The following is a 57,671-nucleotide window of genomic DNA, read 5'->3' as shown; positions in this document are numbered from 1 at the left end:
AATCATGCCAATTAACGATCGTTGGAACATTGAAGAATTTTTGGTATCTGTTCGTCGTTACATTGCATCAACTAACGCTAACCGTGGCCGAGTTACCGTCGAATATGTATTGCTTGATCATGTTAATGACGACATGCAACATGCAAGACAACTCGCAGAACTCTTAAAAGATACGCCCGCGAAGATAAATTTGATTCCATTCAACCCTTATCCTGGTTCACCATACCTGAAGCCAAGTAATTCTCGTATCGACCGTTTCATGAAAACGTTGATGGAGTATGACTTTACGGTAACCGTACGTAAGACTCGTGGCGACGATATCGATGCGGCATGTGGTCAGTTGGTCGGTGATGTGATTGACCGCACGAAGCGTACAAAAATGAAGCAAAACGGGGAACCAATTCCGGTCAAATCAATCTGATTAGATGATTGGCTCCCTTAACAGTAAGGGAGTGTGATGTTTGCTAGGTTTGCGTATATATTTCTGGTCTGTTTACTAGTAGGCTGTGTTACAGTTACTGATAGTCCAGTAGATTCTGGATTTGATAGACACAAAGCTGCGGAAGCTCGAATCAGTCTGGGGTTAAGCTATTTAGAGTCGCAAGACATGGTCAAAGCAAGAGAAAATCTTGAAATGGCCCTAAGTTACGCTCCAGATTACTATCGAACTCTGATCGCCATTGCGCACTTTTACCAAGCGGTAGGAGATACGCAAAAAGCAGAAGACGCTTACCGAACAGCATTAAGGGAGTCTCCAAAGAATGGTGACGTGCTTAATAACTATGGTGCATTCTTGTGTAAAATCGGCCAATACCAAAAGGCTGATGCATTCTTTAACCAAGCTATTGAGCAACCGTATTACTATCTGATTGCTGCCAGTTATCAAAACGCCGCTATGTGCGCGCTGAAAAGTGGCAATCGAGACTATGCGGAGCACTATTTCCGCCTTTCTTTGGCTCATGACCCGTATCGAGTCGTTTCTATGCTTCAACTGTCGCAGTTAGAAGTTCAAAGAGACCAACATCAATCGGCACGGGTTAGACTGTTGAAATTCCATAATCGGTTTGGATACAAACCAGCCAGTTTAGGTTTGCTCATTGAATTAGAAACAAAAGCGGGCAACGAAAGCATGGCAGATCAGTATGCGAGCATACTGGCAACAAAGTATCCAGACTCGATTCAATATCAGAAGTATGTCACGAATGAGTACGGAACAAACCGAGAATAACAATGTAGCGCCTAAGCAACAGCCTGGGACGGTATTAAAATTAAAACGCGAATCTCTAGGTTGGTCCCAACAAGAGATAGCAGACAGATTGCGCCTTAGAGTCTCTGTCATTGAGAACATTGAAAGTAACGACTTTAAAGCCGACCAAGTAGCCACCTTTACCCGTGGCTATTTGCGATCTTACGCTAAAGTTGTTGGCCTAAACGAAGAAGAGGTACTCGGATTGTTAACGGGTTCTGGTAATGCAGAACACAAAGAGCAAACCATGCAAAGCTTCTCTCGCAAAACCAATCGTGAAAAACACAATAACCGCGTCATGATGGTGACATGGGGCATCATGATCGCCTTAGCGGGTATTTCTTCGATTTGGTGGTGGCAAAATCAAGAGCAAGACACCCTATCTCCTGCTGAAATAAGTGCTCAGGCCCCTGTAGAAGACTTAATAGAAAGTGATTTACAGCAAGTCGCCGCAGTCGACACAACAGAACAACTGGAACTAGAAGCAACGTTAGCGGCAGATGTACAAGAAAATACAACAGATACTCAGCCTTCAAGTGAACTAAGCCCCGTAGCATCAGAGGCTACCGTTCAAGAAGCCGTTGCTCCTAAAGTAACTCTGGAGGCTTCAACAGACGCTACCGCCTCTGCTATAGCATCTGATGACAAATCAGAACTGGTCGCTCAAAGTGCACTATCCAGCGAATCTGAATCTAAGGCTGTGGTATCTGATACACAAACGACAGACACTGCGCTAGCTCATCAGTTAACGATGGAGTTCAAGGCGGATTGTTGGATTCAAGTGAAAGATGCAAGTGGCAAAACGCTATCGACCGGTGTGAAAAAAGCGGGTCGCAGTATTACATTAGATGGCCAAGCACCATATAACATTATCTTAGGTGCACCTGAGGGTGTCACTATGACTTATGCGAACGAACCTGTAGACCTTTCTGGTTACAGCGCAGGTAAAGTCGCCAGATTCAAATTACCCTAGAAGCGATTATGCAACACGAATCTCCTATTAAACGTCGCAAGTCTACACGTATTTACGTGGGAGACGTGCCTATTGGTGACGGCGCCCCAATTGCGGTGCAGTCAATGACAAACACGCGCACGACAGATGTTGAAGCCACTGTCGCGCAGATCAATGCTCTTATCAATGTTGGTGCGGATATCGTCCGAGTTTCTGTCCCAACAATGGAAGCGGCAGAAGCGTTTAAGCTGATCAAACAGCAAGTTTCTGTGCCTTTGGTCGCGGATATTCATTTTGACTATCGTATTGCGCTTAAAGTGGCTGAGTACGGTGTTGATTGTTTGCGAATTAACCCTGGTAATATTGGCAACGAAGCTCGTATTCGCTCAGTGGTAGATTGCGCTCGTGACAAAAATATTCCGATCCGAATCGGCGTGAATGGTGGGTCTTTAGAAAAAGACATTCAGGTGAAATACACTGAACCGACACCGGCAGCATTAGTTGAATCTGCGATGCGACATGTTGATATTTTGGATCGAATGAACTTCGACCAATTTAAAATCAGTGTGAAAGCATCCGACGTATTCTTAGCGGTTGATTCATATCGATTGCTAGCAAAAGAAATCGACCAACCTTTGCATTTAGGCATTACAGAAGCGGGCGGTGCTCGCGCGGGTTCTGTTAAGTCTGCGGTTGGCCTTGGTATGCTGCTAGCTGAAGGCATTGGTGATACATTACGTGTTTCATTAGCGGCTGATCCTGTTGAAGAGATCAAAGTCGGTTTTGATATATTGAAATCACTGAGAATACGTTCTCGTGGTATCAATTTCATTGCTTGTCCTAGCTGTTCACGCCAAGAATTTGATGTTATCAATACCGTCAATGCACTTGAAGAGCGCCTCGAAGACATCATCACACCAATGGACGTTTCTATCATTGGTTGTGTCGTAAATGGCCCTGGTGAAGCAGAAGTTTCTCATATGGGTATTGCGGGTGGTAACAATAAGAGTGCGTTCTACGAAGATGGTAAACGCCAAAAAGAACGTTTTGACAACGATGATCTTGTCGCCAAGCTTGAAGCTAAAATTCGAGCCAAAGCGTCAATGTTGGATGAAAACCAACGTATCGATGTCACTCAAGTCATAGACAAATAGTCGGCACTTGAGTTTTAGAACTTAACACAATTATCTCAATGAATTACTAAATACGGAAAAAACTGTGGCAAAGACTATTCAAGCAATTCGAGGCATGAACGACTGCCTCCCGACACAATCTCCACTTTGGCAAAAAGTTGAGAACACAGTTAAACATGTAGTCAGCGCATACGGTTACAACGAAGTTCGTATGCCAATCGTTGAGATGACGAACTTGTTTAGCCGCGCTATCGGTGAAGTGACCGATGTTGTTGAAAAAGAAATGTACACCTTTGAAGACCGTAATGGCAGCAGCTTGACCCTTCGCCCAGAAGGCACCGCCGGCTGTGTACGTTCTGGTATTGAAAACGGATTGCTTTACAACCAAGAACAGCGTTTATGGTACATGGGCCCGATGTTCCGTCATGAGCGCCCACAAAAAGGCCGTTACCGTCAATTCCACCAGTGCGGTGTTGAAGTGTTTGGATTGAACGGGCCTGATGTCGACGCCGAACTTATCATGATGACCGCACGTCTTTGGCGTGAACTTGGCATTGATAAGCACGTACGATTAGAGCTTAACTCTATCGGTTCTCTTGATGCGCGCGCTAACTATCGTGTGGCATTGATCGAGTTCTTAGAGCAGCATCTAGACGTATTAGATGACGACTGTAAACGTCGCATGCATACTAACCCACTGCGAGTATTGGACACTAAGAATGCGGATATTCAAGCGATTCTAGTTGATGCTCCGCAGTTGTCAGATTACCTAGACGAAGATTCAAAAGCGCATTTTGCTGGTCTTTGTGAACTTCTTGACGCAGCTGGTATCGAATACCAAGTGAATCAACGTTTAGTTCGTGGCTTAGATTACTACAACCGTACTGTTTTCGAATGGATCACTGAGAGCCTAGGCGCTCAAGGTACTGTTTGTGGTGGTGGCCGTTACGATGGTTTGGTTGAGCAATTAGGCGGCAAAGCAACACCTGCAGTAGGCTTTGCTATGGGGCTTGAGCGTTTAGTTTTAATGCTAGAAGAGCTCGATTTAGCTGAAGTTCGTCGCAGTGTCGATGTCTACATGGTAACGGCGGGTGAAGGTACCCAAGTTGCGGGTATGAAACTAGCAGAACAACTGCGTGAAGAAGTCCCTGGTTTACGAATCATGACGCACTTCGGTGGTGGTAACTTTAAGAAACAATTTAAGCGTGCTGATAAAGTCGGCGCTGCAATTGCCCTAGTGCTTGGCGAAAATGAAGTCGCAGAAAGCAAGGTCGTCGTTAAAGACCTAACTGGTGGTGAACAAACAACCGTTGCTCAAGCAGATTTAGCTGCGCAACTTAAGCATTTGATCTAAAGAGGACAGGACGTGGAACTCTACGATACTGAAGAACAACAAGTAGAAGCCATCAAAGATTGGTGGAAAGAAAATGGTAAAGCAGTAGCACTAGGTGCGGTCGTTGGCCTAGGTGGTATCTTTGGCTGGCGCTATTACCAAGATATGCAGGTGAGCGCTCAAGATGCGGCTTCACAGGCTTATACTTCTGCATTAACAACGCTTCAGGCTCAAGGTGCGGGTGGCATCGAAGCAACTCAAAACTTTATCGATGCAAATGGCGACTCACAATATTCTGTACTGGCCGCTTTGCAACTTGCTAAAGCACAAGTAGACGATGGCGATTTCGACGCAGCACTTAAACAGCTTGAGTGGGCGAAAACCAGCAGTAAAGATGACGCTATTTTGCCTGTTATCTCTTTTAGAATTGCTCGACTTCTTGCTGAGCAAGAGAACTACGACAAAGCGTTTTCTGAATTAGATACGATTACAAGTTCTGATTGGGCTGGGCGTATTGCTGAATTACGTGGTGATATTCTATTGCGTCAAGGTGATGCCGATGGTGCGTATACTGCGTATACAGAAGCTCAGCAACAAACTGATGCAAGCCAAATGCTGAAAGTAAAATTGGACGATCTTGCCAAGTAAGGTGAAAGATAAATGAAAAAGATGCTCAGTAGAGCACTGATGTGCGCCATCGTATTAGGTGGTGTCGTTGGTTGTGCTAGTGAAGAAGATACCATTGTAATGGCACCGCTTCCTGCCGTAGAAAGTCAATTTGTCCCTACAAGTGACTGGTCTGCGTCGGTTGGAGACGGAGTTGGGCATTATTTTTCTAAGCTTAAACCTGTTTATGCTTATGAAAAGGTATTCGTTGCCAGCCGTAATGGTGAGGTAAAGGCATTTGACCCTGAGAACGGTAAAGTAATCTGGAGTCAAGACCTTGAAAAAGTCAGTACTTCTCGCCTCTCTGGTGGTGTGACTGCATCTTACGGAAAATTGTACATAGGTACTGAAAACGGTGAAGTCATTGCACTTGATCAGAAAACGGGTGAAGAGCTGTGGCGAACGCCAGTTGAAGGTGAAGTATTAGCGTCACCAGTAACAGACGCTAACTTTGTTATGGTTCATACCTCGCGTGGTGCGTTGATCGCTTTGGATCAGAGCACTGGCGAAGAAAAGTGGACCATCAGTTCTGAAGTTCCATCGCTCACTTTGCGTGGCGACAGCACACCAGTGGCTATTTCTGGTGGTGTGTTCTGGGGAACAGCGAATGGCCGTTTGGCGGCGGCAATTGTTGAACGAGGCCAATTAATTTGGCAGCAACCTGTTGGAACACCAAAAGGATCTACGGAAATCGATCGCTTGGTGGATTCAGACACCTCACCAATCATTATCGGCGGTACGCTTTATACTGTTGGCATCAATGGCCAATTGGTTGCGATTGACTTGCGTTCTGGTGCGCCTACATGGAAGCGTACGTATTCGTCTGCAACCGATATGGCAACCGATGGCGATCAAATTTATCTCGTTACTGATAAAGATCACCTTGTTGCGGTCGACGCACGAAGCGGAACTGAGATTTGGAGTAATGCACAACTTGAGTATCGTCAACTGACTGGCCCTGCGGTTATTGATGGCAAGTTGGTTGTCGGTGACAGTGAAGGTTACTTGCATTGGCTTGATACCGAGTCAGGTGAGTTTGTTGCACAACAAATGGTTGATAGCAGTGGATTTGCTGTCGGACCTATCAAACTGGACGATGGTTACCTCGTAGTGACTCGTTCTGGTGGTGTAAAGAAACTCCAGATTCAGTAAATAACGTGATACAATTCACATTCGGCTCTTGGCTTTTATAGGTCAAGAGCCGTTTTATTGATAATTAATCCATGTGGTTATAGGTAAATTGACATAAATTTACCTATAACTACATCGTAGAAAAGACATTGTAGAGGTAAATATGACTCCTGTTGTTGCTCTGGTTGGGCGCCCTAACGTTGGTAAGTCGACGCTATTTAACCGTTTGACTCGCACACGTGATGCACTGGTTGCGGACTTTCCTGGTTTAACTAGGGATCGTAAATACGGTCACGCTCATCTAGGCGAACACGAATTTATCGTTATCGATACCGGTGGTATTGACGGTACTGAAGACGGTGTTGAAACCAAAATGGCTGAGCAGTCGCTAGCTGCGATTGATGAAGCTGACGTAGTATTATTTATGGTGGATGGCCGAGCTGGATTGACCCCATCGGATATCGCTATCTCACAACACCTGCGTAAACTTGAAAAACCAGCAATGCTAGTTGTCAACAAAGTTGATGGTATTGATGCTGATGCAGCAAGTGCTGATTTTTGGCAGCTTGGTGTGGAAGACATGTACCAAATCGCAGCGGCGCATGGCCGTGGCGTAACCGCTTTGATTGATCTTGCACTTGACCCATTCGCGGAGAAGTTTTTAGCTGAATCTCGCGAAGGCATCGAAGACCTTACGGGTTTTATCGATGAAGACGAAGAGCAACTAGATTACACTGAAGAAGAAGCTGAAGCTGAATTCCAACGTCTGCAAGATCAACCGATCAAGCTTGCAATCATCGGTCGTCCTAACGTAGGTAAATCGACGCTGACTAACCGAATTTTGGGTGAAGAACGCGTAGTGGTATACGATATGCCAGGAACAACTCGTGATTCTATCTACATTCCGATGCAGCGTGATGAGCGTGAATACGTTCTGATCGACACGGCAGGTGTTCGTCGTCGTAAAAATATCAATGAAACAGTAGAGAAATTCTCTGTTGTTAAAACATTGAAAGCGGTTGAAGATGCGAACGTTGTTTTGCTTATCATTGATGCTCGCGAGAACATCTCAGATCAAGACTTGAGCTTGCTTGGCTTTGCATTGAATGCGGGTCGTTCAATTGTTATCGCCGTCAACAAGTGGGATGGCCTAGACACTGAAGTGAAAGATCGTGTTAAGAAAGAACTGGATCGTCGTCTAGGCTTCGTTGATTTCGCTCGCATTCACTTTATCTCTGCTTTGCACGGTACGGGTGTTGGTAACTTATTCGAGTCAGTTCAAGAAGCGTATAAGTCAGCAACGACACGTGTTGGTACTTCTGTTCTAACTCGTATCATGAAAATGGCACAAGATGATCACCAACCACCAATGGTTCGTGGCCGTCGTGTTAAGCTAAAATACGCGCATGCGGGTGGTTATAACCCACCAATCGTTGTGATTCACGGTAACCAAGTGAATGAACTGCCAGATTCATACAAGCGCTTCTTGATGAACTACTACCGTCGCTCTTTGGAAATTATGGGAACTCCAATCCGTATTCGCTTCCAAAACAGTGATAACCCGTTTGAAGGTAAATCAAACAAAATGACTCTTTCTCAAGAGCGTAAACGCAAGCGCTTGATGTCAGCAGTTAAAGGTCGTAAAAAGTAGTAACGACTCACCAATTTAAATAAGAAGCGCCCTTAACCGGCGCTTTTTTTATAAGGAAATTTTATGTCCGCTTACAAAGCAACCCAAGTCCATTTTTGTCACCAGACCTGGCAACTGACTTCTACAATCAGCAAAGTTGAATCTTGTGAAAATGGCGTGGATGTTATTGTCGAACAAACTCCATTTCACCCAGTCAGTCACATATGGCCTGATCATCCAGCAGATAAGGGCAACCTATCTGTCGCGGGAAACCAATTTGAACTGACAAATTGTTTGGTTGGCGCTATTGAGTTGGAAACAGGGGCATTGTTTGTTGATAAAGACATTCCTGTAAAAAGAGATACCGCGGGGTGGGTATTTGTTGTTGTTCACAGAATTGAGCCAATGCCTGAGACCGACCTTAACGACATCATTAAGGTGGGTGACACGATTGAGCTTCAAGTCGATAAAGCTTATCAACAGAGTCTGAGCCGTGGTCACAGTGCTGGGCATGTTGCGTATCTAGCGTTAAATAAAGTATTGGCGCAGAGCTATTGGCGAAAAGATCCAGACCGTAAAGATCCACTCGGTCATCCTGATTTCAATAGTTATGCCCAGGAAACCAGTTTCATCACACCGGATAAATGCACAGACATCTATAGATTAGGTAAAACATTACGTAAACGCGGCTTAAACAGTGCGAATGTTTTAGCGGAGTTGTCGGACATTGAATATAAAATAAACCAACAGTTGCAATCATGGCTCGAATTTGGTGGCAAGGTAACCATGCGTTGCGACGGTAACCATTTAACGGACTCTAGATACTGGGAATGTCAGTTGGAAGTCGATTTACATGCTTCCACACCCTGTGGTGGCACACATATTGACCAATTATCAGACTTTGGGGCTGTTGAAGTCGCACTTTCACTGACTGATGAGCAAAATATTGAAATGCAGACTTATGTAAAAGCAATTGATCGAATTTAATGTTCTGCTTAAGTGGTTTTTTGGTGTGGTTAGTAAAATATTAAACTGTGATAAATCCAAAAACAGGACATGTAACTTATGCTTTCGGGGTGTGGTTATATAAAAATTCTTTTTGGGGTAGATCGCTGATCATTGCAGTCAAAGCAAATGATCCGATAAAGATCACTGTACGTGATTTCGACAAATAGAACAGATTCCAATCGTGTTAATAAGATCAGACTGTAAATTTATGCCAATTAGTGTGATATAGATCTTGTTATGTGCATGGGCGACCCAATATGATCAGAATAGAAACTTATAGGAAATGAAATGATGTCAGCGAATCAATGCCCTAGATGTGAGAGCGAATTGGCTTGGAATAAGGGGACGTATCAATGTGAAGATTGTTCTGCAAATTTTAAGAAAATAGGATTTTGTCCTGACTGCGAAGCTGAACTAGAAAAACTGCAAGCTTGTGGTTCTGCGAGTCACTTTTGTAATCAATGTAATGAACTAAAATCCAAATCACGGGTGCGATTTGAATTTCAGAGTATCGATTAGCAGATCTAAGTCAAAGCGGCACAAGAAGATGGCTTTATTCGATCGTTGAGTAAATTTTGCCGTCTGCAAGTCGGGTCACCATACGGTCACCGGATTGAACTTGGCTAGCTTTGGTAATGACTTGGCCGTCATTAGACTGAGAAATACTGTAACCACGCATGAGTGTGGCTAAAGGGCTCACCGTATCGAGCTTTTCTGCTGCCATCGCTAATTGATGGCGAGAGATAAGCAACTGTCTGTCCATCGCATCCATTAGCTTTTGTTTAGAACGAACAAGCTGATTTTGCTGAGTGGTGAGCTTGTGCGTCGGTGTTTGTAGTGCTAAACGATGAGTCAATGACTGCACTTGGCTTGAAGCTCCGCGCATTTTATTTTGTATTGCAGAATAAAGACGCACTTCCAACTCATCTAATTTCTGTGATTGTTGCTGAAGTAGGTAATTGGGATGACGCTTTTCAAGTTGGCGCTCTAGTTGGCTGAACTGATATTTGTACTCAGACAGGTAGCGAGACATAGCATGTGTGAGTTGCTGTTTTCTTTGATTGATAGCCTGATCTTTATGGCTATTATCACGGCTGATCAGTTCAGCTGCCGCAGAAGGAGTCGGCGCTCGCATGTCTGCCACAAAATCGGCGATCGTAACGTCAACCTCGTGGCCAACCGCAGAAACAATCGGAATTTGGCTAGAAGCAATAGTACGCGCCAAGATTTCATTATTGAAACACCACAAATCTTCTAACGAACCACCACCACGTCCAACAATCAATACATCACATTCATTTCGGCTGTTTGCACGGCCAATAGCTTGAGCAATAGAAATCGCGGCACTGTCGCCTTGAACCATGGTTGGATAAATCACAACCGGTAGGCTAGGGTCTCTTCGCTTGAGTACATCTAAGATATCGTATAGCGCAGCACCTGTTTTTGAAGTGATGACACCCACACATTTCGGATGTTCAGGAATTGGCTGCTTGCTGCTTTGGGAAAAAAGCCCTTCAGCGGCAAGTTGCATCTTTAACGCTTCAAATTGTTGCTGAAGTCGGCCGTCACCCTCAGGTTGCATGCTTTCAATGATCAGTTGGTAGTCACCACGAGGCTCATAAAGAGACAGGCGCGCTTTAACTAATACTTGATTGCCACTTTGAGGTTTAAAGGTAACGCGACGGTTATTACCGCGGAACATGGCACATTTGACTTGAGCACGGCTATCTTTAAGTGTGAGATACCAGTGACCTGAAACAGGTGCAGAGAAATTGGAAATTTCACCAACCAGCCACACAACGCCCATCTCGTTCTCTAGTAATAGACGAACTTCGGCATTAAGACGAGAAACAGTAAAAATATTATTATTGGTCAGAGAAGACACAATCTAATCTCGGGGGCGTGAGTATGGAAGTTAGCGGCAATATAATACATATCAAGGGGGGTAATGCAAATTAAAGTTAAAGAAATGTGTGGTCAAGCGATTGCGTGGTGCGTATAATCCGTCTGCAATATCAAATCCAAAACAACTTTATTATGCGAAACGATAAAGTTTGGGTTTACTCCTTTTAACTCCTTTGTTGTGAGATATTGCAAATGCTACGAATCGCAAAAGAAGCTTTAACTTTTGATGACGTCCTACTCGTCCCAGCACACTCTACCGTTCTTCCGAACACAGCTGATCTTCGCACTCAGTTAACTAAAAACATCACGCTGAACGTTCCAATGATCTCAGCATCAATGGATACAGTTACGGAAGCGCGCCTTGCAATTGCATTGGCGCAAGAAGGTGGTATCGGCTTTATCCACAAAAACATGTCTATTGAGCAGCAAGCTCATCAAGTGCATCTTGTTAAGATCTTTGAAGCAGGAGTTGTTACAGCGCCCGTTACTATTAAGCCTGAAGCAACCATCGCTGATGTTAAAACACTAACGGAAGACAACGGCTTTGCTGGTTACCCTGTTGTAACAGCAAACAACGAACTGGTTGGTATTATTACTGGTCGTGACGTTCGTTTCGTTACCGATTTAACGAAAAAAGTTGAAGACGTAATGACACCTAAAGCTCGCCTTGCAACCGTAAAAGAAGGTACTTCTCGCGAAGAAGTTCAAAAGCTAATGCAAGAGCACCGTGTTGAGAAAATCCTGGTTGTGAACGATGAGTTCCAACTTAAAGGTATGATCACAGCAAAAGACTTCCATAAAGCAGAACGTAAACCAAACGCATGTAAAGATGCGCAAGGTCGTCTACGTGTTGGCGCAGCCGTTGGTGCTGGTGCTGGTAACGAAGAACGTGTTCAAGCACTGGTTGAAGCGGGCGTCGACATTCTTCTTATCGATTCTTCGCACGGTCACTCTGAAGGCGTACTTAACCGCATTCGTGAAACACGTGCAGCATTCCCAGATCTAGACATCATCGGCGGTAACGTTGCAACGGCATCAGGTGCTCAAGCACTAATCGATGCTGGTGTAAGTGCCGTTAAAGTGGGCATCGGCCCTGGTTCTATCTGTACTACTCGTATTGTTACGGGCGTTGGTGTTCCTCAAATTACCGCTATCTCTGATGCAGCTGAAGCGGCAAATAAGGCAGGTATTCCTGTTATTGCTGATGGTGGCATCCGTTACTCTGGTGACATTTGTAAAGCAATCGCAGCGGGCGCATCTTGTGTGATGGTTGGCTCTATGTTTGCGGGTACTGAAGAAGCGCCGGGTGAAGTTGAACTTTACCAAGGCCGTACTTACAAATCTTACCGTGGCATGGGCTCGCTTGGTGCAATGTCTCAAGGTTCTTCTGACCGTTACTTCCAGTCAGATAACGCAGCAGACAAGCTTGTTCCTGAAGGTATTGAAGGTCGTATTGCCTACAAAGGCCGTTTGAAAGAAATCGTTCATCAACAAATGGGTGGTTTACGTTCAAGCATGGGTCTAACCGGCAGTGCAACTATCGAAGACATGCGTACTAAAGCTGAATTTGTTCGCATCTCTGGTGCTGGCATGAAAGAGTCACACGTACACGATGTACAAATGACGAAAGAAGCACCTAACTACCGCACTGGTCAGTAATTAGCCCAGACTTAACCTTGGAGACACCGCTTGTGTGTCTCCATCGCTTAACCTATTTGATCTTAAGAGAAGACAATGACTAAGAACATTCATGACCAACGTATTTTGATCCTAGATTTTGGCTCACAGTACACTCAGCTTGTAGCTCGCCGTATCCGTGAAATCGGTGTTTACTGTGAACTTTGGAGCTGGGATGTTGAAGAATCGGACATCCGTGAATTCAACCCAGACGGTATCATTCTTTCTGGTGGCCCTGAAAGCGTTACAGAAGCAAACTCTCCTCGTGCTCCTCAGTACGTATTTGATTCTGGTGTACCTGTATTCGGTATCTGCTATGGCATGCAAACCATGGCTGAGCAACTTGGTGGTAAAGTTGCTGGTTCTAATGAGCGTGAGTTTGGCTACGCGGCAGTACAAGTAACTGGTGAATCTGCTTTGTTTAAAGATCTTGAGAGCACTCAAGATGTTTGGATGAGCCACGGTGACAAAGTTGTTGAAATCCCGACTGATTTTGTTAAAACAGCGCAAACGGACACCTGTCCTTATGCTGCAATGGCGAACGAAGAAAAAAAATACTACGGTGTTCAGTTCCACCCTGAAGTAACCCATACTAAAAACGGCCTAAAAATGCTTGAGAACTTCGTTCTTAACGTTTGTGGTTGTGAAGGTTTGTGGACGTCAGAATCTATCATCGAAGATGCGGTTGCTCGTATTAAAGAGCAAGTAGGCGATGATGAAGTCATTCTAGGCCTTTCTGGTGGTGTTGATTCATCTGTTGTGGCCATGCTTGCTCACCGAGCAATTGGCGACAAACTAACGTGTGTATTTGTTGATAACGGCCTTCTTCGTTTAAACGAAGCTGAGCAAGTAATGGATATGTTCGGTGATAAATTTGGTCTCAACATCATTCATGTTGAAGCTGAAAAACGTTTCCTTGAAGCACTTGAAGGCGAGAACGATCCTGAAGCGAAGCGTAAAATCATTGGTCACGTATTCGTTGATATCTTTGATGAAGAGTCAAAGAAACTATCGAATGCTAAATGGTTGGCTCAAGGTACCATCTACCCAGATGTTATCGAATCTGCTGCTTCTAAAACGGGCAAAGCGCACGTAATTAAATCTCACCATAACGTTGGCGGTTTGCCAGACGATATGGAGATGGGCCTTGTTGAGCCACTACGTGAGCTATTTAAAGATGAAGTACGTAAGATCGGCTTAGAGCTGGGTCTTCCATACAACATGCTTTACCGCCACCCATTCCCAGGTCCAGGCCTAGGTGTTCGTGTTCTTGGTGAAATCAAGAAAGAGTACTGTGATTTGCTACGTCGTGCTGATGCTATCTTCATTGAAGAGCTGCACGCTGCTGACCTATACAATAAAGTATCTCAAGCGTTTACCGTTTTCCTACCAGTACGCTCTGTTGGCGTCATGGGTGATGGTCGTAAATACGATTGGGTTGTGTCTCTACGTGCTGTAGAAACCATCGATTTCATGACTGCGCATTGGGCTCACCTACCATACGATTTCCTTGGTAAGGTGTCTAACCGCATCATCAATGAAGTGGAAGGTATTTCTCGCGTTGTTTACGATATTTCTGGTAAACCACCAGCAACCATCGAGTGGGAATAAGCACTCTTAGCTTAAACGCTAAATAAATTTGTAAAGGCCAACTTTCGAGTTGGCCTTTTATTTAATATTAAACCCATTGTATTCATTGGGTTATGTTTGCCATTTTTGTTATAGATCATTACTGAAATCTTATTTTGCGCTGGTGGCTATCCCTTTCTTGTTCAATTCCCATTAAAATTTTCTTATAAACTTTGTCACTTTTTTTTAATCACCTTAAGGTATCGTTTCATGTCTACGAAACTTGCAAACCCAGCACCACTTGGCCTAATGGGCTTTGGTATGACGACTATTTTATTGAATATCCATAATGCGGGTTTTTTCCCAATGGATTCAATGATTTTAGCCATGGGTATTTTTTACGGTGGTTTGAGCCAAGTGATCGTAGGCATCATGTGTTTCAAGCGTGGTGATACCTTTGGTACAACAGCATTCACTTCTTACGGTCTATTCTGGTTATCGCTTGTAGGCTTGATTGTTATGCCATATATGGGCCTACCAGCAAGCCCACACGGCTTCATGGGTTGGTACCTAACACTTTGGGGTATCTTCACAGGCTTCATGTTCTTTGGTTCACTTTGCTACCCTGTTGCTAAGCAAGTGGTATTCGGTTCGTTGACCATTCTATTTGCTTTGCTCGCTATTCGTGATTTCACGGGCAGTGAGCTTATCGGCACGATTGCTGGTTTTGAAGGTATCTTCTGTGGCGCAAGCGCAATCTACTTTGCAATGGCACAAGTGTTGAACAATGAGTACGGCCGCACGGTTCTACCTGTTGGCGAGAAGAAAAAAGAACCAAGCGTTTCTGCGGAGCAAGTCGCTGCGTAATATTCAAAGTTGCGGGAACAGCTAAGAATGAAAGAAAAGGGTTAGCCATTGGCTAACCCTTTTTTATATCCACGCTTTTTCTTATTTTTATAACGATCTTTTTTAAGATCTTGTTATGTGACTAACTAGGTTGATCAACCGTCTTCCCGTCAGGTGTTGCTTGTTGTGTTGCTGGATTCTTACCTGTTTTACGTTTGTATTTCTCTTCCCAGTAATCGGCGCCTTTAATACCAAGCGCTACTGGGTTAAAGGTATATTCTTCGACGCCTTCTTTTTGCTGACGCTCGTAATCTTTAAGTGCCTTGATGGCAGGCTTAGACATGAAGAAGATAATGATGATACCAATGATGTTAAGCCATGCCATTAAGCCCACACCAACGTCACCCATTGCCCACGCCATATTGGCCGTTTTAACGGTGCCGTAGAATACTGCTGTCATTAACACCAGCTTTAGCACAAACATTAATCCGTTCACTTTAAATGTACGACGAATGTAAGCGATGTTGGTTTCTGCAATGTAGTAGTAAGCCAAGATAGTAGTAAAGGCAAAAAAGAACAGCGCAAAAGCAATGAAGAGTTTACCGACACCCGGTAGGGCACTTTCAATCGCCATTTGTGTAAACACAGGGCCGTTGGCACCAATGTTTTCAGAAAGGTTCTGCACCAAAAATACGCCTTCAGAACCACCATGTACGTTATATGCGCCAGTAATTAAGATCATAAATGCCGTTGCAGAACATACTAACAGAGTATCAATGTAGATAGAGAACGATTGAACCAAGCCTTGTTGTGCTGGGTGATCAACATTCGCTGCAGCTGCAGCATGTGGGCCTGTACCTTGACCGGCTTCGTTAGAGTAAACGCCACGTTTCACACCCCAACCAATCGCAGCACCAAAGCCTGCCATAGGCGTGAAAGCATCGCCGACGATCATGGCGAAGATACGTGGTACTTCGCCAACATTAAGTAGAATGATAACGAACGCAATAATGATGTAAGCCAGCGCCATGAAAGGCACAACAATTTGGGTAAAGTTGGCGATTCGTTTCACGCCACCAAAGATAATGAAACCAAGAATGATAGAAACAACCGTACCGGTGAAAATTTTGGCGAAGCTAAAAGTACCGATAGCCGTTTCAATCATCTCACCTGGGCCGAACGCGGCTTCAACGGCATTACCGATGCTGTTTGATTGCACACCAGGTAGTAGAACACCACAAGCAAAAATAGTCGCAATCGCAAATATCCAAGCGTACCATTTTTGCCCCATTGCTTTTTCTATGTAATAAGCTGGGCCGCCACGGAACTGGCCTTCGTCTTCTTCTTTGTAAATTTGAGCAAGTGTTGATTCAGCATAAGCGGTCGCTGCGCCGAAAAATGCCACCACCCACATCCAAAATACCGCGCCAGGGCCACCAAAACCGATAGCAGCAGCAACACCTGCGATGTTACCTGTGCCGACACGGCCAGAGAGTGATACGGCAAGTGCTTGAAATGATGATATTCCTTTCGTAGAGCTTTTTCCTGACAGTAGCAGGCGCCACATTTCAGTAAAGTGTCGCACTTGTACGAAACGAGTAAGAATTGAATAGAACAGTCCAGCGCCTAAGCAAAGATAAATCAGTGCGGGGCTCCAAATAATTCCATTGAGAACGTCGATCAATGACTGCATAACATTATGTCCCTAAGGTGGTCAAAAAGATTGTATGTTTTTCAGGCAACACAATACCCCAAATGTAACGTTAATGTTAAGTTAAAAATGTGGCAAAAGTTAAATGCGTGATCGGGGGCTCAGTCGTGCTACATGATGTTTAAAACTGAAATAAATCCATATAAGTCAGCTTTACTCTGCTTATGTGTAACTGATTGCAAATAAAAGTCGGCTTATAAGTACTAGTTTGAATTTATCTAAATTTAAGCACATTATGCTAAAAACATGTCAATCAAGCAGTTTATGTTACTGGCTGGTTAATGTGAGTTGGCGCTGTATCTGGGGTTACACCCGATCCTCACTATTGTTGGCCTTATTGTTTTAAACGCTCGTTTATCAATAGGATGATGTGGCGAGGTGTTTATTCCCTCCTACACTTAAATGGAGAGGGGAGCTATTTATGAAAAAAACATCAGCATCAGACTGTTGTCGTTACAGTAACGAAGATGGTTGGCATTGCGATCAACCATCCGATGAGTCGGGGTTATGCTATTGGCACAATCCGGAAATAGATAAAAGTGGTGATGACGTTAAACAAGCGGTGGAGGAGTGGGCGAAAGCGGGAAAGCCTTTAGATGGGTTTCAATTGGCCCGCACCAATCTCAATGACATCAATTTAGTTAATCGCGGAAGTAAAGTCGGGTATCAGTGCCGCAACGTGGATTTTTATCGAGCTGATCTTTCCGATGCCCATTTTTTTGGTTTAGATCTCCGTGGTACATCGCTCATGAAAGCCTCGTTAAAAGGTGGGAATTTGCATTGTGCTCAGATGGAGGGCTGTAACTTATTAGGTACCGACTTCACCCGAGCAAGGTTAGAAAATGTTTTTTGGGGCAAAGAGCTAGAACAAGAAAGGCGAGCAGAAGAAGCGCTGACTAACAGTGATAAGAAAAAAGCCGTATCCTATTTCCAAGAAGCGGAAGAAGTTGCCAGAGCCATTCGAAAACAGTGTGAAAAAGAGGGGTTATTTGAAACGGCAGGCAGTTTTTTTAAGAAAGAGATGAAGTTTCGGCGTTATCAAATGCCACTATTTAGCACCAAGCGAATCATTTCTCGGCTGGTGGATTTGTTTTGCGGTTATGGTGAATCTCCAATGCGGGTGGTGTTGTTTTCCATGTTTTTGATTTGGATATGTTCGGTCGCATATTTCTTTTTAGGAACCACCGCGAGCAATACTTATACGGTTCAAGAGCACGGGTATTTTAATGCTCATGTTTTTGAATTTTTTAATGCAGTGTATTTCAGCGTTGTTACGTTCACGACTTTGGGGTACGGAGATATTTCCCCCATAGGTTTTGCTCGTTTTGTTGCTGCATTCGAAGCGTTTATGGGCAGCTTTACTATGGCGTTATTTGTGGTGGTATTTGTTAAGAAAATGACACGATAGGCGATAGGCAAAAAGTAAAAGGTAATAAGCGAAGAGTAAGAGCCTAAGGAAAAAAGAGGTAGCAGGAAAGTAAGCAGAGGCGACCTTGTTTGGTCGCCTTTATCGTGGGTGGTGGAGTAACAATCAATTAGAGGTTGGTGACGGATCTATTGGGGCTAGGCCGCCATATAGGTCATGGTTTACTGTGGCTTGAGGGGCTGAGCAATCACATTGGTTTTCTTGTTGTTGATTGTTGTGCTGCTTGGTGGCTTCTTGCTGTGGGGGATACCAGGTATCAAGCCCCTCTTGCAGTCGTTGTGTTGCCTGCTCCGGTGACATAGTACCGTTGAGCACTTCTGCACTGACTTCCATCATTTCACCGCCAAAATTAGGAGTCCCTCGAGACAAGATCTGTACAAAGCTACGGATGGTAGAATCGCAGCGGTTACGCCAACTTGCCATTTTCATTGCCGTTGGGTCTGTTATTTCAAAGAAGTGATTGGAAAGCGAGAAGAAACCGGGCTCTGAATCGGTAAACAGTTGAGCAAACTCTTTGGTCGTCATCCATTTTAGTAACTTCATCGCCGCTTCTTTGTTTGGACTAGCGGCATTAATGCCGATGCCTTTATCGGTGTGATCATTAAAAAAGCATTGCTCTTGACCATCCGGTACGGGTGGAGCAAATACACCCAAATCGACTTTATCTCGTACGTTAACGATTTCCCAAGATCCGGCAGGGCTGACGGCCGCTTTGCCTTGTTTAAACGTATCCCAGCTATCGGTATAGCCGCGTTGTTGGTAGTCGTCACCCATATAATCAGACCACCGAGCAAGGTGTGCGAAAGCTTGTTGGTACGATTGCGTGTCTATTCTTTCCGTACCCTCAATCAGCCCCAGTCGTCCATCTTCACCGTGCCAATAGTTAGGCCCAATATTCTGATAGCCAACTTCTGAAGACTCCCATTTGTCTTTGGTACTGAAAGCCAGCGGTAGATACTGACCATCGCTTTTCACTTTATCGAGCAGGGCAAAAAACTCAGATTCAGTTTTAGGCTCGGTTAAACCCAGCTGTTTGAAGATGGTTTTGTTGTAGAAAAAACCATGAATTACCGCTCCCATCGGCAAGCAGAATGTTTGGGCGCCAGAGTCGGTTTGCCAAGGGGTTTGTGCGAAACTTGGAAAATTCTCCATCCCTTCCATTTCGGTAATTTCCAGTAAGTAACCTTGCTTGAACCAACCGAGCGAGATATCGAAAGGGCGACAAATCACCAAATCTGCGGCGGTGCCATTTTTAAACCCGTCGGAGACCGTACCAAAGTATTTCGAGTTAACGATCTTATTTAGTTTGATATCAATGTCTGGGTGGTGTTTTTGAAACGCTGGGATCAACGATTTTCGCCAAAGTGTGTCTTCTTCTCCCCATGTATCAATGGTTAATGTCACCGCGTAGCTGGCACTAGCCGCAGACAGTAGGGTAGCAGACAAGATAGTGCGAACAATTGAACGAATAGTCATAATGCCCCCTTAGACTTTAAAGTGATTAATGAGTGTTTGTTGTTGCTGAGCAAGATCCGCTAAGACATCACCACTTTCGGCTGATTGCCTCGCTTCCTGCTCTGTCTGTCTTGCGGCTTCAGCAATACCATTGATGTGTTTCGCCACATCTTTACTTACTTCGATTTGCTCTTGAGTAGCGTGGGATATTTGGGACGACATTTCAGATATTTCATTCATGCGGGAAGTAATGGCTTCCAATGCTTCTTCTGTTAGGCGTGTTTGTTCGACACAATCATTGGTTTGAACTTGGCTTCGAGCCATGACTTCAATGATCTGCTTAGAGCTTGTTTGTAAGTTCTCAATCATTTTCTGGATTTCTTCCGTGGACTCTTGAGAGCGTGTGGCTAGGGCTCTTACTTCATCGGCCACTACGGCAAATCCGCGTCCGGCTTCACCAGCGCGAGCCGCTTCAATGGCAGCATTGAGCGCCAATAGGTTGGTTTGTTCTGCGATACTTCGAATTACATCAAGCACGTTATCGATGGACGATGAAAATTGACCGAGTTGCTCAGAGCAAGAAACGGCTTCTTGAATATCGACCGCAAGCTTCTCGGTGGTAGACCGGTTGGCTATCACTTTCTGTCTACCATCTTGAGTCGCTTCATGGGCTAGTTTGATTTCAGAGAGCGTATTGTCAGTAGAGCGAGATACTTCACTGGCACTGACTTCCAGTTGAGAGATTGCCGTGGCGACCATTTCAGTTTGCGATTTTTGCGCCTCTACTTGCTCCATAGTACGCTCACTGATTTGGGCCGTTTTTGCTGCTTCTTTGACTAAATGCTGGGAGCCTTGCCCAATGTCTGAGAGTAGCCCTGAAGTGTGACTGGCAAGCTCATCAATCGCTTGAGCCAGCACACCAAACTCGGTAGAGCTTTTGTATTCCGTTCTCCCTGTCATATCACCTTTGGCCATATTGAGCAGAACAGGGCTGATTCGTCTTAACGGTTTTTGAATACTGGTAGCAACCGTATAACCAACAAGTAGCGCAACCAATGCAGAAATCAACGCCATAACCAAGGTTGTAGCGGTGGATTGAGAAGCGGCTTCCTCAGCAGCAAGGCTACTTTGTGATGCTGAGTTTTGCACTAACGTGACCAGTTCGCCCAAGATGACCTGGGTTTGGTTGATTTGGCTTTCAGCTTGTTGTACATACTGATCTTGTTGGTTTAGATGTAAAGTCTCGTTGGCGGAGCTATTTAGCAGGCCATCTTTTGCCAGTGCTAACTGCTCTAACTTGGATACATTACGTAAGAAACGTGTTTTCACATCTTCAGCAATGTTTATCCCCGCAAGGCGCTCTTTCGCAACGCGAATATCATCGGTTAAGGTCTGTTTCAGCTCCGCCAAATCGGTGTCTTTGTTGATACGGCGAATGTTTTTAAGATCTCGGCTTATACCACTGGTAATAAGCTCTGCACGGTTTTGTAGTGACCGGCTGTTTGCGGAGCGCTGCAAAAGTAAGTTTGCCGCCCATGAGTAGGTATCTTCTAAGTGCAAAAATGATCTATTGAGTTGGTTGAGTTGTGCTCGGCTGTTGAGCGCTTGCTCGTAACTGCTCATTGCTTGAAGTGAAAATTGATAGTACTGGCTGGCTGCGCTGACAACGGCATCCAGTTTTTTTTGTTCTTCCGAGCTAGGAGAAAAACTTTTCAGGGTTTGTGTGGCTTTTTTAAACTCGCTTTGAGTATGAATAAACGCGTCTTTTAGCGACGGCAATTGGTTCAAATCTTGGGTTGCATCGTAGTATGACAGTGCTTGATGGCTATCTTGCAAAATTGTTTGTAAGCGAAAAGTGGCGATAACCATCGGAGTGGATTGCTGCGTAATTGCATTTAATCTCTTGTGCATGCTGGTGGTATTGCTGTAGTTAACGGCGGCTACGGCAATCAACAACACAAACATTAATGCGAAGCCAGCAATGGTGCGCTGAACAATGGACATAGTAAGGCTCTCTATCTAACAAATTACTTAATAAGACTAGAAGTGGAATGACAACTTTTCTGCCTAATCATTAAAGTAATCGATAAAAATGTTAGAAAAGTGAGCTCATGCGAGGTGGATCCTCGGCAGACAAATTGAGTTTGCTTGCCAAGGTCGTGAGAAAAGTGAGTGGAAAATCAGGATTATTTCAGTAAATTACTCGGCTTAAAACTGTGCCAACTAACCTCGGTGGTGCGACTGAGAGATAGGCTAATCGCGAATGCCAGTAAGCCCACCAATATAGAAACAAGCCAAAACACCACGCCAGCTTCTGAAATCGGGCCCCATGGATTCGGATTAAACAGAATCAAGAACGGCATTTTGTAAAGTGTCGTAAAGTAGTTCGCCAAACCGTCAAACCCGAGCAATAGACTTGCAAAAAACTGCGCCACGTAAGTCGAAAATACAAACACTAAAATGGGCGAGTTAGTCAGTTGCGATAGAGCCATTAGAATACTTGCGAGCGTAAATACAGAGATAACGGCAAGTAACATTTTGACAGCAAACTCTATACCGCTCATCAGCGCGTAGCCTAAAGAGTCGTATTGAAGCAATAAGGCAAGCGGATTCTCACTTGATATGCTGATGGCGTATAGGTACAGGTTAGCGAGTAGCAATAATGCGCCACACATCATTGGGATGATAACCAACCCATAAAACAGCTTCACACCGTGAAATTGCAATGGTGATATCGGCATACTGCGCCAAAACATGGTGCTGCCTTCTTGGCGTTCCTTGCGCATGGTTTTGGCAAAATAAAGCCCAGACAGTAGCAATGATAAACCGCCATACAGTAGATAAAGTACAGCCTTTATATCATCGCTGGCGTCGATACTTGCTGGAGAAAAGTCGCCGTGAAATTCCATCGAAATAAAGACATCACCTTGCAAGCCTGTGCTGCTTATTAAGCTGATAAAGAGCAACGTAGAGCAGACCAGAAAAAATAACAGGCTGCGAGTGATTAAAGTATGCTCGATGCGTTCTTTGTTCAACATAGCTAGGTAAGGGCGCATTAGCGATTCTCCTTTTGTAGCGCAATAAACAGTGAAGTTAAAGAGGTTGGATGAATAGTACCAAGAGATTCTGCGGGTTGTTTTTGCTCTTGCTTAAATAAGCAATGAAGTTGCTCACCTTGCTCGTTAATGGATAAAGGTGATAGCTTTTCCACGTCACTGAGTAAATGCTTTGGAGCTTGCAGTGTGAAATATTGTTCTGAGATAGCGGACATGCTGTCTTGGAATATGGCCTTTCCTTGTTTGAGGATCAAAACGTCTGTCAGCAAGTGTTCGATTTCTGTCACTTCATGGCTGGTAATGATAAGCGCTCGGTCACTGCGTTTAAACCATTGCTGCAATTCTTGATAGAAAGTATCCCTATATAATAAATCCAAACCAAGAGTAGGCTCATCAAGAATCAGTACTTTGGTATCGGTTGCAATGACGATGGCAAGATGAAGTTGTACTTTCATTCCTTTCGAAAGCTGTTTGATTTTACTCGTAAGCTTTATGTCTGTATGGGCAAGCGCTTGCATGGCTTGTTCACGGTTAAAGCTTGGGTGGACGCCATTCGTATAATTGATCAGCTGTTTTACACTCATCCACTCGGGTAGAACATTCACATCTGAAATATAGGCCAAATGTTCCATCATTTGGGCGTGGTCATCTATTGGGTCGAAACCACAAATACTGACCTTCCCATTGCAGAAATGGCTGCCTAGCAAGGCGTTAATCAAGGTTGATTTGCCAGCACCGTTGTGACCAAGTAAGCCAAGTACTTGTCCTGCTTGTAGCTGAAAGCTGATGGGGTGTAAGGCTTGATCTGAATTACCTTTATTGGATTGGTAATTTTTCGCCACTTGGTTTACATCGACAAGAACGGACATAAATAGGCCTGTAAGATATTGATTTGATGCAACCTTAACAACTCGGCCTTTGGTAAGCCATCATTTTGATTGCAATCACACGTTGATCATATCGAGTAAATTAGTATTTAGCCTATGATGATCCTTTTACTTATAAAGGTTTTATCTAATTGAAATAGATATAAAAAAAGCACTTGGCCTGCAGTAGGCTAAGTGCTTTTATAGCTAATCTATATTGCGTGATTAAGCGCTTTTTTCCGCCGTTTCTAAGCGGTATTTCACCATGTCTTCAATGGTTAAAATTGGCATGTCATGCATTTTACTAAAGGCAACCAGTTCTGGTGTTTTTGCCATAGTGCCGTCAACATTGGTGACTTCACAAAGCACACCAGCGGGAGCCAAACCTGCCATTTGCATCAAATCAACCGTACCTTCAGTATGACCACGGCGAGTAAGAACCCCACCCTTGCGAGCGCGCAATGGGAATACGTGACCAGGGCGAGCTAGGTCTGTTGGCTTTGCTTGAGGGTTGATGGCCGTTTTGATTGTTGTTACACGGTCAGCAGCAGAGACGCCCGTTGTAACACCGACTTTTGCTTCGATGGTTACGGTAAACGCCGTTTGGTTTGCACTGTTGTTATCGACAACCATTGGTGGCAAATCAAGTTGGTTCGCTTGCTCATCAGTTAAGCATAAGCAAACAATGCCGCTGCATTCGCGGATCATCAGTGCCATTTGAGCATTGGTAAGCAGTTCTGCTGAGTAAATGATATCGCCTTCGTTTTCACGATCTTCATCATCTAGCAATACCACGCCTTTACCTGCCTTAAGTGCAGTAATGGCTTTTTCAACACGCTCTAGTGGTGTGCCGAATTCTTCTAATAACGATGATTGTTTCTGATTCATGGTAGACCTCTATAAATAAATACCAGAATCAGGGCATACATGAAGGGGGATGCGCATAAAAATAGGCATCCAAAACAAGCACACTGAAGATCTTCAGTGTGTTTATCATCCTCTCCCATCCGGACTCTAACCGTCGGCTCTGGAATTTAACCAGATCTGCTGACCTCGGCGTACCGAGCGCTCGCGGGCTTATCAATGAAACGAATAAATGTAGCAATGGTTCGTTTAGTGACTTACCGCCGGTGGGGAATTTCGCCCCGCCCTGAGAATAATTAATGTGTCGCTTAATAATGTAAGCACGCCGATCTTACCGTCTCAAGCCAATGCTGGCAAGGTAAGCAAACGATTTACTGACATTATTGTGATTGTTTGATAGTTCCGCTGTTAAGCGGATTCTCTTCGAATCAAAGTGGGTGGAATAATGATCTTTTGAATACCGGTTTGCTGATGCTTCAATTGACTAACAAGGCGTTGCCCCGCTTGTTTGCCGATTTCATAGGCAGGCGAAGAAGTGAATGTTAAAGGTGGCGTACATAACTGCGCTTCAGGAACATCATCAAATCCAATGATAGAGATCTGCTTGTCGATGTATTGATCTTTACCGACTCGACGGTTGGCTCTATTCGCCGCATAAACAGCGCCGATGGCCGTTTTTGAGCGATGGCACAATAACGCGGTTATCTGAGGGTGATGGTGCAGCAAGTTTTCTACTACATCTGCGGCATCTTGCTGGCTCGGGTCGCACTCGACTACCCATTCATTTTTGAACATAAGTCCGTATTGCATTAGCGTTGTGCAGTATCCGCCGATCCGTTCTGCGCGAGTTAGTGAGTCCCCAGTACCGCCCACATAAGCAATGTGCCGATGGCCTTGCTCTATGAGATGCTGTGTTGCCATTTTTGCGGCAAGGCTGTTGTCTGGACAAACATTATCTATTGAGTCATTTACAGTAGCGCGAGACAAACAAATGGCAGGAATACTCGCATTATTTGCCAGTTCGATGACTTGCGATGTGCCGCCTCTAAAAGGGTTAAACGCGATGCCCGCAACACCTTGCTGGATCATGGAACGTACGCATTTAGTGAGTTTTTCAGAGTCATCCCCGTATTGTGCAAGAAACAACATATAGCCATGTTTTTCTAATACATGGCTAATACCAGAGGTAATCTCGGCGTAAAAAGGGTCGGTAATGTCACGTAAGATTAAGCCAATTAAGTTGGAGTTTTGCGTTCTAAGGTTGGCAGCGGCTTCATTGCGAACGTAACCAAGTTCATCGACCGCTTGGCTGACTTTCTTGATGGTTGCTTCAGAGATGCGCCCTTTATTGCCCAATACTAAAGATACGGTAGACACCGATACTCCGGCATGTTTTGCAACATCATTGATTTTTACAGCTTTCTTTTTCATGCGGGCTATACGGCTTATGCTTTTAACGACTCGTGGCTACTATATCGAAAATAAAGTACGGCATGGAGTAAAACGTTTTATCAAGGCCGAAAAATAGATCATCAATCACAGAGTCAGCCTAATCTTAGATATATCAGCGATTACTTGTTCAAATTTGTGACTTACGAACTATTAGTAAACTGCTAAAACGTTTTACTCTTTGGGTAGATAGAACTTAGAGCGCCAAATCTCGCGAACACATGGATGAGGAGATGGCGTTTTTTAACAAAATTTTGATAAAACGTTTTACCTAGTCAATAACTGAAACTATGTACCGCTTAGAGGGCGTTAACCATGTCTAGAACTACGAATAAAACCACGCTGTGGGAGTTTTTCCAAAGTCTCGGAAAAACCTTCATGCTTCCTGTTGCTCTGCTCGCATTCTCGGGCATTTTGCTTGGTGTTGGTAGCTCATTTTCGAGTGCCGCTGTAAAAGAAACCATCCCACTATTAGACAATATGCCGATGCAATTGTTGTTTATGTGGATGACAAAAATCGGTCTTGTGGCCTTTATTTATTTACCTGTTATGTTTGCGATTGCGATTCCTCTTGGCTTAGCTCGAGAAGAAAAAGGCGTTGCAGCATTTGCTGGCTTTGTCGGTTACGCGGCGTTGAACTTATCGATCAACTTTTATCTTTCCGTCGCGGGAGTGCTAGGTAATGCAGAACAAGAAGCGGCTTATGGTGTAAAATCCATTATTGGTATCGACTCGATTGATACTGGTATTTTGGGTGCGGTGATCGTTGGTATTATTGTGGCGAAACTGCATTTGCGTTTTTACACTTATAAAATGCCAGACGCGTTAGCTTTCTTTGGTGGCGCACGTTTTGTTCCTATTATTACGACTGTCGTACTAGGTGTTGTTGGCCTTGCGGTACCACTTGTATGGCCATTCTTCGCAGCGGGTATTAATGCGATTGGTACTGCGATTTCTCATGCAGGCCCGTTTGGTCCGTTTATGTTTGGTGCGGGTGAGCGTTTACTACTGCCTGTTGGTTTACATCACATCTTAGTTGCCTTGATCCGCTTTACTGAAGCGGGTGGCACACTGGACGTGTGTGGTGATACGGTAAGTGGTGCGCTAAACATCTTCTATGCTGAAGTTGCCTGTACCAGTGTTGATGGCTTCTCTCCATCTGCGACGGCTTTCTTGTCTCAGGGTAAAATGCCGACCTTCCTAGGTGGTTTACCGGGTGCTGCGCTTGCTATGTATCACTGTGCTCGCCCTGAAAATCGTGGCAAAATTAAAGCACTGCTTATTTCTGGCGTTGTGGCGTGTACCGTTGGCGGTATTACTGAACCACTAGAATTCTTGTTCCTATTCATCGCTCCAGCCCTTTACTTAATTCACGCTGTGCTTACTGGCCTTGGCTTTATGGTCATGGGCTTGCTAGACGTGACTGTTGGTAATACCGATGGCAACATCATCGACTTCTTCATCTTCGGTGTACTGCAAGGGACTGCGACTAAGTGGTACCTAATTCCGCTTGTTGCGGCTATTTGGTTTGCGGTTTACTACAGCGTGTTCCGCTTCGCTATTTTACACTTCAACCTGAAAACACCGGGTCGTGAAGTAGAAAATGCGGAAGAAGCGATTTCAAACGCTGGAGAAAAAGTCACTGGTTACAAAGGCGATATCATTTTGGAAGCACTAGGTGGCCCAGCGAATATTGTGTCACTGGATAACTGCATCACACGCTTGCGTTTGTCCGTTGAAGATATGTCTTTGGTTGACGATGCTCGCCTGAAAGCGAATGGTGCTCTTGGTGTTGTTAAGCTTGATGACCATAACCTTCAAGTCGTGATTGGCCCTCAAGTGCATATGGTGAAAAATGAGATGCAAAGTCTCATGCCTGCATAACGAACCACAGCGATAATGTTGGGGGGCTTTGCTCCCCATTTTCCGTATTTGAATCTCGTTTTATTGGAGTTTGCCATGTTTGACTTTTCTCGTACTGTTGATCGCCACGGTACTTATTGCACTCAGTGGGACTATGTTCAAGATCGTTTTGGTCAAGCCGATCTTCTACCATTTACTATTTCAGACATGGATTTTGAGACGGCGCCGATCATTCAAAATGCGCTTAAGGCTCGTTTAGAACATGGTGTATTAGGCTACAGCCGTTGGAATCATGACGACTTTAAACAGGCGATCTTGGGTTGGTTTGAATCTCGTTATGACGCAACTCTGGATGATGAAAGTATTGTTTACGGCCCGTCGGTTATTTACATCATTGCCAAGTTAATTGTGCAATGGACGAGTGTTGGTGACGGAGTGTTGGTTCATACGCCCGCGTATGATGCCTTTGCTAATATGCTGGAAGCGAATGAGCGCACTTTACTGACAAGCCCGTTGCTAAAGACAGACACCAGTTATGAGATTGACTGGTGCCAATTTGAGTCTCAATTGGCTAAGCCCGAATGTAAAATTTTGCTGCTCTGTTCTCCGCAAAATCCGACCGGACGAGTATGGAGTGAGCGCGAACTTAGTAAAATGGCCGAGTTATGCTTAGCGCATAACGTGAAAGTTATTTCTGATGATATTCATATGGATATGGCATTTGAACGTTACATACCTTGGCCTTCAGTCGCGCTCGATAACCAGTGGGCACTGGTCAGTTCTGGCTCTAAATCATTTAATATTCCAGCGCTGACTGGCGCTTATGCCTTACTCCCTGATGAGGAGATTCGTAATGCTTACCTCAAACAACTTAAAGCCGCTGATGGCTTGTCTTCACCGGCAATTTTAAGTGTTATTGGGCACATTACGGCCTATCAAGATGGCGAAGTTTGGTTAGAGGAGCTAAAGCAATATCTAAAGGCTAACCTTGCTTTTGTTGCTAGCGAGATAAATAACGCCTTTCCCTCGATTAACTATCAAGTGCCGCAAGGTACCTACCTAGCGTGGATCGACCTTTCAAGTTTGAATGTGAATATGGACGACTTGCAAAAGCGTCTCATTGAAAACCACAAAGTGGCGATAATGCGCGGAGATACCTATGGCAGAGAAGGCGAGGGATACTTACGCCTGAATGTAGGTTGCCCAAGGAGCAAAGTAGAAGCGGGGGTATCAGCCTTGATCTCGGCTATCTCGTACCTTATGAGCGAAGAGTAACTCGAATCACTGTTGTCCAACTCATTAAGCTCGGACAACAGTGCTATTTTGTTTATTAAGCGGCTTTTCTTAGGCGATCTTCTTTGCCTTTATTGACCCATAATCGCTGAGCTTTTGGCCCTAAACTGTGCAACAGGGTAGCACTTACGATCAGTATCATGCCCATAATGGTATGGGGTTGCCATTCGAAGTTGAAAAACATCACCTGCCATAACGTTGCGAATACGAGGTTAGTGAAGATTAAGGGCGCCAAAATGGAACCTGTGCTGACTAATCGATAAGCCTTCGCCCTAAATACTTGTGTATTAATGGTGGTGACCGACATTAATAGTACGGCAATGACCGCCCATACCCAATCATTATCCAACACCACATTTTGTAACAGCAACGTCGACAGGCTTAAATCGCCATTGTGTACGTTCAGGATATCGCTTCCTTGTAACCCAGTAAATAGCACAAAAGCGAAGACCGAGGCGAACACCATGCACCAGGTATTTAACGCCAATGAGGATAACTGGCTTTTCGTCGACCGATACATACACACTTGGCTTGCGGCATTAAACACCCCTGATGCGACCCCAATCAACAACTCTGGTCGCCAGTCTATATTTCCCTTTATGCCAGATTGAATGGCGACCCCAACAAAAGCCATCAGCAATGCGATGATCGTGAGGTGATTAAGGGGGGTACCAAAGATAATTTTTTCTAACAAAGGGATAAATAATGGGCCTGTACTAAAAAGCACCACAGATTCCATTAAGGAAAGGTGAGTAAGTGCATACAAAAAGCAGACCTGTGTGAGGGTAATAAATAACGCCCTCAAAACGAGCGCGGGTAAGGTGGTTCTATCCGGACTCTGCCATTCCGTGATGGCGAGCAGCCAGACCATAAATAGCGCGGGTATGAGAAAGCGCAGCAAAATAAGTAGGTCGTAGTGGATGATGTCCGTCAGGTTTTTGGTTAACAACCCTGTGAGTGACAAATTAAACGTAGAGATAAGCATGAAAGTAATGGCCTTCATTTGGTGATTGCTTTGCTCTGGGTGGGATGCAGATAACGACATAAATATAGCTCCTCATTGATGACTGGATCTTAGTCCTCTTGAAGAACATAAAAAAGCGAGTAATATTGACATGATGTGTAAGAAAAACTTACCTATTTAGTTTTGAGGCGGTCATGAAAAAACTGGTTCCTTTAAAGTCCATTTATGCCTTTGTCGCTGTTGCTGAGCTAGGCAGCATGACGGAGGCGGCCAACACGTTGAGCGTCAGTCACTCTGCAATAAGCCAAGCGATAAAAGCGTTAGAAAATCAACTCAATCGGCCGTTATTTCGTCGAGTAGGAAGGCGTGTTGAACTTAACATTGATGGGCGTCGATACTATAAGAAAGTCGCCCCTGCGTTGGAACAAATCGTGTTGGCCAGTGAAGAGCTAGCAAGCAGCAATGACGACAGCCCATTAACACTGAACATGATCAACTCGCTAGCGCTGCATTGGTGGATACCAAGAGTGGAGGAGTTTCAACGATCAGCACCTAATATTGATATTCGGATTTCAAATATTCCTATGGTATTTGACTTAGAAAGGGAAGGGGTGGATGTGGCACTGATCCATGGCCACCCGCGTGAATGGCAAGACTATCATTTGGAAAAGCTCGGTGACGATAACTTGGTTCTTGTTTGCAGTCCTAAGCTTCTAGAGGTAGACGATGAGCGGTCTGTTGCAGAGATGCTCCAACGTCATGCTGCGATCTATGTGACGAACCCAAGAAGACAAGACGATTGGCAACATTGGTGTGAAGCCTATCAAGTCCCTATACCGAACAGGCAGAAAAACTTAAGCTTTAACGCCACGATTCAGTCCGTCCAAGCGGCCATGAGTGGATTAGGCGTGTTGGTGACCCATCAGCAGTTTATTAAGAGTGATATTGAATCTGGCTTGTTGGTGCAAATAGGTAAAGAAGTCTTGCATCCAGAGAAGAGTTTTTATTTTGCTTGCCCAATCGAAAAACTAAAACAAGAAAAGGTGCTGACGTTACGCTCTTGGCTTCACCGAGCCTTTAGTCAGTGAAGGCCAATGCGCGTGGGAAAGTACTATTGCAATGCTAATCCTTAACCGATGAATTAGGACCAATCATTGCCACTTAGCTCAAACATTGAATCCTGATGATTATATTTAGATGACAAACTTTTGAGAGGAGAACGGTGGATGCCAGGCAATAACAAGAGTGAAATACACGTCATTGCATTACCCTCGCTGATTCATCGTATGGGAGGAGACACGGTTAAACAGGCCAAGCAATTAGCTTTGAGTCACCACTGCGTATTAAAAAGAGTGAGGCGCTCTCGAAACTGGCAATTGTTAGGAGAAAGCCAGCATATTATGCCATTACTTATTGCTTTGCGTGCTGGGTATCCAGAAGCGATGGGCTACCTTATTGATAAGGTTTCAATTTATCAACAGACTAAGGTCAAGCCGACATTCAGTATGCATGAGCAGTTATTGCACCTGCTAAGCGAAAATCCAAACATCACCCTGTCTGAAATGATGGACGTTACTCACTGCTCGATAGCCCAAGCACGCCGTGCTCGATTTGAAGCGGAAGAGATGGACGATTAAATTTGTTGAGCTTTAAGTGTTAGATCTTGCTGCGAATAATCTTCAGCTTGCTTCCCATCACAGATCAAATCAATGACTTTATAGCTCGCTAAGTCGCCAAACTCTGTAACCAGATAGTCTCGAAACGCGAGTTCATTTGGCCATTTACCACGAACAATATAGCCTTCCTCTTTATCAAAATCTTCGGTTTCAAAAAAAGAGAAATCGGTCATGCCGATGTTGTGACAGTACAAAACGAGATACATGCAATACCTTGGGAGTGAACAATATGAAAGTATATTTAAAGCGATCGCTCTACTTGAATCAAGTGTATTTCTTTCATGTGGTTACTCCTCTATTTGTTTGTTAGCTGCTACCATGGTTGTTCGCGCCTTCTTAATTAGAAGTGGTGTTTTTTCTGTGGGTAGAGAGTTTTAAGTGAGCGAATTTCAAGAGTTATCTCACCAAATTGAATTGGTTTCTAATGCCGATGAACCACTGCAAAGTGTCGTTCTTAATGATCTGATTGAAAAAGGGCTCGAGTCAGGCTCTGTTGCTCTTATTTTAGAAGCCTTTCCAATTGAAGATCGCGCCAGGCTTTGGCGTTTGCTTCCACTAGAGTTGCACATCGACGTACTGACTGAAATGCGTGCAGATGTGCGATTATCGGTGATTGAGTCCCTATCTGACGTTGAATTGAAACTAACATTAGCCAAGTTAGATAACTTATCCTTGATTGAATGGGCCGATTCTTTACCTGAAGAGATCACCGCCGATGCGATACGCTTAATAGAGAAAAGCGAATTAGAACTGTATGACCAAGCGAACGAGTTCGATGAAGAAGAGCTTGGACGCTGGGCCGAAAGAAAAGTCATTACCCTACCTTTCAATATCACCGTAGACAAAGCCAAAGTCTTGATGGAACGCTACAGCTACGATACACCACAGCAAGTCTACTTGATCAATCGGCATAAGCAGCTGAAAGGTGTGGTGAATTATTACGAAATTCTCAGAGCTGACAGCGGGATAAAGCTGAATAGCTTAGCGATAGACCACGTCACTACGCTCAGTAGTAAACTGAGCTTGCAAGAGGGTATTGAAGGAATGGGGCAATGTTCCTTATCGGCCTTACCTGTAGTCGATGACGATCAGACACTCATCGGTGAAATCGACTGGAAATTTGCACTCAATACGCAACGTGAAATATACGAGACTCGTTTAATGGCCGGTACAGGTATGGATGAGGGAGACGACTTGTTTGCTCCTGTACTGAAAAGCTCACGCAAACGAGGTGTGTGGCTTGGTATTAACTTGTTCACCGCTATTTTGGCATCGGTCACCATCGGGTTATTTGAAGATGTGATCACTCAGGTGGTGGCGCTTGCCGTACTGATGCCTATCGTAGCCTCTATGGGAGGCATCGCAGGCAGTCAAACCCTGACCTTGATGGTTCGGGCGATGGCATTAAACCAAATTGCCCCAGGTAACAGGTTGGCGTTATTAAAAAACGAACTGGGTATTGGTTCTATTAATGGCCTGCTTTGGGCTGTGATCATCGGGGCTCTTGCCGGGCTCTGGTTTCAATCTGCAGTCCTTGGTGCCACTATTGCATTAGCTATTATTGTGAACATTATCGCTGCTGCATTATTTGGAGTAATTATCCCTATTGTGCTGGATAAATTAAAACTCGATCCAGCTCTAGCAGGGTCAGTAATACTAACGACTGTCACCGATGTGGTCGGCTTTTTTGCCTTCCTTGGTACTGCAAGTTTAGTCATGTTGTAATGTGCGACCCAAAGCCCCTTTATTTTTGAATTTGACTCGAGGTGAGAATGATCAATCAACGCCCTATTAAACAAGCAAAAACAATCGATAACGTTTATGGCAGTGCGTTTTATCACTTAGAAGCCAAAGACAGAACCATCGATGAGCTAAGAAAAAAGCTGGTGGCGAAAACGGATAAGCAAGAGTGGATAGATACCGTTCTTAATGATCTGATTGAGCGAGGTTATTTAAAGTCAGATAAAAAATTTGCGATTAATTTTGTCGAAATGGCGTTTAACGCGCAAAAGGGCAGGCAGTTTATTTTGACTCAACTTAAGTTAAAAGGTGTGGATGAGTCCACCATTCAAGAAGCGATTCAACATATCGTTGACCGTGATGAAGTGTGTGAAATAACCATGATTAATGAGCGCCTTTCAAGTATGAGGCTAGAGTCGTTTTCAAGTGACAAGCTACAAGCCACCCTAATTAAGTATGGCTTTAAATCGTCGGATGTACGTGAAGCCATAAAAGCACACCCAGTCGCTTCAACGCTGTCATCAAAAATGCAAATCAAAGCTGATAAAGCCGATTTAGTCAAAGAGATAGAAAAACTGGCCCGTAAGCTCAAAGGCAAGTCAGTGATAAAGCGAGAGCTACAGCAAAAGCTGATTGATATGACTAAATTTGATGAAGAAATGGATAAACTGGAGCTCGATGGCAGCATCGATTTTTACGCAAACTGCCAACTAAGGCTTGAGAAAAAACGCTTTGATTTAAAGAGCTCGAAAGACAAAAGCAAAGCCTACGCGTACCTGTATTCTCACGGGTTTAGCTCTGATGAGATTAAAGAGACCTTATCTCAATAACTGAGTCCTAGTACCTGAGTGTCATTTAAATTCAGAGCAACAAACAAAAAGGGCCAACTCTTGCGAGTTGGCCCTTTCCAAACGTTTGGTGGGTTGGCGGGAGTTGAATCGCTGTGCCAAATCGTGAGTCACAAGGCTTGAGAGTTAATGTTCTAATTTAATGTTACTTCAGATGTTACATTAAAATCCTACTTAAAAAGGAACTGACCCCCCGCTTTGATATGTACTATGGATATAAATGCCCGTGCAAATATAGCTAAATGTACTATTGGTTAGTAGGGTTTCCCTATAACTCATTGTATTAGAGAAAATCGAATGGCTGCTTAGATGAAGCTTTATAACGGTTTACGATCCTGTCTCTCACCTTTGGGCTATCAGGTAAAAGGTTGTCGAAGTAGTTGATGACTGAGTCTGAAGTTATAGGTGGCAGTTGTAATTTTAGAGACAATGATAGTGGTCGGGACTTGTCACTGGTTACCCAGGTCTTATCATACTGAAAAGTATGAGCACCATTCTTCTGTTTATTGAGAGCCCCTACGAGTTCTCCGTTCATGTATGCGTTTAGTTTTTGCATTACCAGTTCTCATCATCTTGGCTATCTTGTGAACTTACTTGTGCTTTTTCCTGGATGCTCAGTGTCAACTCCATTGCCTGAATAAGTTTAAAGAAAGTCGAAAGTGTTGTCTTATCAGGACTATTTTCGAAGTTTGAGATGGTTGCTTGCTTTATGCCTACCCTTTTGGCCAACTCTGATTGAGTCCAGCCGTTCTTTTGCCTTATTAGGAGCATCATGTCAGCGAGTTGCTTTGGACTATATATCATTTCTTCCAACCCTCTATTAGAGTTAAGGTGCGACTTCATATATCTCATTATCCCCAAATGAGGATATAGAAAAGTATATCCCTTAGTGGGGATATTGGATGGCATGGTGAGGCATAATTTCACGGTAACTTGTCGCGAGCATGTGATTAAGTAGCCCCCCACATCAATGCAGTCGGTGTAACCATTCCCGACGATGTACGCAGCTCTTGTTGGTGGTATCTTCACCACATAAATAGCTTTGTCTTACGCACCTTGAAACGCAATGATAGAAGTGCGTTGGATCGACAGAGATGAGTTTTTTAATAAGATAGTATTTACGTGAGGTAGGGAAAGTTTTGTGTCCACTGGGTGAGAAACGAAAAGCAGGAAACAAACAAAAAGGGCCAACTCTTGCGAGTTGGCCCTTTCCAAACGTTTGGGATGGCGGCATCTGAATCAAACTCTTAAGTTGTTGTTTTGTAATGTCTGTTTTCGGTTTTGTTTTTTATCTTAGTACTTATCTTGGTACTAAAGTGGGTAGCTAGTAATGTTTTCTAAAGTTTTGATTATGAGAACTAACGCAACTTTGCCGAGGTGCATATTGTTTAATTGTGGTTGGTGGTACGGCATACTTAATTAATTGCACATAAATATAAGAGTATGTTATGGCTGATATTAGAACGCAAAAACTGTTGTATCACATCACAAGCTTCGATAATTTAGCATCGATTTTAGCAAATGGATTACTTCCTAGGGCTGACATTAAAGGCTTTGAAGATGTAGCTGATCATGAAATTTTAGATGGGCGTAAGGCGTATAAACTAGAGCATTATGTTCCTTTCCATTTTTTTGCCCGTAATCCATTTGATGGGGGAGTTCAACGAGACAACCCTCAAACAGATTTTGTATTAATCGCGGTTAGAAGAGCGGTGGCGCAGGCTAGAAGTTGGAAGATTATTCCTAGGCATCCTCTAGCTGCGCAAGGTGTAGAAGTTCTTGATTATGATGAAGGGTTTAATCGAATTGATTGGGATGCCATGAATCGCCGTGATTATCATGATGAAGAATCTAAAAGTGTATGTATGGCGGAATGTATCTCGCCGAAAGCAGTAGCTGTAGACGATTTCTTTATGATTTTTGTACCTAGTGAGCAAGTTAAGCAAAATGTTCAAATGCTACTTAGTGATGAAGGTGTCGCTCTTGATGTAAAAGTCAATGAAGGGATGTTTCTGTAGTGGATTACTCTTAGTTAAAAGGCTTCTTAATTGAAGCCTTTTTTAATTCTTCATTTTTACTTGTTCGTTATGACGCCGCTACTCGGTTTAGCCAGTGTTGATCTTGTAAGCGGGTTAGGGCTGCTTTGATATGAGCAGGCTTCATTTGTGCTTTACGTTCGCTCCACTCATGTACTTTTTTAACGACTTCTTCTAGTACGACGTTATCTTGCTGGCACTCTCTTGTTACTACCCAGTGGACTGTTGAGAGAAGCTCCATACCGTAAGGCGATTCGAACCCGTCAACCAGTTTAGTGACTTCATCAAAGTTGTGCTTTGTTTCTGGATGAGATGCTAGGAATGATTGAGCGCCGATAATGGCTCCATCTTTGAGCTCAATAGTAATATCAGGTTTGTTTACACCGTCAGCGTAGCCAGAAATAAAGTGCCCTTCCATTTTATCTAACACGTGGCGTAGCACATCTGCATACGGACCATAATGGTGCTTTTGAAAGTGGACTTTATTTAATTTTTCACCTGCTGCCGTTAAAAAATAAACCAACTTTTGAACCTCTAGCAGGGACAGTTTGTAGTGCAAGCCTGTAGTGAGGTACTCATTGATTAAGCCTATAACAGCAGCTCGACCGATTGTCATTCTAGGCTTCGTCGTACGGTTTACCATCTTCTCGGCTTGTGGTGCATTTTGAGGTGGATAAATGCGCCACTCCACTTCCGGCATGTCAGATAGTGATTCTTGAATTTCACGCTCGACGTCTGTCCAAGGCAAGCCACCTAGACCACTACCAAGAGCCGGTATAGCGACCGAGGTTAACTCTAACCTTTTAACTTCTTTTTTTAGAGCAGCTAGGCCGTCTTTGATGTATTCAATCTTAGACTTTCCTTTCCAGTGCGCTTTTGTTGGAAAGTTGATGATGTAGAAAGGAGCACTGATTGATTGAGTAGAAACTGACAACATCTCACCTGTTATAAGCTCTTTGTTATCACAAGCCGACTTATAGATTTTAAAGTTGTCTGGAAAAGCTTTTTTAAATTGCAAAGCTAGACCCTTACCCATAACCCCGACAGTATTTACGGTGTTAATAATGGCATCCGATTGGTCGTGCAGGATATTTCCTTTAACGTATGAAATCATTGTGAACTACTCAACTAATAATACCATTCTGGCTTAACCAGAACGTCAGGTTGGTGCTGTGCATTAGCGATAATTTGCTTTACTTTATCTGCTAATTCTGGCGTTTTTACTCCGATCTGTCGAATACAATTCCAAGATACTGCCTTGTGAGCTAGAAATTCAGCTTGTTTTTCTTCTTTAAACTGTTGCCAGTACTTGGCATGAATTTTTTTAAAGTCGAGTTCATCTAATCGTGAAAAATCATCGATTTGTTCAGCAAAAGCCAAGTCTGCATGTATGTCAGTGAAAAAGCAGCTTGGGTTGCGAGTAGTGATTGTTTGAGTATCGCTGATGAGGTGAATTATTTTATCTTGCCCATCATGGAAGTCATCGTGCCCTTGATGGATGACATAAAGCATCACCGAGCGTGGGCAGAAGTTAAATGGAACATATTCGCCAATCGTACCACCAGCAGCAACCTCAACACGATGTTGTAATCTACGCTCTTTTATATGGTTATAACCAATGTTTTTATTGTTTAATTTTAGATCGATACGTTTAGAGTCAGACCACAGGCAGCCTTCGGTTAATATCCCGTCGAGGTTGTTTATATGAGTGATATGAGAGACCTTCACAACCATCGATAATATCCTTGATACAGTGATGAAAACATTGGAGAAGAGATTTCTAATCAGTGTTTTAGGTCGTGATATTATCTTCTTGATAGCGAAAGTTCTACTTTCCTAGCTTTATGCACTCATTATTTGCGGTCTCTGATTGCCCCACCAGCCACTTCCCCGTAAAATTCGCGTCAATATCTGTTCGTACCAATACGACAACGTACACCTTCGTACGAGATCACCTCATATTCTGTAGGTAACATTAATGACCAACAAACTCTCCCTTCAGCAGCTTGAATCTTTCCTTTGGGAAACCGCTGACATTCTTCGTGGCAACATGGATGCTTCTGAATTTAAAGACTACATCTTTGGCATGATGTTCCTAAAGCGCATGTCGGATGCGTTTGAAGAAGAGCAAGAGAAAGTCATTGCCTACTACCTAGGGAAAGGGAAAACACAAGTTCAAGCTGAAGAACTGGCAAATGATGAAGATGAGTACGACGACACTTTCTATATGCCTGAAAGTTCCCGTTGGTCTGCGCTTAAAGATTTAAAGCACAACATTGGTGAAAGCCTTAACAAAGCCACCGAAGCGATTGAAGAACACAACTCAGCGCTTGAAGGCGTGTTGGTGACAATCGACTTCAACATTAAGAACAAACTGACCGATGCTAAGTTGCGTGACTTGCTTTCTCACTTTAGCCAGCACCGTCTACGTAACGAAGATTTTGAGCGCCCAGATATGTTGGGAACCGCTTACGAATACCTAATCAAAATGTTTGCCGACAGCGCGGGTAAAAAAGGCGGTGAGTTCTATACTCCTAGCGAAGTGGTACAACTGCTGGTGGCACTGTTAAAGCCTCATGCGGGCATGCGTATTTACGATCCAACCACAGGTTCGGGCGGTATGCTGGTTCAAACTCGTAACCACCTTGCTAAAAATGGTGAGAACGCATCAAACCTATCGCTATTTGGGCAAGAGATGAACCTAAATACGTGGGCGATTTGTAAGATGAACATGTTCTTACATGGCGTGCAAAGTGCCGATATTCGCAAGGGCGATACTCTACGCGAGCCTAAGCATACCGAAGGCGGCGAGCTAATGAGCTTTGACCGCGTAATCGCTAATCCGCCGTTCTCGCTGAAAAAGTGGGGTAAAGACGAGTGTGATAGTGATGGCTTTGGTCGTTTCCCTTATGGTACGCCGCCAAAAGATGCGGGTGATTTAGCTTTTGTTCAACATATGATCGCCAGCACCAATAATGAAGGTATGGTGGGTGTGGTTATGCCTCATGGTGTGCTATTCCGTGGTTCAAGTGAGAAGGCTATTCGCCAAGGCATTTTGGAAGACGATTTATTAGAAGCAGTGATTGGTCTGCCATCGGGTTTGTTCTATGGTACGGGCATTCCTGCATGCCTACTTATCATTAACAAGAACAAATCCGCAGCTCGTAAGGGCAAAGTCCTGTTCATCAACTCAGAGCTTGAGTTTGAAGAGGGTAAAAACCAGAACAAACTGCGTGAGCAAGACATCATCAAGATTGTCGAAACGTTCGAAAACCATTCGTTTGAAAGTAAGTGTGATATCAAACGTTACGCAAAAGTGGTGAACTTTTCAGAGATTGCCGAGAACGATTTTAACCTCAATATTCGCCGTTATGCAGATACCTCACCACCAGCTGAGATTTTTGATGTGCGAGCGATTCTTCATGGTGGTGTGCCAGTGCGTGAAGTACATAGCGAATACATAGAAGAGGAAATCCTAGCAGGGTTCGATATTTCCTTAGTGTTCGATAAAACCAACGACGATTACTATGCCTTTAAAGCAAGTATCGAAAGCAAAGAGCAGATCCGAGAAGTTGCTGCTGATGGGAGAGTTATCACTCAGTTTGAGCGCTGGTGGGATAAATACCAAGTGTCGCTGCATGAGATCGATGAACAAGTGACCGAAGCTGAACAGGTGATGCATGGGTACTTGAAGGAGTTGGGTTATGAGTAACTTGGTTCCTGAAGGATGGAAGGGGTCAAAGGTTGGGGACTCTTGCTTTGTCACTAAACTGGCAGGGTACGAATACACCAGCCATTTTGATTACTCTATTGGTGGTGAAATTATTGCAGTTAGAGTGTTAAACCTGAAGAAGGGGAAACTCGATCTATCGCAAGTGCAAACTATTCCAAGAGCTACCTCGGATGCTTTACCCAGATCGAAACTGGCAAAAAATGACTTGGTAATTAGCTATGTGGGTACTGTTGGTGAAGTCGCATTTATCGATGAGGATGATAGATATCATTTGGCACCTAATGTGGCAAAAATCACACCAGATGAAAATGAAATAGATGGTAAGTTTTTAGCCCATGTATTTACTTCTGATGATACTCAAAAGAGTATCAAGCTACTTGGTTCGGTTACTTCTCAGCCGTCTTTGAGTATGGAGAATCTAAGGAAAGTATTTGTTCCTCTCCCCCCACTCCCAGAACAAAAGAAAATCGCCGCTATCCTCACCTCTGTCGATGAAGTGATTGAAAAAACACAGGCGCAAATCGACAAGCTCAAAGACCTAAAAACAGGCATGATGCAAGAGCTGCTCACCCGTGGTGTCGGTGTGGATGGTAAGCCTCATACGGAGTTTAAAGACTCGCCAGTGGGTAGGATTCCGAAGGGGTGGGAGGTTCGATATATAGCTGATTGTTGTTCCAAGATGACCAATGGATATGTTGGTTCAACCAGAGATATTTATGTAGAGAAAGGGGTGGACTATATTCTTTGTCAAAATGTTAGACGTAATGTTTTTGTCGAGAAAACATACAAATATGTGAGACAGGAGTTTCACCAAAAGAATATTAGAGCATGCTTACAAGAAGGTGATGTCCTCACGGTTCAAACTGGAGCTGGGAATGGAGACACTTGTGTAGTACCTAAAAGCTATGAGGGTGCGAATTGCCACGCATTGATTATCTCTAGACCTAAGAAAGAGATATTGAACCCATACTTTCTAGCTGAGTATATGAACTCAGACCAAGGAAAACAAAGAGTAAGCGTTATTGCAACTGGCGGTGCTCACCCACATTTAAATACAACTGATTTGAGGAGAGAGGTTATACCTTTACCTCCAATTGAAGAACAAAATCAAATGGTTAACTCTATAAGGGCTGTGCAGAAGAAATATCTTCTTTTGGAAGCGAAAAAGAAGAAGTTTGAAGGAAGTAAAAAAGCCCTAATGCAAGATCTCCTGACGGGCAAGGTTCGTGTGAAGGTAGACAGCTAATGTTAAAAGCAATTCTTCACGGAAAAGCAGGGCGTATTGAGCACGGCGGGCAAGATTCAGTGCGTTGGGCAAGCGTGTTCAAAGCCCGTGAAGATTTGCTCACGTCTACTTTTTTTGAGCGCTTTGCTTACCTATCTGATGATGTTCAAACTCAAATCCTAGCGAGTTGTTTTTCTCTGTCGCCTGATGATTTTCAGGCGAAATTTGGTGCATTTCAATCTATCGACTATTGGCCGAGGTATGCTTTAACAGAAGGCGGTGAATCTCGCCAAGTTGAACCTGATTTGGTGATTCGCTTTGAACTGTGCAATTTAATTGTTGAAGTAAAACCACCAGCAGGCGGCGATCAGTATTACGACCAATGGCACAAAGAGATTGAGTCATTTTTGCAGGCTCAACAAGAGTGCGACAAGCCTTTATACTTTTTGGCAATTGGTCGAATAGAGCAAAAACAAGCGCTTGAGTGGGCGAGTAAGTTGCTAAACAAGAACAATCTACTTAAAGGTATTGCATCCATTAAGTGGGACGCTGTTACGGCGCATATTGTTGAGTTGCTAAATGATGAACAAGTAAACAAAGCATTAAGCATCTCTCGCCAAGAGAAGCGCATTCTCAATGATATTTTAGATGGACTCAGCTTATATGGTTTACAAACATCTCCGTTCACTTGGTCTCAATTGATACAGCCAGACGTATTCCCCAAGTTATCTCTACAACACTCTCTATTGCTACCAGTCAGCAAGGAATTGCGATGAATTCAAATGACACAGGCGACCTATTCGTACAGGTACGTACAGCACACCGTTTATTAGCTGCTTATTATCAGCGTTTATTACCCGCCATTGAAAAGCTAGCCAAAGAGTTCGATACCGATTTTTGGTTTTGGAAGCCTTGCCGATTCTCCAACAGTGCGAGAAATCCATTTTCAAATTGGCAATGGGATATGTTACCAGCGGCAATTCCTAGATATGAATTCAAAAACGTTGCTCACCTAGACAAGGTCACCAAAGGTGATTTCATCTTAGAGTTTATCGTGATGCATGATACTGGAATTCGTGATGAGAGCATGGGTAGTCAGCCGGATGCACTTAACATGGCGGTAAAGGTAGAAGATGCAAAGAGCTTATTGAAGTTGTGTATCTATCGTGCGCATTGTGACCAAAGCAAAAGCTTTGAGGCGGCATGGAATATGGCTGATTATCCAAAGCCGAGCCTAGATTATCATTGCAAGCTAGACCATGATTTTGTCACCACGGCATTTGAAGAACCTATTGCTTCTTTCTTAACCGAAGAAGGGATTGAGCGGTTAAAGCAAAAAATTAAGGATAGTCTAGAACGCACATTGGAGTTTGTTCCTGCGTTAGATAAAGGGCAAACGGGATGTAATCATGGCAAATAATGAATTCGATAAAGTAGAAGCGCCTGCGATTGCTCAATTGGTTAAGCTTGGTTGGCAATATGTGCAAGGCAAAACTCTTGCGCCTGACCATCCCAATCAAGAGCGTGCCTATCTACGTGACGTAATACTGGTGAAGCGCTTAGAAGCGGCGATTAAACGCATCAACCCTTGGATAAGCGACGAGAACCTACGCAAAGTATCAAGGGACGTGACTCACCCTAGCTTTGCTGCCTTAATGGAGTACAACCACGCCTTCTACCAAACCATGGTGAATTACCTATCGGTTGAGCAAGATTTAGGTAAAGGGCGCAAAGGGCAAACCGTTAAACTTATCGACTTCGATACGCCTTCCAATAACGAATTTCTAGTCGCCAACCAGTTCAAAGTGGAAGGGGTTAACCAGAAAATCATCCCCGATATTATCTGCTTTGTGAACGGCATTCCCCTTGCGGTAATTGAATGTAAATCGCCATACATTTCAGACCCAATGAGCCATGGTATTGATCAGCTTCGTCGTTATGCAGATTTACGTGAACAGCAAGACGGTGAAGGGGCAGAAAAGCTGTTTTGGTATAACCAACTGATGGTTTCTACCTGTCGTGACCAAGCCAAAGTCGGCACCATCAGTTCTAGCAGCCAGCACTATGGTGATTGGAAAGACGCTTACCCATTCAGTGATGAAGCGTTAGCGAACCAGTCGCTACAAGATAACGTAGTAACGTTTCGTTCTGCGGTAGAGGTTCAATACCCTGATGATGTATTAGATGATGACTCTGTTAGTGAAGCTAATATAGAAAGCCAAGTCGAACTTATGCAAGCAGCAGAACCCAAAGCCAGTTATGAGGTTTTGATTCATGTGACGGCTCAGCAACGTTTGCTAGCAGGTATGTTCAGCTTAGACAACTTCCTCGATATTCTGCAAAACTTCATCATCTATGAAACTGATGATGGGAAAATCATCAAGAAAGTAGCTCGCTATCAGCAATATCGAGCAGTTAATAAAGTCATCGAACGCTTGAAGGGAGGCAAAGATCGCAAAGCCCTCTCTCGTAAAGAAAGAAGCGGTGTGGTTTGGCATACCCAAGGCAGTGGTAAATCACTCACTATGGTTATGCTCGCGGTGAAGATGCGCCGTGACCCAGAATTACAGCAGTACAAATTGGTCTTTATTACCGATAGAACACAACTGGATGAACAGCTTTCCAATACCTTCCGTGATGCTCAAGGCGAAACGGTCTATAACGCTGGCTCAGTAGCAGAGTTAAAAGAGCTACTTAAAAAAGACAGCTCCGATCTTGTGACTGCGATGGTGCAAAAGTTCTCCGATCTTGAAAAAGAGCAAGAGAAACAATCGACAGTAGCGGAAGGCTTTGTAGACCTAAACCCGAGTGACAAAATAATCGTTCTTGCTGATGAAGCTCATCGCACTCAGTTTGGTGGGCTAGCCATGACCATCAATGCTGCGCTACCGAACGCGCCTAAAGTGGGCTTTACGGGTACACCTTTGCTTAAAACGCAAAAGATGGGTCAAGCGTTTGGTGGCTATATTGATGAATACAAAATCAATGAAGCAGTCGAAGATGGTGCAACCGTACGCTTGCTGTATGAAGGCAGAGAAGTGCAATCGGAAGTGGCGGGAGAGTCACTTGATAAGCTGTTTGAAGAGTATTTTGGTGAATACACCGAAGACGAACAACGAGAAATAAAGAAAAAGTACGGAGTGGAGCGCGCAGTACGTGAAGCGCCTGCTCGCATTCGCTGGGTATGTTTAGATCTGCTTAAACACTATAAAGAACACATTCGCCCCGATGGTTTTAAAGCGATGATAGTAGTGGGTAGCCGTCATGCTGCCGCTATTTTTAAAAAGACGCTTGATGAGCTGGGTGCGCCTCCTTCTGAGGTGATTATCTCAGGTGATCACAACGACAAAACGTATATCGCTAAGCACACCGACAAAGCGCATCAAAAGAAGGCGATTGAGAATTTCAAAAAGCCGTTCGGCATTGATAAAGCGGGAACTGAAGAGAAGAACAAAAAGTTTGATAACACGGCGTTTCTTATTGTGAAAGATATGCTGTTAACGGGCTTCGATGCCCCAATCGCTCAAGTCATGTATATTGATCGTAAGTTACAAGACCACACACTGATGCAAGCCATTGCCCGTGTGAACCGTACCTACAAGGGTAAGAATTGTGGCTATGTGGTGGATTATCACGGGTTAGCTACTCACCTTACTGAAGCGTTAGACTTGTTCAGCAGCGAAGATGTAGAAGGCACATACCAAAGCCTGAAAGATGAGATCCCTAAGCTAAAAGCGAAACACACGAGAGCAATGTCTTTCTTCAATAATGTTAAGAGTGACGATATTGATGATTACGTGTTAGCGCTAAAAGATGAAACGACTCGTGCGCAGTTCGACCTTGCTTTTAAGTTGTTCGCCAAACAACTCAACGTGATTTTGCCTGACGCCAGTGCCGCACCCTTCATTCCTGATATGAAGTTACTGGGCAAAGTTCACAACGCATCAAAAACGCTGTATCGAGACGCGGGTTTAGATATGCGTGAAATTGGTGAAAAGGTTCGCCAGTTGGTGGATGAGCACATTCTTAGTACAGGAGTAGACCCGAAAATACCCCCTGTAGATTTACTCGCGGCGAACTTCAAAGAGATGATAAAACCAACCAAGTCGGATGAATCGAAAGCGTCTGAGATTGAGAGTGCAATCAAGCATCACATTACCATTAATCTCGATGAAGACCCTGAATATTACCGTTCGTTGAGTTTACGCCTGCGTGATGTCATTGAAAAAACAGCAGGTCAATGGTCACTTCAGTTAGAGCTACTACTAGAAATGACTGACGATATTGGCAATGCCCACCAGCAAGCAGCACAAGATGTGGGTTTGTCGGAAACGGAATTTGCTTTCTACAATATTCTTATCTCAGAAGTTACGCATGTCAGTGATGGCGATGTGATTGATGAGTCGCTTCATGAGTCAATAAAACAGACAACTCAAACCTTAGTCGCGATGCTAGACGAAGCAACAGAGATTATTGATTTCTTCGCTAAGCAAGATGAAGTGAAGCGGATGAAGAAAGAGATTAAGCGTGCTGTACTCGATCAGCCATTCGGTGATAAAGCGTTAGTGAATGCGCTACAAGAACGTTTTATGGATCTCGCTAAGCATAAGTTTGGTAATAAGTGAGTAAGCAAAAAGCAATGAACAAGCGTGAACCTGAGCTGATTCATACTGAAGGCTACAGTGTGCTGGTGGAGCGTACCTCTCGCAGAAAAACAGCCTCAATTAAAGTTGATGAAGGGGAAGTGATCATCGTTGTCCCTAAGCTGCTGGAGCGTGACAAAATAGATAAGCTCTTAGCGAGTAAACATCAGTGGATAGTCGAAAAGATAGCGCAATACCAAACCACCAGCCCTGCGACAGTGCGAGAGTATGTGTCAGGTGAGTCATTGCCATACTTAGGGCGGAATTATCGCTTAAAAGTGCTTAAAGGCGACTTAGCGCCTACAAAACTGCTTAATGGACGTATTACGGTCACCGTTCCCGATCCATCCACACAAACGCACTATATTCGCCGAGCTTTAACGAATTGGTATAAGCGCCATGCTGATAAGAAGATTCGTGAGAAGGTAAGGCGTTATGAATCGCTGGTGGGCGTTGAAACTGGCGTTGTTAGAACTAAAGAGTTTAAGAGTAGATGGGGCAGTTGTACCCCTTACGGTGATTTAGAATTTAACTGGGTGATTGTCATGGCTCCCAACAGGGTTGTTGATTACGTAGTGGTGCATGAGCTTTGTCATCTAATCCACCATGACCATTCGCCACAGTTCTGGAAAGAAGTTGAACGAGTTATGCCCGACTATAAAGAGCATAAAGAGTGGCTTAGAGGAAATGCACAAAATCTAATCATATAGTGCGTACGTTCACTAATGTAAAAAGACACCCTCAATTGAGACATAAAAAAAGGGCCAACTCTTTCGAGTTGGCCCTTTCCAAACGTTTGGTGGAGCTTTCAGAAAAGCAAACAGACGGTTCTATCCCTTGCTCTATAAGGCTTTGTGCTTTCTATGTTCTGATTAGAGAGCTTATCTATAAGTTAAAGCTCAATTTCAGTGATGAGTGGTGATTGCTTAAGGAAGTGCTTACATCTAGCCACAACGATTTTACGGTATCGGTTTAAATAAGGTAATTGTGAATCAGAAGTAGGAGCGACGAGAGATATAGCATCGTCAATGTTGTTTATAATGTCTTTTGCGATCTTTACTAGGCTCTGTTGAAGCAATTTTGGTGAAATATCACAATCGTCAGCAAACTCTGCAAGTTGGTAGGCATTAATAGAATCTGAGTCAAATTCATCCCCAATGGCCATCGCAAGATCCTGCTCAAATTCAGGGTACATCCTTACATTGACTAGATCGTAAAGTGGCGTTGGTGTTAAGCCCGACTTTTGGACAAAGAAACTGAAGTTTTTGCCATGTGCATCTGCGTTATAAATACAGAGATTGAACATTGCCCAATTTAGGATCGCTAGTTTTGCCGCTAATGGGTTTTCACATTGCTCTGTTACCGAAAAAAGTCGGGCGAAGCTGACACCATCACGAATATGACTGACATCTCTTTGTTTACCTAAGTTTCGTTCATACTTTCTATCTACACCTAGGTTACAAGCTTGACAGGCATCGATCATGTGCCTTCGTTTCACACTTGTTGAACTAAATAGCTTTCGATCAAACCTCTCTACAATTAAGGCTGGAAATTGGTCAAAATACCGCAACTCAACGTCAGCAACATCTAGCCCAACTAGCTTCGCTAACTTCATCGTCACAAATTCATTTATGACAAGGTGTCGTTGGTCATTTTTTTCGAACTTCACAATATGAGTTGAGCATAGTTCACCCTCTCCAAACCCTAAGTTTCCATCGATAGATAAAACGTTTAGCTTAGATTGAACCCCCGCTACTGATAGTCTTGGTTTGCCTTCCCATACTTCTAAATACCAAAGTTCAGGGTCAGATAGTTTTTTAATTAATTCACTATCATTGATTGGGTTGAAAGAGGTTTCAGTTTGAACAGGAGAAACACCTTCGGATAAGAACATCATTGCACCTGATGTATCTGTTCCAATCCCACCAACTTGTGCAAATACGTTTGAACGTGATACGCCAAGAAAGTCGATCAAATAATCTAACCCTTTATTTTCAGGGAGCAAATTCTGTAAGAACCTCCTGATATTGACCGATGGTATATCAGAGTTCAATGGAAGGTGTGGCGATATGGGAAAGCCACTATCAATCCAATTTTGCTTGTAGATTACAGATAGAGCATCACTTTCTTTACTCAGTGATAGCTTGCCTATGACTTGCTGGCTATAGACTATATCGAGGATGTATTGATTAGACCCAGACGTCATTACCTTTCTCCTGTGATGGGACTGAAGCATTTAAGTCTTGCCATGGTTGTATCGATATCTTTATCCCTAGAGCAGACACAACTTTCATTAAAGAGGTAAGTTTAATATCGGAGCTGCCTTGTTCGATTTTTATGTAGGTTTGTTTTGAAACACCAGAAAGCAATGCTGCATCTTGCTGGGTGATTTTACTTTGAGTTCTTTTTGCTTTGATCGCCTCACCAAGTAGTGACGGTGTGAACACCTGGCTTAGATCTGGTGACTCAGTTGCTTTTACTTTCTTAACCATGAAACCTCCATATAGCATGATGCAGTAAAGTATGCCTCGGTAGACTTTTAAACTATTTATACGTAGATTTTCAATAAAAGTCTATTAAAGTTGACTTTTATGGTAAGTGCATTGAGTTATCACTTAAAAGTCTACAGAGGTAGACTTTTATACTTATAGACCTGGTGTTCTTATTAAAAGTCTAGTTTGATTTACTTTATGTAGGGAAGAACAATAGAGGATGGGCCTTTGAGATACCTAAAGTATGGTTGGCTGACACCGAATGAGTCAGAACGATTGTTTTGGTTAAACTCTAAGATCGTGGCCAATATTAGTTGACCACTTGTATCTTGAAGTTTTGGATGAGTCCAATTAGGATTGTAACAGTATGTAAAACAATACTTTAGATACAAAAAAGGCCACCCGAAGGTGGCCTTTTCCAAACGTTTGGTGGAGCTGGCGGGATTTGAACCCGCGTCCGAAAATCATTCATCATTGGTACTACATGCTTAGTCGATCTTTAATTTCACCATCCACCTGCGAACCGACACGCTAGTAAATGGCTATCCTGAATTATAATTCGCGCTTTTCCTCTCAGGCGGGAGAAGCCACGCTAGCTAGTTTGGGTTTGACTCTTTGTTATTCCCCGTCTTACAAGCGGAAGCTAGGGCAAAGAGGCTCTGAGCAGGTTATTAAGCTGCTAGTGCGTAGTTTTCGTCGTTTGCGACTATTTTTTTGCGGCTTTTTACGTGGCCAACCGCCCCACGGCATGCACCTCAGACTTCAGAATTCCCGTCGAATCCTAGATCAGCCCCTAGTGTTGATTGCATAGTACCAGAAAAGGCTAGCCTGTCTAGAGCCATGCAGTCTAAGTGGTTAAGATTAACGCAGATTGCTCTTCATAACGCGAGCTTTGTCTCTTGCCCAATCTTTTTCTTTCATATCAGTACGTTTGTCGTGCAGCTTTTTACCTTTGGCTACGCCTACTTTGATTTTGACCCAAGAACGGGACCAATACATAGCAGTGGCAACTAAAGTCATGCCTTCACGGTTAATACGACCGAATAAGTTGTCGAGTTCTTTGCGGCTCATGAGCAGTTTACGAACACGTGTTGGGTTCGCGACTGTGTGAGTGCAAGCCTGTTGTAGCGGGATGATAGACATACCACTAATGAACGCCTCTCCGTCACGGATATAAACATAACTTTCGGCGATGTTGGCTTTGCCTTCACGCAGGGATTTAACTTCCCATCCTTGCAGTTCTAGGCCAGCTTCGATCTCGTCGTCAATAAAATATTCGTGGCGAGCTTTTTTGTTTTGAGCGATGGTATTGCTACCCGCTTTGGAATTTGATTTTTTCTTTGCCATAATAGCGCCATTATACGGATTGCACCGAGATTGGGAAATCCTTTTATGCTAACCAAACTTCGATATTACGTGGTTTGTGATGACTTTACGATGTAAGAGTGAGTGATATGCCTCAAGTAACACGAAGCGCATTAGTGCCATTTAGCGCCGAGCAGATGTTTCATCTCGTCAATGACGTGGACAGCTATCCAAGTTTTTTGCCTGGTTGTTCAGGTTCACGAGTTTTAGAAGTGTCAGAATCTGCAATGGTGGCGTCGGTCGATGTATCTAAAGCGGGCATCAGTAAAACCTTTACTACTTCTAATCAATTGGAAGTAGGGCGCAAAATATTTATGCAGTTGGTGGATGGTCCTTTTAAGCACTTACAAGGCGGCTGGGAGTTTACCCCTCTTGATGAGTCTGCCTGTAAGGTTGAATTGAAACTGGAATTCGAATTTACCAGCAAGCTGGTTGAAATGGCATTTGGTAAGGTGTTCAATGAGCTTACGGGCAATATGGTTGGTGCTTTTACCAAGCGAGCTAAACAGGTGTATGTGTAATGAGTAGTGAACCTAACATGATCCATGTTGAAGTGGTGTATGCGCTGCCTACCGAGCAACGTGTATTTAAGTTGGCAGTAGAAGCCGAACTGACGGTTCAGCAGATCATTGAGCAATCTGGTGTTTTGAGCTTATATCCTGAAATCGACCTAGCCACTAACAAGGTGGGTGTGTTTAGTCGAAACGTGAAACTCGACGCGACAATACAAGATAAAGATCGAATCGAGATTTATCGTCCACTGCTAGCCGATCCAAAAGAGATCCGCCGCAAGCGTGCTGAGCAAGCAAAGAAAGAAGCGGCTAGAGAAGCCAGTAAAGCAAAAGCCGAGAGTAAAGGTTAGATATACAAAAAAGCTCGCAGAAATGTGCGAGCTTTTTAATTCTATGCCAATGAATGCTAATTGAGTCATGAACACTCAACTAGCAAGAATTGATCAACTTAGTTAATACTTTCGAAAAAGGTTTCGCCAGCAGCGTAATCGCCATCGACTTTTACCAGCCTTTCACCGTCATCAAATCGAACAAATAGGTTCTTTTGAATCGAGTCATCATGGCCCTTAGTGTGATGGTAGATGTAGTACCACGTATTTGGGTAGCCGTTTTCTACCAACATTGGCGAACCAAGCACGTAACGTACTTGTTCTTTGCTCATGCCGAACTTTAACTGGCTTACAGAGTCTTGCTCGATGTAATTACCTTGGTTAATGTCAATTCGGTAAACCAATTTCTCTGCGACTGAACAGCCGGTTAGCATGGTCAGTGCCAGAGGGATTGCAACCATCCACTTCTTTAATTGCATATCAAATACGTCTTTCTACTGTTCATTTAAAAATCTCAACGATGATAATAATCACTTCACGCTAAGAAGTAAAAATAGTTTTCACCCTAGCATTAGGATGTCCGCCTTTTGAGACCACAGTTATACCGATTAGTTGCAATGCTAAAAAGACAAACAGCGCAAGCAATGCTTACGCTGTGAGTCGGCTAACACTTTTACTGATTGTTTTATGCGGCTATTTTCTATGCAGCAATAAGCAATTCTTTGGCGTTGGCGATTGTGCTGTCGGTTATCTGGCTGCCGCCAAGTAGCCTTGCGAGTTCTTCTATGCGTTGTGAATCGTCGAGGTTTCGCATTTGAGTTTCTGTTTTGCCGGCTTTAGTTTGTTTCGCAACAAATAATTGTTGATGACCACAGCCAGCAACTTGCGGCAAGTGAGTCACACACATAACCTGGGTTGACTGGCCAAGTGTGCGTAACATTTTACCGACTACCGCAGCTGTAGGGCCACTGATACCGACATCGACCTCATCAAAGATCAAGCTAGGGGTATCGACTTTCTGGGCTGTGATCACTTGAATTGCGAGTGAAATCCGAGACAGTTCACCACCTGAGGCAACTTTAGCAATGGCTTGTAAGGGCTGCCCTGGGTTGGTTGAAACTAAGAATGTTACACTGTCGATGCCAAGTGGCGATGCGTTGTTTTCATCGCGTACAACATCAATACAGAATTTGGCTTTTTCCATGCTCAGTTCGTGCATGCTGTTGGTAATGAGTTTATTCAATTCCTTGGCATAACGGAGTCGAGATTTATTGAGCTTGTCTGCTGATGTTAAGAAGACCGTGCGCTTTTGTTCGACTTCTTCGCCTAATGCGCTCAGTTTTTCGTCTGAACAATCGAGAGCTTCAACTTGCTTAAGTAAATCTTGATGATGGCTGTAGAGTTCTTCAGGCATAACATGATGTTTGCGAGCCATCGACATGATCTTAGAAAAACGCTCTTCTACATAAGCCATACGAGCAGGATCAACGTCGATGCAATCAAGGTAATTACGTAGCTCGTTATTGGTTTCTTCAATTTGAATGATGGCTTCAGCTAACAGGTTGGGAAGCTCTGCCAGCCTTTCGTCCATCTCGGCAAGTTGAATAAGAGAGTTATTGGCTGCTTGCAAAATACCAAGAGCATTAACTTCTTCACCTTCGTAAATTAATTCAATGGCTTGTTGGCACGTACTCGCCAGTTCACCACTATTGGCAAGGCGTTTATGTTCTTGTTCGAGTTGGGCAAATTCACCTTCGGTAATGGCTAATTCATTTAACTCTTTGATTTGGTATTCCAATAACTGCTTTTGTGCCAAGTTTTCTTGGCTATTTTGAATCAGTTGTTTTAAGTGATTATCAGCCTGACGCCAGCCTTGATATTTAGCCTTAGTTTTACTGATAAGGCTAAGATGCCCGGCGTATTGATCGAGCATTGCTAATTGGTAATCACTTTTCATCAGTTGGTGATGAGCGTGCTGGCCATGAATGTTAATCAGCAATTGGCCTAAAGACTTCAGTTGAGATGCAGGTACAGGGCTGCCGTTAATGAATGCGCGAGAACGGCCTTCTTTGGTGATCACTCGCCTGAGAATGCATTCGCCGCCCTCGAGCAGGTCGTTATCTTCTAACCAGCGAGTTGCGCCAATGTTGTTATCGAGCAGAAAGGAGGCACTGATGTCGGTTTTGTCTTCGCCTTGGCGAACCATGTTTGCTTCAGCGCGATCGCCTAAACATAAGCCGAGAGCATCAATAGCGATGGATTTACCTGCGCCAGTTTCGCCCGTAATGGTTGTCATGCCTTTAGCGAGTTCTAGCTGTAAAGACTTAACAATAGCAAAATTATTAACACTCAAGTGAGCCAGCATTTTATTTACCTGTATAACTGAACAATACTGTATAAGAAAACAGTATATACTGTTTCTTTATACAGTAAAGTTCCACAGGTGTTTTTTTGTGAACTTACTCAGAAAGTGAATGCATAACTTAGCATGACGCTTTGCTCATCAAGTGATGAAAACACTGGCTAGAAGAGTTTGCTAGACCAGCCAAGTTTATTACGCAAAACATGGTAGTAGCTGTAATCTTCTGGGTGGATCAGTTTTAAGCAGTTAGGGCTCTGGTAAATGTGGATTTCATCACCGGGTGAAACCGGTAAGGATATCTGGCCGTCACAACTGATTTCTTGAGTGCCACGGTTATCTGGAGAAACCAGTAGTTTAATGTGGCGGTTGCCGTCTACTACTAATGGGCGGCTAGATAAAGTGTGCGGAAACATAGGTACAATTGAGATTGCGTTTAGGCTGGGTGACAAAATAGGACCACCGCCTGAAAGAGAATACGCCGTCGATCCGGTTGGAGTTGCAATGATCAACCCGTCCGAGCGTTGTGAGAATGCAAAGACGTTATCGATGTACACTTCAAATTCGATCATGCGAGCGACTTGACCTGGGTGCAGTACGGCTTCATTTAATGCTGCGTTGTGGCTTTTTATTTGGTCGTGGCGATGAATTTCTGTTTCGAGCAAGAAACGCTCTTCTTCAATGTATTGGCCTTTAAGGACTTTACTAAGCGCTTGTTCAAAGCCTTCAGGGTCTAAATCGGTTAAAAAGCCAAGGTTGCCACGGTTCACACCAATGACCGAAATATCAAAACGAGATAACACGCGAGCAGCGCCTAACATATTACCATCGCCACCTACCACAATGGCTAAATCGGCTTGGTCGCCAATATGCACTAGGCTGTTGAAATATTTTGATTCAATATCAGTCAGAATGTCTTCTAGTCGGTCATCTATAATGACTTGATACCCTTCCGAAAGTAGCCAGTGAAACAGTTCTTTATGGGTTTGCACGGCTTTTTTGTCGCGAGGTTTACCTATGATGGCAATCACTTCGAAAGGCTTTGGCATAGATTAAATCCGTTCTGTTAGGGTTATAGTGCTTGAATCAAAAATCTTCGTCCCCATAATAAAGGCAAGTTGAAGAACTATGCGAGTATTTTGTCGTAAATTATTGTATGACCACACTAGCGTAGGTAATTGAATTCAGAATTCTGGAGATATCATGAGCGATCAAGAAAACAAAATTAATGAAGAAGAACTTAAGCAGCAAGAAATGGCTGAAGAAGTAGAAGCTGTTGGCGGCGAAGCTGATATCGATTGGAATGAAGAATTAGAACAAGATGAAGTCGAATCTAAAGTTGCTCAATTAGAAGCTGCACTGCTTTCTAGTGAAGCGAAAATCAAAGATCAACAAGACTCTGTATTGCGTGCAAAAGCAGAAGTAGACAACATGCGTCGTCGTTCTGAGCAAGAAGTCGATAAAGCGCGTAAATACGCCTTAAACAAATTTGCTGAAGAGCTACTGCCAGTTCTAGACAACCTAGAGCGTGCAATTCTAGCGGCTGACAAAGAAAGTGAAGCGGTAAAACCTTTGCTTGAAGGTGTTGAGATGACTCACAGCTCTTTTGTTAACACGGTTGCTAAGTTTGGTTTGAAAGAACTAAACCCTGAAGGTGAAGTGTTTAACCCTGAATTCCATCAAGCGATGTCAATTCAAGAGAGCCCTGATCATGAATCAAATACCGTTATGATGGTAATGCAGAAAGGCTACGAGCTTAACGGCCGCGTTGTTCGCCCTGCAATGGTTATGGTTGCTAAATAAAGCGAAGTACTAAAAGCGAAGTGCTAAGAGATAAGTTTTAAAGGCTAAAGGCTGAGTACTTTTCTGGTGATTGATAAAAACACCCCCGTGTATGCGGTGGGTGTTTTTTTTTGCATTCGATATTCTTAGGGCAAAGCCCGTCCCCGTAATCTTATTTTTTCCATTGTCTGTTTCCTAACCACTATTTCATTCAAGCTTTTGATTTTTATAAATACACGATTTTTGTTTCCTAAACCCGCGGGAAATTAAGTGTAAAAACTGTGAAACTGGTTGTGATAATTCTGTTAATAAATTCTTTCATTTGTTGCCATGGCGTGTATTATGCGTGCCACTTGCACATATTAGCGCAAGAAATAACTAATTTGTTACTATAAACAAGCACAATAACCTGGAGTGGAACGATGGATAAATCGCTCTCAACAAAAATCTTTATCGGCTTATTTGCCGGCTTGATGATCGGTACTGCAATTCAGTATCTGTTTAGTGGAATTACCGTGATGGACACCTATTTGTTAGGTGCGGCGGAAGGGGCGGGCGGTATGTTTGTCTCATTGATCAAACTACTGGTTGTTCCGTTGGTATACGTTTCTATCGTATGCGGCATTGTAGATTTAAAAGACATTTCTGCCTTTGGCCGTCTTGGTGGCAAAACTTTTGCTTTATACATTTTTAACACCATCATTGCGATTACAGCGGCGTTAACGGTCGGTATGATCTTTCAACCAGGAGCGGGGGCAAACCTGGCTGGAACCATTTCAGAAACCGTTGCGTTAACGACAACAGAAACGCCGGATATCTTCTCTTTGGTTGTTAATATCGTTCCTAGCAATCCGATTCAAGCGTTTGCTAGCGGTGATATGCTGCAAATAATTTTCATGGCGATACTGACAGGCCTTGCGATTCAAGCTTTGGATTCTCGTGGTGGACCAGCGATTAAAACCTTCAAAATGGCCAATGAGATCATGATGAAGTTGGTTGGCTTGGTGATGAGCCTTGCGCCTTACGGTGTATTTGCGCTGATGATTCAATTAGGTGCAACGCTGGATGCGAATACCTTGGCTTCCGTAGCGGGCTATGTGGCACTTGTTGTTGCTATGTTGGTGTTCTGGATTTTTGTTTTTTATCCAACCGTTGTGGGCTTAACTACCGGGATTTCACCAAAACAGTTCATGCGTGCTACTCGTGAGCAAGTATTGTTTTCGCTTTCTACAGCAAGCTCGAATGCAACGATCCCTGTAACCATGAGAACGTTGACTGACAAATTGAATGTTTCTAAGTCTGTTGCAGGCTTTGGTGTACCACTTGGTGCAACCATGAATATGTCAGGTGTTTCTATCTACATTGCATTGGCGACGATTTTCGTAGCTAACGCCTTTGGTCAGCCGATTAACTCAGCCGACATCGTAACACTGGGTTTAACTATCTTGTTGCTATCGATTGGCGCTGGTGGTGTACCTGGCGGTGGTGTTGTAATGGTAGGCGTACTGCTTCACCAATTAGGCTTACCACCAGAAGGTTTGGCCATTGTTGCCGCGGTTGACCGTATCAATGACATGTTCTGTACTTCATCTAACGTTGTTGGCGATACAGCCGTGAACACGATAGTTGCAAAATCTGAAAATGAAATTGGCAAAGAAGAAGCAATGGAACCTGTTGAGGCAAAATAGCCGAATAGGTCATCGTTTTTCGATGCAAACATGGAAAGATTTTTACAATAAAGAGGCCTAAGTGGCCTCTTTTTATTGTTACCAAGCCATTATTTTCGATTTTGTCGTAAAAAAAGGCGATTTTTTTTCACCTTGCCCTTGAAAAGGTGCTTGTCGCCCTTATTTATGGTGCATACACGAAGCAAACATATTTGCGAGTAGGGGGTTGAATCCCTATTTGTCCTCCCCCACTTTAGGGGGTATAGCAAAATAATATTAGATTTTTTGGAGATGGCCTGATGGGTAAAATCATTGGTATTGATTTAGGTACTACTAACTCTTGTGTTTCTGTTCTAGACGGTGACGCACCACGTGTAATTGAAAATGCTGAAGGCGAGCGTACAACCGCATCGGTAGTCGCATACACAGATGGCGAAACGCTAGTAGGTCAACCTGCAAAACGTCAAGCGGTTACAAACCCTGAAAACACGTTATATGCAATTAAGCGTCTTATCGGTCGTCGTTTTGAAGACGAAGAAGTTCAGCGCGACATCGAAATCATGCCTTACAAAATTGTAAAAGCAGACAACGGTGATGCTTGGGTTGAAGCGAAAGGCCAAAAAATGGCTGCTCCTCAGGTTTCTGCTGAAATTCTGAAGAAAATGAAGAAAACAGCTGAAGATTTCCTAGGCGAAGAAGTAACTGGCGCAGTTGTTACTGTTCCTGCTTACTTTAACGATGCACAACGTCAAGCGACTAAAGATGCAGGTCGCATCGCAGGTCTTGATGTTAAGCGTATCATCAACGAACCAACTGCTGCTGCTCTAGCTTACGGCCTAGACAAGCAAGAAGGCGACCGTACTATCGCGGTATACGACCTTGGTGGTGGTACGTTTGATATCTCAATCATCGAAATCGACAACGTTGATGGCGAGCAAACTTTTGAAGTACTAGCAACTAACGGTGATACGCACCTTGGTGGTGAAGACTTTGATAACCGCATGATCAATTACCTAGTAGATGAGTTCAAAAAAGAGCAAGGCATCAATCTTAAGAATGATCCTCTTGCTATGCAGCGTGTTAAAGAAGCAGCAGAAAAAGCGAAAATCGAGCTTTCTTCTACACAACAGACTGACGTAAACCTACCTTACGTTACTGCTGATGCAACTGGTCCTAAGCACATGAACGTTAAAGTGACACGTGCGAAGCTAGAATCTCTAG

Annotated in this window: 51 protein-coding genes, 1 other RNA gene, 2 pseudogenes and 1 riboswitch (2 of these 55 cut by a window edge); of the genes and pseudogenes, 32 read left to right on the top strand and 22 right to left on the bottom strand. The window is 43.7% G+C overall.

Annotated elements, in window-relative coordinates; translation table 11 throughout:
• The 10 genes from rlmN to QWZ04_RS07190 all read left to right on the top strand — a co-directional run.
• Nucleotides 1-421: the 3' end of a dual-specificity RNA methyltransferase RlmN gene (rlmN, locus tag QWZ04_RS07235; protein ID WP_290326468.1), read on the top strand. It extends 698 nt beyond the left edge of the window; the window shows 421 of its 1,119 coding nt (coding positions 699-1,119); its start codon lies beyond the left edge, outside the window; its stop codon occupies nucleotides 419-421.
• A 36-nt stretch (nucleotides 422-457) separates the two neighbouring features.
• The gene (pilW, locus tag QWZ04_RS07230; RefSeq protein ID WP_290326466.1) at nucleotides 458-1,228 is read left to right on the top strand and encodes a type IV pilus biogenesis/stability protein PilW; all 771 of its coding nucleotides are present in this window, start codon (nucleotides 458-460) and stop codon (nucleotides 1,226-1,228) included.
• Nucleotides 1,203-2,219: a cytoskeleton protein RodZ gene (rodZ, locus tag QWZ04_RS07225; RefSeq protein WP_290326464.1), complete on the top strand. Its 1,017-nt coding sequence runs from the start codon at nucleotides 1,203-1,205 to the stop codon at nucleotides 2,217-2,219. Before pilW ends, rodZ begins: the two co-directional genes overlap by 26 nt.
• 8 nt (nucleotides 2,220-2,227) lie before the next feature.
• Nucleotides 2,228-3,352 (top strand): flavodoxin-dependent (E)-4-hydroxy-3-methylbut-2-enyl-diphosphate synthase, encoded by a 1,125-nt coding sequence (ispG, locus tag QWZ04_RS07220; RefSeq protein ID WP_290326462.1) that lies wholly within the window; start codon nucleotides 2,228-2,230, stop codon nucleotides 3,350-3,352.
• A gap of 64 nt (nucleotides 3,353-3,416) precedes the next feature.
• Nucleotides 3,417-4,685: a histidine--tRNA ligase gene (hisS, locus tag QWZ04_RS07215; protein WP_290326460.1), complete on the top strand. Its 1,269-nt coding sequence runs from the start codon at nucleotides 3,417-3,419 to the stop codon at nucleotides 4,683-4,685.
• 12 nt (nucleotides 4,686-4,697) lie between these two features.
• Nucleotides 4,698-5,312 carry a YfgM family protein gene (locus QWZ04_RS07210; protein WP_290326458.1) on the top strand — a complete coding sequence of 205 codons (615 nt, stop codon included), beginning with the start codon at nucleotides 4,698-4,700 and terminating at the stop codon, nucleotides 5,310-5,312.
• Nucleotides 5,313-5,324: 12 nt separating this feature from the next.
• On the top strand, nucleotides 5,325-6,482 hold the full coding sequence (gene bamB / locus QWZ04_RS07205; RefSeq protein WP_290326456.1) for an outer membrane protein assembly factor BamB: 1,158 nt from the start codon (nucleotides 5,325-5,327) through the stop codon (nucleotides 6,480-6,482).
• A 142-nt stretch (nucleotides 6,483-6,624) separates the two neighbouring features.
• Complete coding sequence (gene der / locus QWZ04_RS07200) at nucleotides 6,625-8,112, top strand: ribosome biogenesis GTPase Der (protein WP_290326454.1); 1,488 nt, start codon at nucleotides 6,625-6,627, stop codon at nucleotides 8,110-8,112.
• Nucleotides 8,113-8,175: 63 nt separating this feature from the next.
• On the top strand, nucleotides 8,176-9,078 hold the full coding sequence (locus QWZ04_RS07195) for an alanyl-tRNA editing protein (protein ID WP_290326452.1): 903 nt from the start codon (nucleotides 8,176-8,178) through the stop codon (nucleotides 9,076-9,078).
• A gap of 312 nt (nucleotides 9,079-9,390) precedes the next feature.
• Nucleotides 9,391-9,618: a zinc ribbon domain-containing protein gene (locus QWZ04_RS07190; RefSeq protein ID WP_290326524.1), complete on the top strand. Its 228-nt coding sequence runs from the start codon at nucleotides 9,391-9,393 to the stop codon at nucleotides 9,616-9,618.
• A gap of 34 nt (nucleotides 9,619-9,652) precedes the next feature.
• Here QWZ04_RS07190 and xseA read toward each other — a convergent pair whose 3' ends face one another.
• A complete protein-coding gene (gene xseA / locus QWZ04_RS07185) occupies nucleotides 9,653-10,984 on the bottom strand; it encodes an exodeoxyribonuclease VII large subunit (protein ID WP_290326450.1) in 1,332 nt (443 codons plus the stop codon).
• 212 nt (nucleotides 10,985-11,196) lie between these two features.
• On the opposite strand from xseA, the gene guaB reads away from it, so the two are divergent.
• The 3 genes from guaB to QWZ04_RS07170 all read left to right on the top strand — a co-directional run bounded on the left by guaB (nucleotide 11,197) and on the right by QWZ04_RS07170 (nucleotide 15,117).
• Entirely contained in the window at nucleotides 11,197-12,663 is a 1,467-nt protein-coding gene (gene guaB / locus QWZ04_RS07180) for an IMP dehydrogenase (RefSeq protein ID WP_102522931.1), read from the top strand.
• A 75-nt stretch (nucleotides 12,664-12,738) separates the two neighbouring features.
• Nucleotides 12,739-14,292, top strand: a complete 1,554-nt coding sequence (gene guaA / locus QWZ04_RS07175) for a glutamine-hydrolyzing GMP synthase (protein WP_290326448.1) — start codon at nucleotides 12,739-12,741, stop codon at nucleotides 14,290-14,292.
• A 228-nt stretch (nucleotides 14,293-14,520) separates the two neighbouring features.
• Nucleotides 14,521-15,117, top strand: coding sequence for an acetate uptake transporter (locus tag QWZ04_RS07170; protein ID WP_290326446.1), 597 nt, complete (start codon nucleotides 14,521-14,523; stop codon nucleotides 15,115-15,117).
• A 121-nt stretch (nucleotides 15,118-15,238) separates the two neighbouring features.
• Here QWZ04_RS07170 and QWZ04_RS07165 read toward each other — a convergent pair whose 3' ends face one another.
• Entirely contained in the window at nucleotides 15,239-16,789 is a 1,551-nt protein-coding gene (locus QWZ04_RS07165; RefSeq protein ID WP_290326443.1) for an alanine/glycine:cation symporter family protein, read from the bottom strand.
• A gap of 439 nt (nucleotides 16,790-17,228) precedes the next feature.
• Here QWZ04_RS07165 and QWZ04_RS07160 point away from each other — a divergent pair, with 439 nt between their 5' ends.
• Nucleotides 17,229-18,215: an ion channel gene (locus QWZ04_RS07160; protein ID WP_290326441.1), complete on the top strand. Its 987-nt coding sequence runs from the start codon at nucleotides 17,229-17,231 to the stop codon at nucleotides 18,213-18,215.
• A gap of 123 nt (nucleotides 18,216-18,338) precedes the next feature.
• Here QWZ04_RS07160 and QWZ04_RS07155 read toward each other — a convergent pair whose 3' ends face one another.
• The 6 genes from QWZ04_RS07155 to malI all read right to left on the bottom strand — a co-directional run bounded on the left by QWZ04_RS07155 (nucleotide 18,339) and on the right by malI (nucleotide 25,905).
• Entirely contained in the window at nucleotides 18,339-19,709 is a 1,371-nt protein-coding gene (locus QWZ04_RS07155; protein ID WP_290326439.1) for an ABC transporter substrate-binding protein, read from the bottom strand.
• A 9-nt stretch (nucleotides 19,710-19,718) separates the two neighbouring features.
• Nucleotides 19,719-21,692, bottom strand: coding sequence for a methyl-accepting chemotaxis protein (locus QWZ04_RS07150; protein ID WP_290326437.1), 1,974 nt, complete (start codon nucleotides 21,690-21,692; stop codon nucleotides 19,719-19,721).
• 182 nt (nucleotides 21,693-21,874) lie between these two features.
• Complete coding sequence (locus tag QWZ04_RS07145) at nucleotides 21,875-22,744, bottom strand: hypothetical protein (protein ID WP_290326435.1); 870 nt, start codon at nucleotides 22,742-22,744, stop codon at nucleotides 21,875-21,877.
• The gene (locus QWZ04_RS07140; RefSeq protein ID WP_290326433.1) at nucleotides 22,744-23,613 is read right to left on the bottom strand and encodes an ABC transporter ATP-binding protein; all 870 of its coding nucleotides are present in this window, start codon (nucleotides 23,611-23,613) and stop codon (nucleotides 22,744-22,746) included. Before QWZ04_RS07140 ends, QWZ04_RS07145 begins: the two co-directional genes overlap by 1 nt.
• A 222-nt stretch (nucleotides 23,614-23,835) precedes the next feature.
• On the bottom strand, nucleotides 23,836-24,498 hold the full coding sequence (gene ribB / locus QWZ04_RS07135) for a 3,4-dihydroxy-2-butanone-4-phosphate synthase (protein ID WP_290326431.1): 663 nt from the start codon (nucleotides 24,496-24,498) through the stop codon (nucleotides 23,836-23,838).
• A gap of 103 nt (nucleotides 24,499-24,601) precedes the next feature.
• A riboswitch (FMN riboswitch) is annotated at nucleotides 24,602-24,772 on the bottom strand.
• 110 nt (nucleotides 24,773-24,882) lie between these two features.
• A complete protein-coding gene (gene malI / locus QWZ04_RS07130) occupies nucleotides 24,883-25,905 on the bottom strand; it encodes a Mal regulon transcriptional regulator MalI (RefSeq protein WP_290326429.1) in 1,023 nt (340 codons plus the stop codon).
• A gap of 333 nt (nucleotides 25,906-26,238) precedes the next feature.
• Between malI and malX the strand changes: the two genes are divergently transcribed.
• Both malX and QWZ04_RS07120 read left to right on the top strand, forming a co-directional pair.
• Nucleotides 26,239-27,807, top strand: a complete 1,569-nt coding sequence (malX, locus tag QWZ04_RS07125; RefSeq protein ID WP_290326427.1) for a maltose/glucose-specific PTS transporter subunit IIBC — start codon at nucleotides 26,239-26,241, stop codon at nucleotides 27,805-27,807.
• Between the two features lie 75 nt (nucleotides 27,808-27,882).
• Entirely contained in the window at nucleotides 27,883-29,061 is a 1,179-nt protein-coding gene (locus QWZ04_RS07120) for a MalY/PatB family protein (RefSeq protein WP_290326425.1), read from the top strand.
• 55 nt (nucleotides 29,062-29,116) lie between these two features.
• On the opposite strand, the gene QWZ04_RS07115 is transcribed toward QWZ04_RS07120, so the two are convergent.
• On the bottom strand, nucleotides 29,117-30,124 hold the full coding sequence (locus QWZ04_RS07115) for a DMT family transporter (protein WP_290326423.1): 1,008 nt from the start codon (nucleotides 30,122-30,124) through the stop codon (nucleotides 29,117-29,119).
• A 113-nt stretch (nucleotides 30,125-30,237) separates the two neighbouring features.
• On the opposite strand from QWZ04_RS07115, the gene QWZ04_RS07110 reads away from it, so the two are divergent.
• A complete protein-coding gene (locus tag QWZ04_RS07110) occupies nucleotides 30,238-31,131 on the top strand; it encodes a LysR substrate-binding domain-containing protein (protein WP_290326420.1) in 894 nt (297 codons plus the stop codon).
• A 138-nt stretch (nucleotides 31,132-31,269) separates the two neighbouring features.
• On the top strand, nucleotides 31,270-31,680 hold the full coding sequence (locus tag QWZ04_RS07105) for a ribosome recycling factor family protein (protein ID WP_290326418.1): 411 nt from the start codon (nucleotides 31,270-31,272) through the stop codon (nucleotides 31,678-31,680).
• Here QWZ04_RS07105 and QWZ04_RS07100 read toward each other — a convergent pair.
• A complete protein-coding gene (locus tag QWZ04_RS07100) occupies nucleotides 31,677-31,925 on the bottom strand; it encodes a hypothetical protein (protein ID WP_290326416.1) in 249 nt (82 codons plus the stop codon). The two genes, QWZ04_RS07105 and QWZ04_RS07100, sit on opposite strands and share 4 nt — an antisense overlap.
• A gap of 172 nt (nucleotides 31,926-32,097) precedes the next feature.
• Here QWZ04_RS07100 and QWZ04_RS07095 point away from each other — a divergent pair, with 172 nt between their 5' ends.
• Nucleotides 32,098-33,444: a magnesium transporter gene (locus tag QWZ04_RS07095; RefSeq protein WP_290326414.1), complete on the top strand. Its 1,347-nt coding sequence runs from the start codon at nucleotides 32,098-32,100 to the stop codon at nucleotides 33,442-33,444.
• Between the two features lie 47 nt (nucleotides 33,445-33,491).
• On the top strand, nucleotides 33,492-34,289 hold the full coding sequence (locus QWZ04_RS07090) for a RecX family transcriptional regulator (protein ID WP_290326412.1): 798 nt from the start codon (nucleotides 33,492-33,494) through the stop codon (nucleotides 34,287-34,289).
• Nucleotides 34,290-34,593: 304 nt separating this feature from the next.
• Here the strand turns inward: QWZ04_RS07090 and QWZ04_RS07085 are convergent.
• The 3 genes and pseudogenes from QWZ04_RS07085 to QWZ04_RS07075 form a co-directional block, all read right to left on the bottom strand.
• Nucleotides 34,594-34,863 (bottom strand): annotated as a pseudogene (locus QWZ04_RS07085) (HipA N-terminal domain-containing protein); the annotation flags it as partial.
• The gene (gene hipB / locus QWZ04_RS07080; RefSeq protein WP_017034177.1) at nucleotides 34,863-35,111 is read right to left on the bottom strand and encodes a type II toxin-antitoxin system antitoxin HipB; all 249 of its coding nucleotides are present in this window, start codon (nucleotides 35,109-35,111) and stop codon (nucleotides 34,863-34,865) included. The pseudogene QWZ04_RS07085 and the gene hipB, both read right to left, overlap by 1 nt.
• 172 nt (nucleotides 35,112-35,283) lie before the next feature.
• A pseudogene (locus QWZ04_RS07075) lies at nucleotides 35,284-35,415 on the bottom strand (transposase); the annotation flags it as partial.
• Between the two features lie 340 nt (nucleotides 35,416-35,755).
• Here QWZ04_RS07075 and QWZ04_RS07070 point away from each other — a divergent pair.
• Complete coding sequence (locus tag QWZ04_RS07070) at nucleotides 35,756-36,325, top strand: DarT ssDNA thymidine ADP-ribosyltransferase family protein (protein ID WP_290326410.1); 570 nt, start codon at nucleotides 35,756-35,758, stop codon at nucleotides 36,323-36,325.
• Nucleotides 36,326-36,392: 67 nt separating this feature from the next.
• Here the strand turns inward: QWZ04_RS07070 and darG are convergent, their stop codons facing one another.
• Together darG and darT are read right to left on the bottom strand one after the other, a co-directional pair.
• Nucleotides 36,393-37,457, bottom strand: coding sequence for a type II toxin-antitoxin system antitoxin DNA ADP-ribosyl glycohydrolase DarG (gene darG, locus QWZ04_RS07065; protein WP_290326407.1), 1,065 nt, complete (start codon nucleotides 37,455-37,457; stop codon nucleotides 36,393-36,395).
• 14 nt (nucleotides 37,458-37,471) lie between these two features.
• Entirely contained in the window at nucleotides 37,472-38,077 is a 606-nt protein-coding gene (darT, locus tag QWZ04_RS07060) for a type II toxin-antitoxin system toxin DNA ADP-ribosyl transferase DarT (RefSeq protein WP_290326405.1), read from the bottom strand.
• 244 nt (nucleotides 38,078-38,321) lie between these two features.
• Between darT and QWZ04_RS07055 the strand changes: the two genes are divergently transcribed.
• From QWZ04_RS07055 to QWZ04_RS07030, 6 genes are read left to right on the top strand one after another with little or no spacing between them, the layout of a single operon-like run.
• Nucleotides 38,322-40,055, top strand: coding sequence for a type I restriction-modification system subunit M (locus tag QWZ04_RS07055; protein ID WP_290326402.1), 1,734 nt, complete (start codon nucleotides 38,322-38,324; stop codon nucleotides 40,053-40,055).
• Nucleotides 40,048-41,322, top strand: coding sequence for a restriction endonuclease subunit S (locus QWZ04_RS07050; protein WP_290326400.1), 1,275 nt, complete (start codon nucleotides 40,048-40,050; stop codon nucleotides 41,320-41,322). Before QWZ04_RS07055 ends, QWZ04_RS07050 begins: the two co-directional genes overlap by 8 nt.
• On the top strand, nucleotides 41,322-42,077 hold the full coding sequence (locus tag QWZ04_RS07045; protein WP_290326399.1) for a hypothetical protein: 756 nt from the start codon (nucleotides 41,322-41,324) through the stop codon (nucleotides 42,075-42,077). Before QWZ04_RS07050 ends, QWZ04_RS07045 begins: the two co-directional genes overlap by 1 nt.
• Entirely contained in the window at nucleotides 42,074-42,721 is a 648-nt protein-coding gene (locus QWZ04_RS07040) for a PM0109 family protein (protein WP_290326397.1), read from the top strand. Before QWZ04_RS07045 ends, QWZ04_RS07040 begins: the two co-directional genes overlap by 4 nt.
• A complete protein-coding gene (locus QWZ04_RS07035; protein ID WP_290326394.1) occupies nucleotides 42,711-45,926 on the top strand; it encodes a type I restriction endonuclease subunit R in 3,216 nt (1,071 codons plus the stop codon). The genes QWZ04_RS07040 and QWZ04_RS07035 overlap by 11 nt, the downstream gene beginning before the upstream one ends.
• Nucleotides 45,923-46,654, top strand: a complete 732-nt coding sequence (locus QWZ04_RS07030; protein ID WP_290326392.1) for a M48 family metallopeptidase — start codon at nucleotides 45,923-45,925, stop codon at nucleotides 46,652-46,654. The genes QWZ04_RS07035 and QWZ04_RS07030 overlap by 4 nt, the downstream gene beginning before the upstream one ends.
• Nucleotides 46,655-46,836: 182 nt before the next feature.
• On the opposite strand, the gene QWZ04_RS07025 is transcribed toward QWZ04_RS07030, so the two are convergent.
• The 4 genes from QWZ04_RS07025 to smpB all read right to left on the bottom strand — a co-directional run bounded on the left by QWZ04_RS07025 (nucleotide 46,837) and on the right by smpB (nucleotide 49,783).
• The gene (locus QWZ04_RS07025) at nucleotides 46,837-48,150 is read right to left on the bottom strand and encodes a HipA domain-containing protein (RefSeq protein ID WP_290326390.1); all 1,314 of its coding nucleotides are present in this window, start codon (nucleotides 48,148-48,150) and stop codon (nucleotides 46,837-46,839) included.
• The gene (locus QWZ04_RS07020; protein WP_290326387.1) at nucleotides 48,134-48,436 is read right to left on the bottom strand and encodes a helix-turn-helix transcriptional regulator; all 303 of its coding nucleotides are present in this window, start codon (nucleotides 48,434-48,436) and stop codon (nucleotides 48,134-48,136) included. Before QWZ04_RS07020 ends, QWZ04_RS07025 begins: the two co-directional genes overlap by 17 nt.
• 427 nt (nucleotides 48,437-48,863) lie before the next feature.
• Nucleotides 48,864-49,230, bottom strand: a transfer-messenger RNA (tmRNA) gene (ssrA, locus tag QWZ04_RS07015).
• A gap of 67 nt (nucleotides 49,231-49,297) precedes the next feature.
• Nucleotides 49,298-49,783 carry an SsrA-binding protein SmpB gene (smpB, locus tag QWZ04_RS07010; RefSeq protein WP_102522896.1) on the bottom strand — a complete coding sequence of 162 codons (486 nt, stop codon included), beginning with the start codon at nucleotides 49,781-49,783 and terminating at the stop codon, nucleotides 49,298-49,300.
• A gap of 107 nt (nucleotides 49,784-49,890) precedes the next feature.
• Between smpB and QWZ04_RS07005 the strand changes: the two genes are divergently transcribed.
• Together QWZ04_RS07005 and QWZ04_RS07000 are read left to right on the top strand one after the other, a co-directional pair.
• Entirely contained in the window at nucleotides 49,891-50,322 is a 432-nt protein-coding gene (locus tag QWZ04_RS07005) for an SRPBCC family protein (RefSeq protein ID WP_290326385.1), read from the top strand.
• Nucleotides 50,322-50,663: an RnfH family protein gene (locus tag QWZ04_RS07000; protein WP_290326383.1), complete on the top strand. Its 342-nt coding sequence runs from the start codon at nucleotides 50,322-50,324 to the stop codon at nucleotides 50,661-50,663. Before QWZ04_RS07005 ends, QWZ04_RS07000 begins: the two co-directional genes overlap by 1 nt.
• Before the next feature lie 98 nt (nucleotides 50,664-50,761).
• On the opposite strand, the gene bamE is transcribed toward QWZ04_RS07000, so the two are convergent.
• The 3 genes from bamE to nadK all read right to left on the bottom strand — a co-directional run bounded on the left by bamE (nucleotide 50,762) and on the right by nadK (nucleotide 54,050).
• Complete coding sequence (gene bamE, locus QWZ04_RS06995; RefSeq protein WP_290326381.1) at nucleotides 50,762-51,121, bottom strand: outer membrane protein assembly factor BamE; 360 nt, start codon at nucleotides 51,119-51,121, stop codon at nucleotides 50,762-50,764.
• A 221-nt stretch (nucleotides 51,122-51,342) separates the two neighbouring features.
• Nucleotides 51,343-53,007, bottom strand: a complete 1,665-nt coding sequence (gene recN, locus QWZ04_RS06990; RefSeq protein WP_290326379.1) for a DNA repair protein RecN — start codon at nucleotides 53,005-53,007, stop codon at nucleotides 51,343-51,345.
• Nucleotides 53,008-53,165: 158 nt separating this feature from the next.
• Entirely contained in the window at nucleotides 53,166-54,050 is an 885-nt protein-coding gene (nadK, locus tag QWZ04_RS06985) for an NAD(+) kinase (protein WP_290326378.1), read from the bottom strand.
• A 154-nt stretch (nucleotides 54,051-54,204) separates the two neighbouring features.
• Here nadK and grpE point away from each other — a divergent pair, with 154 nt between their 5' ends.
• From grpE to dnaK, 3 genes are all read left to right on the top strand, one after another.
• Entirely contained in the window at nucleotides 54,205-54,804 is a 600-nt protein-coding gene (grpE, locus tag QWZ04_RS06980; protein ID WP_290326376.1) for a nucleotide exchange factor GrpE, read from the top strand.
• A gap of 401 nt (nucleotides 54,805-55,205) precedes the next feature.
• Entirely contained in the window at nucleotides 55,206-56,471 is a 1,266-nt protein-coding gene (locus QWZ04_RS06975) for a dicarboxylate/amino acid:cation symporter (protein ID WP_102522888.1), read from the top strand.
• 278 nt (nucleotides 56,472-56,749) lie between these two features.
• Nucleotides 56,750-57,671, top strand: partial view of a molecular chaperone DnaK gene (dnaK, locus tag QWZ04_RS06970; RefSeq protein WP_290326372.1) — the 5' portion only. 989 nt of this gene lie beyond the right edge of the window; the window shows 922 of its 1,911 coding nt (coding positions 1-922); it begins with the start codon at nucleotides 56,750-56,752; the stop codon falls past the right edge of the window.

It is taken from the genome of Vibrio tapetis subsp. quintayensis (assembly GCF_030409945.1).
GTDB classification, from domain to species: domain Bacteria; phylum Pseudomonadota; class Gammaproteobacteria; order Enterobacterales; family Vibrionaceae; genus Vibrio; species Vibrio quintayensis.
Note: the sequence above shows the minus strand (reverse complement) of the source record. Positions and strands in the feature narration are given on the sequence as shown.

Coding starts and splice junctions, on each gene's coding strand:
- pilW (WP_290326466.1), top strand. CDS start 458: ATGTTTGCTAGGTTTGCGTATATATTTCTGGTCTGTTTACTAGTAGGC.
- rodZ (WP_290326464.1), top strand. CDS start 1,203: ATGAGTACGGAACAAACCGAGAATAACAATGTAGCGCCTAAGCAACAG.
- ispG (WP_290326462.1), top strand. CDS start 2,228: ATGCAACACGAATCTCCTATTAAACGTCGCAAGTCTACACGTATTTAC.
- bamB (WP_290326456.1), top strand. CDS start 5,325: ATGAAAAAGATGCTCAGTAGAGCACTGATGTGCGCCATCGTATTAGGT.
- der (WP_290326454.1), top strand. CDS start 6,625: ATGACTCCTGTTGTTGCTCTGGTTGGGCGCCCTAACGTTGGTAAGTCG.
- QWZ04_RS07195 (WP_290326452.1), top strand. CDS start 8,176: ATGTCCGCTTACAAAGCAACCCAAGTCCATTTTTGTCACCAGACCTGG.
- QWZ04_RS07190 (WP_290326524.1), top strand. CDS start 9,391: ATGTCAGCGAATCAATGCCCTAGATGTGAGAGCGAATTGGCTTGGAAT.
- guaB (WP_102522931.1), top strand. CDS start 11,197: ATGCTACGAATCGCAAAAGAAGCTTTAACTTTTGATGACGTCCTACTC.
- guaA (WP_290326448.1), top strand. CDS start 12,739: ATGACTAAGAACATTCATGACCAACGTATTTTGATCCTAGATTTTGGC.
- QWZ04_RS07170 (WP_290326446.1), top strand. CDS start 14,521: ATGTCTACGAAACTTGCAAACCCAGCACCACTTGGCCTAATGGGCTTT.
- QWZ04_RS07165 (WP_290326443.1), bottom strand. CDS start 16,789: ATGCAGTCATTGATCGACGTTCTCAATGGAATTATTTGGAGCCCCGCA.
- QWZ04_RS07160 (WP_290326441.1), top strand. CDS start 17,229: ATGAAAAAAACATCAGCATCAGACTGTTGTCGTTACAGTAACGAAGAT.
- QWZ04_RS07155 (WP_290326439.1), bottom strand. CDS start 19,709: ATGACTATTCGTTCAATTGTTCGCACTATCTTGTCTGCTACCCTACTG.
- QWZ04_RS07150 (WP_290326437.1), bottom strand. CDS start 21,692: ATGTCCATTGTTCAGCGCACCATTGCTGGCTTCGCATTAATGTTTGTG.
- QWZ04_RS07145 (WP_290326435.1), bottom strand. CDS start 22,744: ATGCGCCCTTACCTAGCTATGTTGAACAAAGAACGCATCGAGCATACT.
- QWZ04_RS07140 (WP_290326433.1), bottom strand. CDS start 23,613: ATGTCCGTTCTTGTCGATGTAAACCAAGTGGCGAAAAATTACCAATCC.
- ribB (WP_290326431.1), bottom strand. CDS start 24,498: ATGAATCAGAAACAATCATCGTTATTAGAAGAATTCGGCACACCACTA.
- malI (WP_290326429.1), bottom strand. CDS start 25,905: ATGAAAAAGAAAGCTGTAAAAATCAATGATGTTGCAAAACATGCCGGA.
- malX (WP_290326427.1), top strand. CDS start 26,239: ATGTCTAGAACTACGAATAAAACCACGCTGTGGGAGTTTTTCCAAAGT.
- QWZ04_RS07120 (WP_290326425.1), top strand. CDS start 27,883: ATGTTTGACTTTTCTCGTACTGTTGATCGCCACGGTACTTATTGCACT.
- QWZ04_RS07115 (WP_290326423.1), bottom strand. CDS start 30,124: ATGTCGTTATCTGCATCCCACCCAGAGCAAAGCAATCACCAAATGAAG.
- QWZ04_RS07110 (WP_290326420.1), top strand. CDS start 30,238: ATGAAAAAACTGGTTCCTTTAAAGTCCATTTATGCCTTTGTCGCTGTT.
- QWZ04_RS07105 (WP_290326418.1), top strand. CDS start 31,270: ATGCCAGGCAATAACAAGAGTGAAATACACGTCATTGCATTACCCTCG.
- QWZ04_RS07100 (WP_290326416.1), bottom strand. CDS start 31,925: ATGTATCTCGTTTTGTACTGTCACAACATCGGCATGACCGATTTCTCT.
- QWZ04_RS07090 (WP_290326412.1), top strand. CDS start 33,492: ATGATCAATCAACGCCCTATTAAACAAGCAAAAACAATCGATAACGTT.
- hipB (WP_017034177.1), bottom strand. CDS start 35,111: ATGATATATAGTCCAAAGCAACTCGCTGACATGATGCTCCTAATAAGG.
- QWZ04_RS07070 (WP_290326410.1), top strand. CDS start 35,756: ATGGCTGATATTAGAACGCAAAAACTGTTGTATCACATCACAAGCTTC.
- darG (WP_290326407.1), bottom strand. CDS start 37,457: ATGATTTCATACGTTAAAGGAAATATCCTGCACGACCAATCGGATGCC.
- darT (WP_290326405.1), bottom strand. CDS start 38,077: ATGGTTGTGAAGGTCTCTCATATCACTCATATAAACAACCTCGACGGG.
- QWZ04_RS07055 (WP_290326402.1), top strand. CDS start 38,322: ATGACCAACAAACTCTCCCTTCAGCAGCTTGAATCTTTCCTTTGGGAA.
- QWZ04_RS07050 (WP_290326400.1), top strand. CDS start 40,048: ATGAGTAACTTGGTTCCTGAAGGATGGAAGGGGTCAAAGGTTGGGGAC.
- QWZ04_RS07045 (WP_290326399.1), top strand. CDS start 41,322: ATGTTAAAAGCAATTCTTCACGGAAAAGCAGGGCGTATTGAGCACGGC.
- QWZ04_RS07040 (WP_290326397.1), top strand. CDS start 42,074: ATGAATTCAAATGACACAGGCGACCTATTCGTACAGGTACGTACAGCA.
- QWZ04_RS07035 (WP_290326394.1), top strand. CDS start 42,711: ATGGCAAATAATGAATTCGATAAAGTAGAAGCGCCTGCGATTGCTCAA.
- QWZ04_RS07025 (WP_290326390.1), bottom strand. CDS start 48,150: ATGACGTCTGGGTCTAATCAATACATCCTCGATATAGTCTATAGCCAG.
- QWZ04_RS07020 (WP_290326387.1), bottom strand. CDS start 48,436: ATGGTTAAGAAAGTAAAAGCAACTGAGTCACCAGATCTAAGCCAGGTG.
- smpB (WP_102522896.1), bottom strand. CDS start 49,783: ATGGCAAAGAAAAAATCAAATTCCAAAGCGGGTAGCAATACCATCGCT.
- QWZ04_RS07005 (WP_290326385.1), top strand. CDS start 49,891: ATGCCTCAAGTAACACGAAGCGCATTAGTGCCATTTAGCGCCGAGCAG.
- QWZ04_RS07000 (WP_290326383.1), top strand. CDS start 50,322: ATGAGTAGTGAACCTAACATGATCCATGTTGAAGTGGTGTATGCGCTG.
- bamE (WP_290326381.1), bottom strand. CDS start 51,121: ATGCAATTAAAGAAGTGGATGGTTGCAATCCCTCTGGCACTGACCATG.
- recN (WP_290326379.1), bottom strand. CDS start 53,007: ATGCTGGCTCACTTGAGTGTTAATAATTTTGCTATTGTTAAGTCTTTA.
- nadK (WP_290326378.1), bottom strand. CDS start 54,050: ATGCCAAAGCCTTTCGAAGTGATTGCCATCATAGGTAAACCTCGCGAC.
- grpE (WP_290326376.1), top strand. CDS start 54,205: ATGAGCGATCAAGAAAACAAAATTAATGAAGAAGAACTTAAGCAGCAA.
- QWZ04_RS06975 (WP_102522888.1), top strand. CDS start 55,206: ATGGATAAATCGCTCTCAACAAAAATCTTTATCGGCTTATTTGCCGGC.